Raw genomic sequence first — 57,671 nt, forward strand, 5'->3', positions numbered from 1 at the left:
GTGCGCCGATGTATCGAGGTGAACATATAATTTGAACTCCTGCGCACCGGCAGCAATAGCCATAGACAGCAATAACAACAAGAGAGAAATACGGAACATATTGATGATGTATTAGGGATTTACTTTGCCTGCCGTAATATTACGACTACGGCCATTCCCGAATACGCCATTCAACTCACATATTCATGTGAAAATAAGCCTTAATAGACCTACCAGCAGTAAAATAGCGACAGCGTTTGCTGCTTCCTGCAATCTGCAACACGATTATGGCAGAAGTAGCCGGCGTGCGTGACAATAAGTGGCTTACCTTTTTTGATAGACCCGTACGTAGTCTACTTCAAATTTCTGGGGAAAGGAGGTTCCCGTAACATCTCCGCCGTTCATGCCTCCCATGGCCAGGTTGAGCAGCATATAGTGGGGTTGCCTGAAGGGATTGAACTGGCTGCCATCCTGGTTAGTCAGTTTATCCTGGGTCACTTTATTTAACAGCTGATCGTCGAGGTAAAGGGCTATGTATTCATCGGTCCAGTCCATGCGCCAGGTATGGAATTGGCTGGCCCATTTTTGTGCGCCCAGGGAATCGGTGTTGAACCGGTTGCTGAACCATTCAGCTTTACCGGTAGCGCCGCGAAAGGCAATATTGGCCAACAACATACCGCGGTAATATTCCATGATGTCAATCTCTCCGTTAGCTGGCCAGGGTTTGCCGATGCCGAGCGTCCACCACGCAGGCCACATGCCTTTATCGATCCCGATACGTGCCCTGCATTCGAAACGACCGTAAAGCCATTGTTGTTTGCCGCGGGTGAGCAGACAGGAGGAGGTGTATTCGATCTGTGGACGATTCTTTCTCCATTCCTTACTTTCTGCTTCGTAGTGGGGATTGGGTTTTGTTTCTTTCCTTGCTTCAATGGTGAGTAAACCATTTCTCATCGATGCATTTCCCTTTTGATACCATTGTTGCTCCTGGTTACGTACAAAACCTTCTTCATAGTTCCAATTGGCTGTATCCGGAACTCCTTTGCCGTTGAACTCATCGGCCCACACCAGTACATAGCCATCGCTGCCGGCGGCCCCGATCGGGGGAGGCGCCAATCGATGATTACAGGATGTTAAACAGGCAACAGACAAGCAGATAACCAGTAAGTTCTTTATTGATAACAGGCAGTTAAGGGTGCGCATGCACAATATTATTAATAATATTTGTTTAAAGCACACTTAATAAAATGATCTCATATGGCTGAGGTAAGGATTGTCTCAATTGATCACTAAAAACTGGTCGCTCAGATAGAGTACGCTTTGAGGACAGGCACGAGACAATAAATTCGCACGGATTTGTCAACCTCATTTTAAACCACTACTACTTATCATGAAAAGAATGAAACAGTACGGCGCCCTACCTGCCATTACCTTACTCCTGGCAGGCGCCTGGCTGGCGGGCTGTAATAAAGACAAGGAAGATGAACCCGTTCCCGAACCGGTTCCCAAATCGGCACATATTGCCTTCGGGACTAGCAGTATTGGCCTCGCCAAAGCCGATTCGGTTTTGGTGACGCTGGTCAATGCCGACAAAACGAAAACGATCACCGGCAAGGGGGCAAAAAAAACAACCGATTACCTGGTCGCGCTCGACACCCTGCCCGCCGGCAATTGGCAGATGGATGTTACTGTGTATTCAAAACCTGGCAACGGAGGCTTTAAGTACACCCTGTCCAAAACGCTCACCTTGCCGCTGGCAGAGAAACTTACTATCGAGGGCCCCACCAGTTTGCTGGCCGACCAGTGGAAATCCTTACTATACATAAAGGAAGCTGGCTTCAGCATCACCGTTCCACTCGATCCCACAGATCCAGCTTTTGAAGTAAGGTCTTTCCAGGGGCCCTGGGGATATGTAAACGTAGAGCGGCATCTCTTCAAGGGCACCACGTCGCTGGATGCAGAGGTATTCCAATGCGGAGCTGAATGCTTCCCGGCCAGTAATATCATCAGTAACAATACTACGTTTGCCGACTTTTCAAACCGGGCAAAAACCAAAGATTGGAACAAGGGGGAGATCTACATCTTTTTGATCAATACTGCCACGAATGACGATAAAACGATCTATTGGCAGTACGACAGAAAATAACTAGCTACAAATCCCAAAAGAACGAGGTCGTCTCATCGCTGAGACGGCCTCGTTTGTTATGTAACCACTGTTCAATATCAAACAAGCTTTGTATCAAAAGCATACACAGCCTTTAAATAGATTAAACTAAACTACTGGTTGTCAACCAGCCTCAAAACTGGCATTGGTTTGGAACCCCATACCTCAAACAATAAACGATATGAAACCAGCCCGGCAGCTTTGCCTTTCCCTGCTTTTCGGATTAGCCCTTCACCTTCCGTCTTTCGCCACCTGGTCAATCATTGTGGTGGACCCGAAAACCAATGAGATCGGTATAGCCGGCGCTTCCTGTACCCTGAGCGTTTACGGCATTGGCCTTATTGTGCCGGATAAGGGCGCCATCGTGGTGCAGGCCATGAGCAATTCGCTGGCACGTTTACAAGGCTTCCGTATGATCATGGATGGCGCTACCCCGATGGCCATATTGGACAAGATCAGGCATCCCGATTTTGATCCTGAACAGCAACAGTATGCCGTGCTCTGCATGAACGACCTCGCACATCCCGCTACTTACACCGGCACAAAAACCAACGCATATGGGGGAACGTTGACCGGGTATGGCATTTCGGTACAGGGCAACACGCTTACCCATCCCGACGAAATACAGGCGATCTTCGATGCTGCGGTTAAGGCACGGAAAGATTCGCTGCCCATCCAGGAAGTATTGATGATTGCCCTCGAGGCCGGCGCAAAAGCCGGGGGCGACAAAAGGTGTGGTGAGCGAAAGGCGTCCAGCGCTTTCCTGACCGTCTCAAAACCAGACGATGTGGAAAAGCATTGGCTAAATCTGGTTATTTACCAAAACGATGACCATACGCATGCAGTGGATGCACTGCGCCAGAAACTCGAAGACTGGAAACTCAAACTGAAATAACCCATTTTCCCGAACCATGGCGAAAATGGACTGCGAAAAGTGTCCTACTACAGGATGTGCCGTTCAATTCACCTCGTCATGCTGCTCCTGGTTGTTGCCACCCATAGCAACTTCGATAACCCTGTACTCCATGCGGAGGATTCAACGAACAGCAGGCTCGTCCCCGGCACCACCGTATCTGACAGCATTTTTCCGCCACCCCATATTGACTTCAAAATTGTGGGTTATGTACTTGATTTCAGAAAACCGGCTTTGATCCCCAACAGCAAACTCAAACAATGCAATGTCATCAACTGGTCCTCGGCAAGATTGCTGAAGAATAATAAACTGTTTATAAAGCACCCTGAAAACCTGAAAGCCTTTGTGGCAAAATCACAGGCGGCGAATTGCAAAATATTATTGAGCATAACAGGCTATCATCAGCATTTCAAAACAATGGCAGGGTCAGCCAGCAGCCGGCGTTCATGCATTCAACAGATCATGGATCTTTTGCGCAGCTATGACCTGAACGGGGTGGATATCGATTGGGAATTTCCCAGCAGGAGGGATAAAACAGACAGTTTATTCTCGTTGTTCTTGCAGGAGTTGAGCGACAGTTGTCATACCAGGGGATCCTATTATCTGAGCTGCGCGATCACACCGGGCGTTAACGGGGGCAGACGAAGCTCCGCCATCAACCAGCAATTCTTACATGGCGATGCCGTAGACTGGTTCAACATTATGATCTATGATGCATTTAGTGTTAGCCGGCCGCATGTTCAGCACAGTACCGCCGCTATGGCCAAAGAAAGCTATTTGTATTGGATGCGGGTACGAAAAATGAAAAAAGAGAAGTGCGTAGTGGGTTTGCCTTTTTATGGAAGGCCAAGCGGCATCCGGCAGTCACCTTACATCAGAACCTATGCAGCGATATTGAGGGCAGGTGGAGATCCTTTCAGTGATAGTGCTGTTATTTCGATCGACAGCAGTAAAATGTTGAAAGACTCCATTGCGCAATACACTATCTACTACAACGGCATCAAAACGATCAGGCTTAAAGCCGGCGCTGCCGGGCAACTTGCCGGCGGCATCATGTTTTGGGCACTGGGCTATGATGTGAACAACCGCTATTCATTGGTTACTGCGGCCCTGAATGCAACGAGGAGAAAACAAAAGCCCAGATAATATTTGCCCAATGGCCAAACAGTATGCGTTTCTGCAGATTACATACTGTTCGCCTAAAATTTAAGTTGCGCGGTACAGGCAGCGAATAGTATGTTTTTACCCGTGCCTACGTCCTGCAAAAAGTCGCTGGCCTTGAACCAGGTAAATTCGCAGCGGAAATAAAGAAACTCATTGGGTATATATTCAATATGTGACGAGTACTGCCGCCCAATGGATCTTTGCCTGCTTTCCCTGCCAGAATAGATCAGTGCCACATTGGGACCATATATGCCGTCGTTAAGGCTGTAGCGCCAGAAGATATCATAATCCATATTGAAATACAGCCCACGCGCAAGATCAAGGGAAAGGGAAGGATGAATGTCGAATAAGTTGGCAGGACCAATTATGGACACCAGTCCAAAATAGCCGCCCCTGGGGAACAGTGGATTGAAGGTTTGTAATTTGTTGTCGTTATAGCTGGCATCGCCACTGATCAGCTCGGTCTTTATACCTGCTTCCGGCTTCATTGCCGTGTTGGCAAACTTGTAGCCCGTGTTTACAGAAAATGTCCAGGCGCTGATCGTTTTGCCGGCAAAGGCCCCGAATTGATAAAGTCCTTCGATATCGTATCTCCAGAACTTGTTGTTGTTCCAGATCCTGCTGCCTAAAGAATGCCTTAACTCTTTCCCGGCACCATCATCGAATTTTGCATTCTTTTTCAGTAAGCCGAAGTAATAGATATCAACATTGTTGATCAAGGGAATCCTGTTTTTGACCAGGTACGCACCCCAGAAACGGGTATTATTGGTAAACCCGTCATCAAATATCAGCTTCTTTGACTGAACAAACCGTGAATAAAAAATATCCGCATTCCAGGTTCTGCGCTTATACAACAACCGGGCGGCATCGAACGATTGCCTGTTATTAGGGCCGTCTCTAACGGCCACCAATCTTTGAGAGCCGTATAATAATTCCTGGCGCCCCATCCTCAATGTCAGCGATTGTGTCTTGTTATTGGTGAAAGCTATATCTGCAAACGCCTGGTGAAGATCCAGTTGATTTTCATCGACCGGGGACGGCGGTGTTACCTTGCCATTGGCAAAACTGCTTTGCAATTGTACAAAGGTCCTGAAGTGCTCCCCGGCATGGAAGTCTGCGTGGGCGAGGTACCTCGTGAGGATGAATCCATCATTATCTTTTGGAGATTCGCCCCAATTCTCATTGGTGAACCGCTGGTACTGGTATCTTATATCGCCCCCCATACTAAGGTAAGCGCTGCCGTTTTTAGACAGCGCTTTGAATTTTGTACTTGCATACCAGCTACTGCTGCTGTCCTGTTGAAGGCTGGAATAGTCCTCTTCGTAGCGGAGTTGCTTAAAAGGCGTTATGTTTTGGGCTACACTTCTACCCCACCCAACGAGGCACAGGCATATGACGACTAGTTGTTTTATCACAGCGGTGTTATTTAGCCTGGAAGAACTCCAACAGATCTTTTTGCACCTGAGCAGTATTCTCCTGAACGATCCAATGCCCGGAGCCCTTAATATTCGAGCCTTTTACATTCTCTGCAACAAGTTTGCAGTGATCCACCAGGAAGGCAGCGCCAAAGTATTCACCTCCCATGGCCAGCAAGGGCATTTTAAGCTTGGTTTTCATGAAGACCTTGTTGTCCAATGCATCCTGGTCAAAAGCGCCGAACCAATGGAAAGCACCTGTTGTTGCGCCTTTCACCGAATAGGCACGGACGAATTCGTCGACTTCTTCTGTGGTGAACGCATCTTTTACGTGACCCACCACCGGCCAGAAATTGGTGAGGAACAGGCGTTCTTTCCCTTCTACCAATTCGCCGGAGTGTGGAAACCCAAAGAAGCCAAACCACCAGGCTGCCGCTTTCACCTGGCTCCAAACCGGCTCTACACCGGGCAGCAATGCATCCATCAGCGCGAGTTTGTTTACCTCGCCGGAGAACTGAGCAGCATAAGCATATGCGACCATTAGGCCAATATCATGACCGGCGAGGTTGATATGTTCGTATCCCAACTCCTTTACCAGTCCGTGGATATAGGTGGCCATGGTTTTCTTGTCATAACCACTATCTGGTTTACCTGATTCGCCAAGTCCTGGCAGATCGGGCGCTATAACCGTAAAATGTTTGGAGAGCTCGGGCAGCAGTCGGTTCCACATATACCAGTTCTGCCCAAAACCATGTAATAATACAAGCGGTTCGCCGGTGCCGCCTTTTACATAGTGGATATCGACGCCGTTGATTTTCGCGGTGGCGTGGCTGAAATTGGCGGGTGGAGCGGCTGGTTGCGCGGCGCCTTTGTTACTGCTGCTGTCGGCCGGTGTAGCAACCGGCGACGAATTTGCTGTTGGTTCATTGCTGCAGGCCCCCAGCAAAAGACTCGTAATAATGAATACTGACAATAGTTTTTTCATGATCCGCTTGTTTTAATAGTATGTGAAGGTTTGTAGTTGACTTTTTGTAATTATTAAGGTAGCTTGCTCAGCCAGTCCAGTATATAATCCGCATCCTCCTTCCAGGTGGATTGGCCTAGCACAAAATGATTTCTGCCTCTAAACGATGCATAATCCGTGATCGAATTGCTTCTTTTGTATTTCCGGTAGTTCGCATAATTGAGGGAAGCGGGTATGGTGTGGTCTTCACTGCCGGATGTCAATAGCAGGGGCGCGTGGGGATTTTCGAAGTTTACTTTAGCTGCTTTCGTGATCGTGTCCCTTACGATCAGTTTCGATTCCGGAATGGCAAATTGGTAGTAGGCTTCTTTTTGTACATCGCAATCCATCCCGTTGGTAAAAGCATATTTCCATTGGGTGAAAGACATCAGAAATGACCGACGCGTGGAAGTAAAGAAACCGAGCGGCCCCCACCCTGCTTTCAAAAAGGAGAATTGGAAAGTAAATACTCCCTGTGGAGGTACTGAATGTATAGCAATGCCAGCACTGCCTGATCCCCTTTGTAACAAAAGCTGAACGATGAGTCCGCCAATAGAATGGCCGATCAGTATCGGCTTTTCAGGAAGTTGGCTGACTATTTGGTCATAGTGATCTGTTATTGCAGGAAGCCGGTTTGCTGCTATATCTTTGTTGGGATGGCTAATGCGCAGGGTTTCTGCAGAAGCTGTTTTATGGGGCCAGGGAGGTGCGATCGTATGGAAACCTTTGCTTTCAAAATAGGTTCTCCATGGATCCCAGCAACTGTGATGAACAAAAGCCCCGGTAATAAAGACGACTGTTTGTGGAAGCATATTACTCATAAGCGATGATTAGGGCCGATAAATGCCAATTACAATGCCCATAGCGTAAGTGAATAACAGTCAGCAGTTTGCCACAAAAGGAATGATATTCGACCGTGATATTTCACGGTCTGGTTAGCGGAACCGTGAAATATCACGGTTTACATCGAATAATTTCAAGACAGAAGGACCCCGGATGCTAAAAGCGATTACAGTTGTTATTTTTTTCATAGCTACCATTGCGCCTGCAACGGCACAATTGCCGGCTGAACTTTCGCAGCATACATTACGAAACTTGCTGCAGGAGAGCAAACCCGATAGCAACCGGATCTTATTGTTGCAGGCGTTGGGTAAAAGTTATCTCAAGGACGAGTTTAACGATGCACGAGCTTTGTTGATCGATACCGCTATTGGCCTATTCAATCATGCTACCAGTTTGAGCGACACCCTTCATTTGCAGCATTTTTGGATTGAAAGCAAATTATTGGAAGGGGATGCTTATTTGCTCAATTCGGAAACAGCAGAGGGTGTAACCCGTTTTACGGAAGTAGCTGCCCTGTATCGGGCGCAGGGCGACCTGCAAATGGAAGCGCAAACCTGGTTGCGGCTCGCCCGGAATATCAGCTATACCGGCGAATACTATACCGAGATTGAAGGGTATTTTGATAGGGCAATCAAACTCTATACAAAGACCCGAAATGTTGAACGGGAAGCTGCCGCCAGGACTTCTTTGGCAGATTTCCTTTTCGCTTTCAATAAATTTGATTTGGCAGAAAAGGAATTATTGAGGGCTATCGACCTACGACATCAAACAGGCAATACCAAAGTTTCCTTTAACTACCTGCTGCTTTCACAGCTGAACAGGTACCGGGCGGCCTACGAAAAATCACTATCATATGCCACGAAATCGGTTGACAATGCAATGCGTAACAATGATACCGCAGTGATTGATCTGTATTATGGAGAATTGGCCCTGGTGCTTGACGAACTGGGCCGTAGTGCTGAAAGCAGCTACTGGTATCGAAAAACCCTAACCAAAAGAATAGCACGAAATCTCGACCGGCTAACTTTACATAAGACGGCAGGTTTACTCATCAGGCAATTGATAAACTCGAACCAAAGCAGAGATGCCCTGGCTTTGGCAGATAGCCTGATAACGGCGAAACCACCGCAAACCCCGCTTGAAAAGGCGATTGCCATGCAAAACAACGCTTATTGTTTTGATGCTTTGAAGCAGTACCCCAAAGCAGAGCAATATTACAATTCCATGGCAGCCTACTTTCGTAAAACAGCTTTGAATGATGAATATGTTTTTCTGGGCAACCTTGATATTGGCAGGTTCTACCTGGAACGCGGGCAGTATAAAAAAGCACATAACTATCTGGATGCTGCTTTGGCATACGGCGGAGCGCGAATGGTTGACCAAAGGGAATTGCATCACCTGCTTTTCTCTGCCGACTCTGCTCTTGGAAACTATGCTGCTGCCATTAAGAACCTGCAACAATACGAAGTGATCAATGATTCCATCTACAATGAACGAAAAAGCAGACAGATCGAAGAATTGACCATTCAATACGAAACGGAGAAAAAGGAACAAAGTATTCAACTGCTGGAAAAGGAAAAGCGGATACAGCTGGCTGACTTGGCAAAAGAAAAAAACTCGAGGCGCTGGACCCTGGGTGTGGCGCTATTACTGATCATCCTGGTTGCATTGTTGGTGAATTATGCACGCTTAAAGCAAAGAACCAACCGGAAATTGCAGGTTCAGCAACTACTAATTGAAAAGAAGAATGATACGCTGCAACACCTGGTGGAAGAAAAGGAATGGCTGGTGCGGGAGATCCACCACCGGGTAAAAAATAATTTCCAAACGGTAATGGGTTTGTTACGTACGCAGTCGGCTTACCTGCAGGGAGAGGAGGCGAAAGCGGCTGTAACAGAAAGCCAGCAGCGCATTCAGGCCATGTCATTGGTGCATCAAAAACTATATCAATCGGATAATTTATCCGCGATTAACATGGCTGACTATATACATGAATTGATAGATTGTCTGAAGGATAGCTTTCATACTGGCAATACCATTCGATACAATCTGCAAATTGACCCGGCAAAATTGAATATAGCGCATTGTATTCCGCTGGGACTTATCTTGAATGAAGCCATTACCAATGCCATCAAACACGCATTTCCCGGCGGGCAGGGAGGGGTGATCGATGTGTTGTTCAAAAGGACGGCCCAGGATCACTTCACCCTTTCCATTAAGGACAATGGCAGTGGACTGCCGGATTCATTCGATCCTTCCAGGCAATCGTCGATGGGGATGAAATTGATGCGGGGCCTGAGTGGTGATCTCGATGCCACTTTCCAGGTAAATCTTAACAACGGTACAGAAATAAGGCTCGACTTTATAAGTGAAGCCTAACCAAATAACTAACTATGAAAGAGCAGATCCTGATAGTAGAAGACCAGTTTGTGGAGGCAGAAGACCTGCGCCTGTTGCTGGAGAAAGCAGGTTATGGCGTTACAGGTATCGCCCGTTCAGTGCCACTGGCCCTGGAAATGATCAGGGAAAAACGGCCCGATTTCGTACTATTGGACATTTTCCTCAAGGGAAAACAAACTGGCATCGATCTGGCGAGGCTCCTGGCTGCCGACCATATTCCATTTGTTTACCTCTCGGCCAATTCAAATGAAGAGATACTGAATGCCGCCAAACAAACGAATCCATACGGATTTATCGTGAAGCCTTACCGGGAGAAAGACCTGCTCGTTACGCTGGAAATAGCCAGGTATCGCCGCCTGCATAGTGTAGAAGCTAAATACCAGAAAGAGTCCGAACTACGCAATTTTTTGAAATCGATCATCAACAGCACCGGCGCCTGGCCACAGAAACTATTGGCGGTTGCGTCGGCCCTTCAGTCGTATATACCCTTTGACTTTCTGGTAGCCGGCTTTGATAATCTGCGGGAACCTGCGTTCAAGGGTATGTGCTTTTTACGGATTGGGTTTGATGAATACCAGATGATCGGTGCGCAGGAGTTGAGCATGATCACGGGCAAATCGCGAGAAGAGCTGATTACCTTGCAGGCAGGCAGTGCGCCTGAACAACAGGCCGCTTATTATGACCAGGAAGCTTTCAAGGATATGTGCAGACAGCCATCGTTGCGGCAATTGTTTGCCGATACATTTCAGTTGCGCTCGAACCTCGAAATGCCCATGAGCATCCTGGACCGAAGGTCATTCAGCTTTTGTTTGTACAGCCGGCGGCCTGATGCTTATAGTACTGAGCAGGTGGAACTGTTTGAAAGGATCCAGTATTCCCTGATCCAAGCCATCGAGCATTTACTGGATCGTGAAGTTGTAAAGAAGGCTGCCCTGCAGCCAGCGACCCCAATGGCAACTGAAGGCAGTCTTGTTGAAGACGGTTTTGACGGGATCGTTGGCAAAAGTCATTTGCTGTTGCATGTGTTTGATCATATCAAACAGGCGGCACCTTCCGATACGTCCGTGCTTATCCTGGGCGAAAGTGGTACCGGCAAAGAAATGATCGCCAATTGCCTGCATAATCTGTCGGCCCGGAAAGGTAACCCGTTTATTAAGTTGAACTGTGCAGCCTTGCCTGCGACGCTGATAGAATCAGAACTATTCGGACATGAAAAAGGAGCATTTACCGGGGCGCATGAAAGAAGGATCGGCAAGTTTGAACGGGCCGACACGGGAACCATCTTCCTGGATGAGATTGGCGAAATGCCGATGGAATTGCAGGTGAAGCTATTGCGGGTATTGCAGGAACGGGAAATTGAAAGAGTGGGAGGAAAAGATACGATCAAAGTGGATGTACGTTTCATTGCGGCTACCAACAAGAACCTGGAGAAAGAAGTGGCGGAGGGTCGATTTAGATTGGACCTTTACTACCGGCTGAATGTATTTCCGATCAATTTGCCGGCCCTTCGCGACCGCAGGGAGGATATCCCTGCATTGGCCTATCATTTTATGAAACAGTACAGTCAGAAGGCCGGCAAAAAGATCAGCGGACTGTCGGAACAGGTATTGTTGAAGATGATGGCTTATAACTGGCCGGGCAATATTCGTGAACTGGAACACCTGGTAGAACGAAGCGTGCTGCTTGCCAAGGCATCGGTTATCGAAGATATATTATTGCCAACTGTTGCAAAAAGGGATGAGGCGGCAGCTGCAGATGGCGCTACTTTAAAAACGATCGTAGAGAACGAGCGGGATTATATCCTGTCCGTATTACGGAAATGCCAGGGAAGGATATGGGGTCCGGGTGCTGCCGCCGAAATCCTGAACATAAATCCTTCTACCTTGAAGTCGAAGATGAAGAAACTTGGAATACGGAAAGAATACCTCAAATGAGCGGAAGTTTTGGGGCAATACAACAAATCCTGTCAGTTGCCGGCCCTGCTGTCTTTCCATAAAGATTTTATCACTTCTTCCTGTCCGTAACCAATGGGACATGCAGCTGAATTTGTATTGGCGCGGTAACTTCCGGCAGATTCATTCTGGCAACTGATCATTCTGCAGCCCGGCATCTGCAGATGACCATTAACATCTATCTTTTTGATCCAGTTATAAGCATAGTTTAACCAACTGTTTCTTGCGTGTTCGGGCAGTAATGAAAACCACGAAATTTCATCCCAGCCCCAAATGAAATGTGAATTGGTATCAGCTACATTAGGCTTAGCACTTCTTCCAAAATTGTCAAACTCTACCAGGTAGGGAACATGGGGTGTTTTCCAACCGCTGGGAGTAATACCGCCCTTGCTTTTATTGTACAGCGCATCTAAATAATTTACCTGCAATATGCCATCGTATGGTTTTTCAACAACTTCTTTTATTCTTAACGGAAATGTGTTAAAATCTAAAAGACTTTTGCCATCTTTTATCATTCCACCGTAGGGAACATGTGCGTCCAGCAATACCCAATTTCTACGGGCGTGCTGTTTTGCATAGCTTCTTATTTTAGCAATAATAGTTGCCCATGAACTCCTATCCTTGTCATTCATGCCTATTAGTTCTATTTGCCCTAAATGAATGGCTTCGCAACCTAGATTTATGTAGGAGCCCGCTAAAAAATAAAACCATAATTGCGTTTCCAATTCACTAACATCAGGCACACTACTCCCCTTCCGCCAGTGATTAACCAGCTTGCCTTGTTTATTGATCATACTGTTATAGGAGAAATTACGGTTTTGTGCGGGGAGATTAAATCCACTAAATACCCAGGCTGGTATTGGAACTTCATTTACCTGTTCTGTTACAATTTCAAAAATGCAAGACTGGAAGATAATATCCTTATCAAACCGGTGCATTTCATTGACCAGGCTTTGGGCCTTTTGCCAGTATTGCGGGTCATTGAGTTTTGCTTCTCCACCCCAACGATAAATAGAGCGGCCAATAAATTTTGCCCCGATATTTTTTATCATCCTGATATCATCTGCATGATATGGATAACCAAGATTACCCTCTGGTTTATCTGGTGTAAGAAAATACACCATTGTAACAGCTCTTGACAAGTAATTGCTCAAAACCTTTTTTGATATACCATTTGCATTAATGTGGTAGGATTGAGCCTGCGTATATCCTGATGACAAACACACCAGGAAGAGCAACTGAACAAGGAATTTCTTTTTCATAAAGCAGCAAATAATTACATGCAAGAATACCCATGGAGGGTTAATGAATGGACTAACAAACCTATTAATTCAAAAAATTAATGGCTGTTTCTTTAATAATCACCGGTATTGGGCTACTTTTTCGGGGTAAGTGGAAGTATCGTCGTCTGGAATTTGAGAACGCGCAGACTTGACCGTTGTTACAAATGACTGAAAATCACAGCGAGGTTGCAACCCTATATAAAATGAAAAAGGATCGCGATGCTGCGATCCTTTTTCATTTGAGGTCCCGACCAGATTTGAACTGGTGTAGGAGCTTTTGCAGAGCTCTGCCTAGCCGCTCGGCCACAGGACCTTCTATTTTCCCACAACCAAACCACAGGTACGATTGGGGTGTGCAAAAGTAGGATATTTGTTGGATATTTGACAAGTATCCTAATAGATTTTTTATGCAGCGTATCCCGGAGTCTGAATTGATTATCAACCAACGGGGGGCTATTTACCACCTCGATGTACGTCCAGAAGAGCTTGCCCATACCATTATTACTGTCGGCGATCCCGACCGGGTTGGCCAGGTCAGCAGGCACTTTGACCGGATCGAACTCCAGCGCCAGCACCGCGAATTCGTGACTCATACAGGGTTTGTAGGTGCCAAAAGGGTCTCGGTAGTATCCACAGGCATCGGGCCCGATAATATCGATATTGTGCTCAACGAGTTGGACGCCCTGGTCAATATCGACTTCGAAACACGCACGGTTAAGCCCGAACACACTCTTTTAAATATCATCCGCGTGGGCACCTCAGGCGCCCTGCAAACAGATATCCCGGTCGACAGCTATGTGGTGTCGACACACGGTTTGGGTATCGACAACCTGCTCAATTTTTACCGCCATGAGGAAAATGATGCGGAAAAACAGCTGTTACAAGCCTTCGTTACGCAAACACAACTGCACAGTCGCATCTCCCAGCCCTATATCAGCGCCTGCAGCGCCTCGCTCATGAAGCATTTCGCCGGCGACGGCTTCCATGCCGGCATAACCGTCACCTGTCCCGGGTTTTACGGTCCGCAGGGACGCGTACTGCGCCTGGGCCTCAACAATCCCAATCTCATCGACCGCCTTACCGAATTCAGCTATGGAACACACCGGATCACCAATTTTGAGATGGAAACCTCCGGTATCTATGGACTGGGCCGGCTATTGGGGCACCATTGCCTTTCGCTGAGCGCCATTGTCGCCAACCGGGTTGTTAAAGAATTCTCAAAGGATGGCAGTGAGGCCGTGCAGGGATTGATCACGAAAACACTAGAAGTGGTCAGCGGGTTATAATTGTTAGCCGATAGTTATTAATTTTGGGAAGAATTCAAGCAAAACCGTAGAGGAAACATACTCGATGAAACTAAGATTTTACAAATATCAGGGCACGGGAAATGATTTCGTGATCCTTGATAACAGGAACCAGGAATACAACGACCTGAACACCGAACAGATCCGATTTTTGTGTGATCGCCGTTTTGGCATCGGCGCCGATGGCCTCATGTTGTTAAACACAAAAGCCGGGTATGACTTCGAAATGAAATATTACAATGCCGATGGCCGCGAAAGCACCATGTGCGGTAATGGCGGCCGCTGCCTCGTTAAGTTTGCCTACCACCAGGGCATCAAACGCAACTCATACCACTTCATTGCGGTAGACGGCGATCATGAAGCCGAGATCGACGACGACGGAACGGTTAGCCTCAAAATGAAGGACGTGATCGGCATCAAGGAATCGCACGGCGATTTCATTCTCGATACCGGCAGCCCCCACTACGTTAAAATGGTGCCGGATGTGATGGCTTTCGACGTATTCAAGAAAGGCATGGACATCCGCTACAACAATACATTCGCCAAAGATGGTATCAATGTCAATTTCGTAGAGCAAAAGAAAGAAGACGAGATCATCGTACGCACCTATGAGCGCGGTGTGGAAGACGAAACGCTTTCCTGTGGCACAGGCGTAACGGCCAGCGCCCTTGTTTGCTACCATAACGAACGTGGTTTCAACGACGTTACCGTATTGACCCGCGGTGGAAAACTCTCTGTCGAGTACGACCGGATCGATGACGATACCTACAACAATGTTTGGCTTTGCGGTCCCGCAGAAAAAGTGTTTGAAGGAGGGATCGAGTTCTAATGACCCCACAACCCGAAACCCTCAACATAGAAGAGATACTGCGCGAATCGGAAAAAGCTTTCCAGCGTTTTGCTACATTTTGTAAGGATATACCCCAGGAACTGTTCTTCGAAGAACCTGCTGGCCAATGGTCCATCGCCCAACACCTGCAACACCTGGTGATCTCTACCAAAACGGCAACAGCGGCCTATGCCCTACCCCGTTTCCTGGTACGCATTTTCGGCGGCAAACCGGGGCGCGTCTCACAGTCTTATCCCCAGCTGGTGGCCAATTACCAGGCAGTACTGGCCGGCGGCGGCAAAGCACAGGGCCGTTATATTCCCAAGCATTTCAAACCCGGTTCCAATAAGGAAGAACTGATCCGCCACTGGCGGCAATTCACCACCATCTACCTGCAGGCCCTTAGGAAGAACTGGAAAGACGGCCAGCTGGATCATTATGTAGTGAAGCACCCCCTGCTCGGCAAGATCACCCTGCGGGAACTTTGCTACTTCACGATCTACCATACGGATCACCATCTTAAGATCGTGAAAGCCAGGGTATAAGGGCAGGCTGTGGAACCAATTGACATTTAATATATCAGACACTTCATTTTATCGATCGGAAATAGTTTTACCCCTACCTTTGCGCCGGCCAAATGATCCAGTACTTCAAAAATATCAACCATCAAACGGTAGCCATTGACAAACCCGACAATGGCTCCTGGGTAAACGTATTGCCACCGCTGAAGCAGGAGGAATTCTCCGAACTGTCGGACGCGCTGGACATACCGGTCGACTTTTTGACCGACTCACTGGATATCGACGAAAGAAGCCGTTTTGAGGAAGACGACAATGTTAAGCTCGTCGTCATCAAAACACCTACGGAGAACAACTCTTTCAACGAAAGCGATGCGTTGTACATCACGATCCCGATCGTGATCATCCTGACGCACAACCAGATCGTAACCGTCAATTCTTTCGACAACGAAGCTATCAAGAAATTCCTGCACACCTTCCAGAACCGTCACCCCGACAACCGGAAGATGATGGCGTTGAAGATCTTTGAAAAGATCATTCAAACCTATATGGAATCGCTGAAGGAGATCAACCATCGCCGCAACATCGTAGAGCAACGGCTGTATGCCGCCAACCGGAACGAAGAGTTGCTGCAGCTGATGCGCATACAGAAGAGTCTGGTGTATTTCGTAACGGCTTTGCGGTCGAATGAAATGCTGCTGATGAAGATCGAGCGCACCAAGTTCCTCGGACTTAATGAAGAAGAAAATGAGTTCCTGGCCGATTTGATCGTAGACAACTCCCAGGCCCTTGAAATGGCCAATATCTACACGAACATCCTGAGCAGTACGCTGGATGCTTTTGCCAGCATCATCGCCAATAATCAAAATGAAGTCTTGCGCCGCCTGTCGGTGATCACGATCGTACTCACCTTTCCCGTACTGGTAGCCAGTATCTACGGCATGAACGTGCCCATCCCGTATAAGGATTCCCCTTACGCCTTTTATATCCCGGTATTCCTTTCACTGGTGATCTCGCTGGTAATAGGCTGGTTTTTCCTGAAGAAGAAGATATTCTAACCAAATCCTCCTGATAGTTATGTTCAACGTAAGAGTGTACGGCATCCTGATGAACGAGCAAAACCAGGTACTGGTAGCTGACGAATACATTCGCGGCAGGTATTATACGAAGTTTCCCGGCGGCGGCCTGGAGTTTGGCGAAGGAACCCGCGATTGCCTCAAACGGGAATTTAAAGAGGAAATGGATCTCGACGTTCGCATCGGCGACCATATCTATACTACCGATTTTTTCCAGATGAGCGCTTTCACACCCGATCAGCAGATCATTGCCATCTACTATTTTGCGCATGCCCTGGAGCCTATCAAAGCCCCCTTACGCACCACCAAATTCGACTTCGACGATCAACAAATGGAGCTGTACCACCGTACGGGCGAAACCGAAACCTTTCGTTTTATTGACTGGAATGATTTCTCCGGCGAACAGGTTACGCTGCCGATCGATAAAATAGTCGCAGATTTAGTGAAGGCCGGCACGCGGTAGGCTATCCCTGCAAACTTACTTTAACAGGCTGATAAACCGGCAAGGTGATCGTAAACGTGGTGCCTTCGTTGGCCTTACTGGTAGCAGTGATGAAGCCATGGTGCTTCTCCACGATCTTCTTGCATAAAGCCAGGCCAATGCCCGTACCTTCAAATGCACTGCTTACGTGCAGGCGGCGGAACATTTCAAATACCTGCTCGGCATATATCTGGTCAAAGCCAATGCCATTGTCTTCCACAAAGATGCGGCAGTACTTGCCGGCCATTTCGCGGTTATCCACTATTCGGCTACCCTGCCCCGAGGTAAGCTCGTAACGGATCGTAATATGCGGCGCTACTTTTTCTTTACTGTATTTAAGTGCATTGCTGATAAGATTGTAGAACAATGGCCGGATGAGCCCCGGCTTCACTTCCAGCGCCGGCAAAGGCTCCAAAATACTGATATGGGCCTCCTTTTCGCGAATGGTGACCTCCAGGTCGCCCATTGCTTCATCGAGCAGGATATTAAGATCGGTAAACTCAAAATTATCCTTTTCGCCGGTGAGTTTAGAGAAGGCAAGAATGTCCTTGATGAGCGACTGCATCCGGCTTGCCGCATTCTGTATGCGGTTGATATAAGAATTGGCATCTCCATCGAGCGCTTCCTTATACTTGGTAGCCAGCAGATCGCTGAAAGTACGGATCTTGCGCAGCGGCTCCTGCAGATCATGAGAAGCCATAAAGGCAAAACGATCGAGGTCGCGGTTTGCCGATTCCAATAAGGTAATATTCCCCAGCAATTGCCGGTTCAGTTGTTTTACCTTCTCTTCGGAGGCCTTTCGTTCAGCAATCTCATTCTCCAGGTTCTTATTGATGGCCTTCAGTTTCTGCTCCTGTATCTGCAGCCGGCGGTTCTTTTGGTAAAGGTCGATGTAAACCGATACTTTGGCCCTCAACAGGTCGGAATTGATGGGTTTATAAATATAATCGACTGCACCGGTGCGATAGCCCTTGAATATATTCTCCTCGCCGAAATTATTGGCCGTAATGAAGATAATAGGAATATGTCGTAGCTTCTCCCGCTCGTAAATGAGCGAGGCTGTCTCAAAGCCGCTGAGGTTCGGCATCTTCACATCCATCAGGATCAGCGCAAAGTCGAATTCGGTAAGCAGTATCTTCAGCGCATGACGGCCCGATGTCGCTTTGACAAAGTGGTAACCATCGGGCTCAAGTATAGCCTCCATGGAAAGCAAATTATCCTCCCGGTCATCTACCAATAAGATCTTTTGCTGCATGTTCAGTGTCTAGATTTTAATTTCAGTTGACTAGCTTATTTCTTCATAGGATACGGATCGTTGATGCTATTTATAGAACCAGACGCGCATCAGCGACAACAGCTGATCGATCTTCAAAGGTTTGGTAATATAATCCGAAGCTCCGGCTTCTATACACTTCTGCCGGTCGCCTTTCATGGCCTTTGCTGTCACCGCAATGATCGGCAAGGTACTGTTCTTATGCTCGCGCCTGATCTTCTGGGTCGTTTCATAACCGTCCATTTCCGGCATCATGATGTCCATCAGCACCATATCGACCTTCGGGCTCTCTTCATTGATCAAATTTATAGCCTCTTTGCCACTCTCGGCCGTGATCACATTGATATTGTACCGTTCAAAAACGGTCGTCAGCGCAAACAGGTTACGCACATCATCATCTACTACCAGCACATTTTTGCCAGTCAGGATATCTTCTTTCATCCGGATATTCTCGATCAGGCGCTTCTTTTCGGTTGGCAGATCTTTATGGTTCAAGTGCAGGTACAACACCGTTTCTTCCAGCAAATGCTCCAGCGAATTTACTCCCTTTAGGATAATACTGTTGGACATGCGCCCCAGGTGTTGCAATTCCTTCTTCGCAAAATCCTTCCCCGAATATATAATAACAGGCGTATGCCTCTGTTTATTTTCCGCCACTTTGTTCACAATATCCGTACCTGATATATCCGGCAGCGTGTAATCCAGGATAATACAATCAAAATCTTTTTCCTTGTCGGTGATCTGTTCTACGGCTTCTTTACCCGTATCGGCCAGTGTAATATCCATATTATCGCCCTGCAGCATTTTCACGATCTGTGAAGAATCGATCTCGTTATCCTCCACCACCAATACCCGCTTCACTTCTTTATTGTTGAACGTCAGGATATCATCGAATAGGTCATTGAGCGCCTCGTTATCGAGCGGCTTGAGCAGGAAACTCCGGGCACCCCGCTTGAGGGCCAGTTCCTTGTTTTCCTCACCCGATATAAGATGAATAGGTATGTGTCGATAGTTCAGATCGTTCCGCAACAGGTCGAGCACCTTCCATCCACTGGTATCCGGCAACTTTACATCGAGGGTAATGGATATCGGCATGAACCGGTTGATAAAATCAAACACCTCGAGGTAGTTGGTGGCTACAATCGCTTTCAACCCGCGCTCATGCGCCTTGTCGATAATGATCTTACCGAAACGAAGGTCATCTTCCACTACCAGCAATACTTTATCGTTGGGCAGCACACTATTGCGGTCGTCGCCCGCTTCATTGATCATTTCATTCACCATTCCCTGCATCGCCTGCGAGTCTTTGGTGTCGGGAGAATTGCGGATAGAGTTGATCAATGTATCGATCTCGCCGCTGTCTCCGCCCAACTGGTACTGGCGGTAGTTGGAAAGCCTGTCTTCCGGGTGGGTAAGGCTCAACGCAGCTTCCACCGGCAGGAACAAGGTAAAGGTGCTACCAAAAGAAGGCTGACTCTCGAGCTCGATGGTGCCGCCCAACAGTTCGGCCAGGCCGCGGCTGATCGACAACCCGAGACCAGTACCACCGTACTTACGACTGGTAGACCCTTCGGCCTGCTGGAACGCTTCAAATATAATATTCTGTTTTTCCTGCGGTATACCGATGCCCGTATCGCTGATGGCAAATGCCACCACTTTCGAAGCATTATCGAGTGTAGGCGTGCCAGCCTTCCAGGTCTTGCGTGCTTCGTAGATGCGCAGCTTTACTTCGCCTTTTTCCGTGAACTTGAACGAATTCGACAGCAGGTTCTTCAGGATCTGGTTGAGACGCTGCAGGTCGGTCTCCATCAGTTCGGGCAATCTTGAATCCGTTTCGATCGTGAAACGCAGGTGCCTTGCTTCGGAGATCGGCTTGAAGGTCGTTTCCACAAAGGAGGCGATCTCAGAAAAGCGAACCTGCCCGAAGTTGGCAGTAATAAAGCCCGATTCGATCTTCGACAGATCGAGGATATCATTGATCAACTGTATCAGGTCATCACCACAGGAGTGAATGGTCTTCGCATAGCGGATCTGTTTATCCGACAAATTCCCCTCCGCATTTTCGTACAGTTGTTGCGCCAGGATCAGCAGGGAGTTGAGGGGTGTACGCAACTCGTGCGACATATTCGCGAGGAACTCCGATTTGTACTTGGAGGTCAGCGTCAGCTGCTCGGCCTTTTCTTCCAGCGAACGGCGAGCCTCTTCCACTTCTTTATTCTTGGCTTCCACTTCATTCTTCTGCTTTACCAGCAGCAGGGCCTTATCCTGCAACTCATCGTTGGTACGGCGCAGCTCTTCCTGCTGTATCTTGAGCTCACCAGCCAGCGACTGCGACTGGGTAAGCAGTTCTTCCGTTCTTGTGTTCGCTTCGATCGTGTTCAATACGATACCGATACTTTCGGTAAGCTGACTCAGGAAGTCGAGGTGCGTTTCACTGAATATATCCAGCGACGCCAGCTCGATCACCGCCTTCACTTTGTTCTCGAACACCACCGGCAGGATGATCAGGTTGGCCGGCCTTGCCCGGCCCAGGCCCGAGCTGATCTTGATATAATTACCCGGAACATTGTTGAGAATGATCCTTTCTTTTTCGTACGCCACCTGCCCTACCAGGCCTTCGCCGATCGCGAACTCGGTAGGGATATTTCTGTCTGATTTATAACCATAAGCCGCAAAAAGGCTCAGCTTGGTATTTTGCGATTCATCTTCCTGCTTCAGGATATAGAAGGCGCCATAGTGCGCCGTTACTACCTGCGCCAGCTCGGAAAGGATTCGCTGGGTCACCGTCTTCAGGTCTTTTTGTCCCTGCAGCATCTGACCAAACTTGGCCAGGTTCGATTTCAACCAGTCCTGCTCCTGGTTACGCAGCGTCGTTTGCTTCAGGTTACTGATCATCTGGTTGATGGTATCTTTCAACGCTTCCACTTCACCTTTCGCTTCCACGCGGATGGTACGGGTAAGGTCACCTTTGGTTACCGCACTCGCCACTTCCGAAATGGAACGCACCTGGGTGGTTAGGTTTTGCGCCAGCTGGTTCACGTTTTCCGTCAGGTTCTTCCAGATGCCCGACGCGCCGGGTACAGAAGCCTGTCCGCCCAGGCGTCCTTCCACACCCACCTCACGCGCCACGGTGGTTACCTGGTCGGCAAACACCGCGAGGGTATCGATCATCTCATTGATCGTATCTGTAAGCTGCGCCACCTCACCGCGCGATACGATCGAAAGCTTCTGCTTAAGATTACCCGTCGCCACGGCAGTAACCACCTTCGCGATACCACGCACCTGGTTGGTAAGGTTGGAGGCCATCATGTTCACCGAGTCGGTAAGGTCTTTCCAGGTGCCGGCCACACCACGCACTTCGGCCTGTCCACCCAGCTTTCCTTCCGTACCCACCTCACGGGCTACCCGCGTTACCTCGAAGGCGAAGGAGTTGAGCTGCTCCACCATCGTATTGATCGTATTCTTAAGATCGAGGATCTCTCCTTTTACGTCGATCTGTACGGTCTTCGACAAGTCACCACTCGCCACCGCTTTCGTTACCTCGGCGATGTTACGCACCTGGGCGGTCAGGTTACCGGTCATCTGGTTCACCGAGTCGGTAAGGTCTTTCCAGGTACCCGCCACACCAGGCACAAAGGCCTGGCCACCCAGCTTACCATCGGTACCCACTTCACGGGCTACCCGCGTTACTTCCGAAGCGAAGGCACGTAACTGATCCACCATCGTGTTGAGGGTTTCTTTCAACTGAAGTATCTCACCGCGCACGTCCACCGTAATCTTCTTCGACATATCTCCATTGGCCACCGCAATGGCTACTTCGGCGATGTTACGCACCTGGTCGGTCAGGTTACCGGCCATCTGATTTACCGAATCGGTAAGGTCTTTCCAGGTACCGGCCACACCAGGCACATTCGCCTGTCCACCCAGCTTACCATCCGTACCCACCTCGCGGGCTACCCGCGTTACTTCCGAAGCGAAGCCCCGCAGCTGATCCACCATGGTATTGATGGTGTTCTTCAACTCGAGGATCTCCCCTTTTACGTCCACCCCGATCTTCCGCGATAAGTCGCCGTTGGCCACCGCCGTGGTTACCTCGGCGATGTTACGAACCTGCGAGGTAAGGTTAGAGGCCATTTTATTTACAGAGTCTGTTAAATCTTTCCAGGTGCCACCTACACCCGGCACATCGGCCTGGCCGCCCAGTTTACCTTCCGACCCCACCTCACGGGCAACCCGCGTTACTTCGGAACCAAAGGAGTTGAGCTGATCCACCATGGTGTTGATGGTATTCTTGAGCTCGAGGATCTCACCGCGTACATCCACCGTGATCTTTCGGCTAAGGTCGCCCCGCGCCACGGCGGTCGTTACCTCGGCGATATTACGCACCTGGTCGGTCAGGTTGGAGGCCATACCATTGACGGAATCTGTCAGGTCTTTCCATACACCGCCTACTCCTTCTACAGCAGCCTGGCCACCCAGCTTGCCTTCGGAGCCCACTTCACGCGCCACCCGCGTTACTTCGGAAGCGAACCCGCGAAGCTGATCCACCATCGTATTGATCGTATTCTTCAATTCGAGGATCTCACCGCGTACATCCACATCGATCTTACGGCTAAGGTCGCCGGTTGCTACCGCCGTCGTCACTTCCGCGATGTTACGCACCTGCGAGGTAAGGTTACCGGCCATGATGTTTACCGAGTCGGTAAGGTCTTTCCAGGTGCCTCCCACACCCGGCACCTGCGCCTGGCCACCCAGTTTACCTTCGGATCCTACTTCACGCGCTACCCGCGTTACTTCCGATCCGAAAGAGTTGAGCTGGTCCACCATCGTATTGATCGTATTCTTCAACTCGAGGATCTCCCCTTTCACGTCTACCGTGATCTTACGGCTAAGGTCGCCCCGCGCCACGGCCGTCGTTACTTCGGCGATATTACGCACCTGACCGGTAAGGTTGGAGGCCATCCCGTTTACCGAGTCGGTAAGGTCTTTCCACGTACCGGCCACGCCCTTTACCTGGGCCTGGCCGCCCAGCTTTCCTTCGGTACCTACTTCGAGCGCCACACGGGTCACCTCCGAAGAGAAGGAGTTGAGCTGATCCACCATGGTATTGATCGTATTCTTGAGCTCGAGTATCTCCCCTTTTACGTCTACCGTGATCTTACGGCTAAGGTCACCTTTCGCCACCGCGGTAGTCACCTCAGCGATATTCCGCACCTGGCCGGTGAGGTTGCTGGCCATCTGGTTCACGGAGTCGGTAAGGTCTTTCCACACACCACCTACCCCTTTCACTTTTGCCTGGCCACCGAGCTTTCCTTCAGAACCCACCTCACGCGCCACGCGCGTCACTTCCGCCGAGAAAGAGTTGAGCTGATCCACCATCGTATTGATCGTATTCTTCAATTCAAGGATCTCCCCCTTTACGTCTACCGTGATCTGGCGGCTAAGATCGCCCTTCGCCACAGCCGTCGTTACTTCGGCGATATTTCGCACCTGCCCGGTAAGGTTACTGGCCATCTGGTTTACCGAGTCGGTAAGGTCTTTCCAGGTCCCGGCCACTCCTTTTACCTGGGCCTGGCCACCCAGCTTACCTTCGGTACCTACTTCAAGCGCTACACGCGTTACTTCGGAAGAGAAGGAGTTGAGCTGATCCACCATCGTGTTGATCGTATTCTTGAGCTCGAGTATCTCACCTTTTACGTCGACCGTGATCTTTTTGGAAAGGTCACCCTTCGCTACAGCAGTCGTCACCTCGGCGATGTTGCGCACCTGGCCGGTGAGGTTACTGGCCATCTGGTTTACCGAATCGGTAAGGTCTTTCCACACACCACCTACACCCTTTACCTTGGCCTGGCCGCCCAGTTTTCCTTCGGAACCTACTTCCCGCGCCACCCGCGTTACTTCTACCGAAAAGAGGTTGAGCTGGCGCACCATGTCATTTACCTCTTTGGCGATGCGCGCAAACTCCCCCTGCAACAGGTGACCGCCGATCTCGAGGGGCATTTCCTGCGACAGGTTGCCTTTGGCCACCAGCGAGATTACGTGGGCAATCTCGATAGTGGGGTGCACCAGGTCCGAGATCAATGTATTCAGCGAATCCATACCGGTACTCCAGGCGCCCTTGGCGTGGGGCACTTCGATACGCTGCGTGAGTTTACCCTGCTTACCGATCGTACTGCCGGCGCGGGTAAATTCATCGATCATCTTTTCATTGAGGGAAATAATATCGTTGAGGGTGTCGCAGATCTTACCATTGAGCCCGATCTCATCGATCGGCATCCGGACATTGAAATTACCATTCTTCATTTCGGTAAGCACGTGCAATAAAGTGCGGAGATCAAACTGCCCAATTGAGGAAGTTTGGGGACTATCGTACCCGTTCGCAGGGGTAGGACTTTTTGTTTTCCGGGCAGCCGTTTTGGTCTTCTGTACTCCATTGGCCTTGGAAGCGGCAACAATAGCGCTATCCTTTGCCGGCATGGCCTTAGTTTTTGGGCGGGTCATAGCAAATGTTTAATGTAAGAAGGTATAACAAATAATAAATCATGCCAGAATTTGGCGAAAAGATGGTTGGTGCCTGTATTGGTTTTCAGCGAGAGTGCGCTTTTAGGGTTAAACAGAATTCCCCACATTGGGGGAATATTTCCACACAATGAGCAATATGATACATGGCCAAAATTGGCAATGCGTGTAATGCGCTCCGTATCCAAATACACGTAAAAAGGCTATGCCAGCCGGATACTGGCTGTCTGGGCCAAATCGGGCATGCGAGTTGTGATAACACACAAGTGCACTGAAAAACTGTAATGTATGTTGGAAAAGACAATCTTGCTTGTTGATGACGACTCGGAGGACCAATTCCTGATGCAGGAAGCCTTCAGCGATAATGGAATTGGGGAAACCCTGCGATTTGCCGACAACGGCGAATCGGCGATCGAACTGCTCGATCACTTAACACCGGAAGAGTTGCCTTCCCTCATTGTTATGGACCTGAACATGCCACGCATGAATGGTCGCGAAACCCTCTCCTACCTCAAACAACACCCGCTGTACCACGATATTCCCGTCATCATTTATTCAACTTCTATCAATGACCTGGAACGTGCCCGCTGCAAAGAGATCGGCGCAGCCGCCTATATTACCAAACCCGCCACTTTTACGGAGTGCCAGCAGATAGCCTGGTGGTTCCATAAGATCGGTTGCGGCAACCAGGTCGAGGAACAGAGTGATTAGATCCGATGGCATCATCTTTTTAAAAGTATCCGAAAATCACCAGTATGAAAACCACGCGCAATACCAACACAAAGCAAAGTAAACAAGGACATAATAGCATTCCCAAACCGGAGATCCGGGACAATCTCGATAGCCGGAAAAACGAGGAGCAGGATTTTAAAGGGGACGATGTTACCCATAACAGAAAACCACACCACAATACCGGTAAGTCCAAACGCAGCAAATAAGACGTAAAGACAATAGCATTTTCCGTTGATCATTGACCTATCCAACCAGTTCTACCATTAACCTTATTACCATTAATCATTAGCCTTTACTATCCTTTTTTGCTATTCCATTTACGATCTTGTCATGCTGTTTGAGAACAAAGCCAACACGATCCGGGCTATCCTTATTGAAAGGAACGAAACCCTTGCGGTGGCCGAAAGTGTCACCGCAGGATACGTACAAGCCATCTTATCAGCCGCCGAAGAAGCCTCCTTCTTTTTCCAGGGCGGCATTACCGTTTACAATATCGGCCAGAAATGCAGGCACCTGCAGGTGGACCCCATCGAGGCTATGCGCAGCAATTGCGTATCGGCCAAGGTAGCCCTGCAAATGAGCATGGGCGTACAGCAACTGTTCAAAAGCGATTATGGCATCGCGATCACCGGGTACGCAGCCCCGCTACCCGAGGCGGGCATCGACCAGGTATTTGCCTTTGTAGCGGCTACCCACAAAACACAGGTACTGGCTCTCGAAAAGATCAGCTCCGACGCGGGTGCAGCCCCGTCTGTACAGATCGATTATGCTGAGCAGGTACTCCGGCTGTTTGAATCCTGCATCAGCCGCTGAAACTAACACGCCCCACAACAGGCGTTTGTCAGCATTCCTTCCATATGCTGCAATACCCATTTACCTGCTTCACATTACTACCTGCATCTTTCACAACGGCTAATCGTCAAACAACAGAATTCGTTACTTTGTAGAACGAACTCCACGATTATTACATTCCGTCATCCAAAAGCGGCGGGGTAAAAAAGGCTTGCTTTTTGAATTAAGGATAATAGTCTTGCCTCATAACTGATAGTATTACAAATAAATACAAGATAAATTGTGAAACAACCGACCAATGTGCCCGCTATACTCAAAAAGATCGGACGGATCCTGCTGAAGACCTTCCTGATCATCCTGGGCATATTGATCCTGCTTGTGTTGGTGATCCAAACTCCCCCCGTTCAACATTTCATCCGCGGCAAAGCTGTGAGCTGGCTGCAGAAGAAACTGCAGACCCGGGTCGACGTTAGCCGGCTGTACATCGGGTTTCCCAAAAAGATCGTACTGGAAGGCATTTATCTCGAAGACCGGCAAAAAGACACCCTCTTTTATGGCGGCAGCATCAAGGTTGACCTCAACCTCTGGAAACTGATCAAAAGCGAAGTACTGGTGCAGGAGATCAGCCTGGAGAACATCACGGCCAACGTAAAACGCACCCTGCCCGATACTACTTTCAATTTCCAGTTTATCATAGATGCTTTCGCTTCCAAAGAGCCAGCCGTTCCTTCTACCGATACGAGCTCCCTGAAAATGTCCATCGACCGTGTGGTGCTCGATAAATTCAGCGCCCGCTACCTCGATGTGGTGAACGGCAGCGATATGAAAGTGTACATCGGCCATTTCGATACCCGCATCGACCGGTTCGACCCGGCCCACGCCGCCTATTCGGTGCCCAGTACCGAATTGCGCGGATTACGGGCTTCCATCTACCAGCGCAAGCCGATCGTAACACCCGAGTCGCCGGCTACCGATAAAGCCGAAGCGGCTGCCGGGCCCGATATGCAGTTACAATTCAAGGAAATTGAACTCGAAGACTGTCAGCTCGATTACGGCAACGACGAAAGCGCCCTATACGCTAACCTCACTGTAGGTGATCTACTGCTGCACATGCAGGAGCTCGACCTCACCCGGCAACTGATTCGCCTCGACGAAGTAACGCTCAACAATACCACCGCTGCCATCCGCTTTGGCAAGAAGCCGGCAGCCAAAGTGGTGGTCAAAGAAGTTAAACAGGAGGTACAGGCGCAGGCCGAAGCCGGCTGGCGGGTAACCGTTAACAAAGTGGCGCTGGAGAAGAACGCCTTTCGCATGGACGATGACAATACGCCCAAAGCGAAAACCGGGATGGACTATGCCCACCTCGACCTGCGCGAACTCCACTTTGCAGCCGACGATATCCGTTACAGCTCCGATACCATCAGCGGGCGCATCGCCGAAGGCAGTTTCACGGAGCGTTCGGGCTTCACCCTTCAAAAACTGCAAACCAATTTTCAATACACCGCCAAGGGCGCCTACCTGCACGACCTGCTCGTGCAAACACCCGGCACGCGCCTCGAACGCAGCATAGACGTAGCCTACCCTTCGCTCGACGCCCTCCAGAAAGACATCGGCCAGCTGCGCCTGGACATGGACATACGCGATAGTAAAGTGCAGGTGAAGGACATCCTCACCTTTGCACCCTTCCTGGCCGAACAACCCGCCTTTGCGAATCCACAATCCACCTGGCAGCTGCACAGCCAGGTAAGCGGCTCCGTAAGCGATCTGCGCATCGGTTCCCTGCGCATCAAAGGCATGCAACAGACCAACCTCGAGTTGGCCGGCAACATCAAAGGCCTGCCCGACATGAAAAAGCTGCAGGCCAACCTCGCCATCAAAGACATCAGCAGCAGTGCACGTGATGTGGAGCGGCTGTTGCCAAAAGGATCTATACCCGAAAATATCACCATCCCCTCCCAGTTCAATCTATCGGGTAAATTGAATGGCACCGAAAAGAAGCTGTACGCCGACCTGCTGCTCAATACCACCCTCGGCACCGCTACCGTGAAAGGCACGGTACAAAACCCGGCCGACTCGATCAACATCGGTTACGACCTGGCTTTGACGGCACAATCCTTCGACCTTAAAAAGTTATTGAAGCAACCCGACCTTGGCCTGCTGACCATGAACGTAACCGCGAAGGGTCGCGGCCGTGTAGTAAAGACCATGGATGCTACTGTTGATGGATTGATTGCTGTGGCCGACTACAAAGGATACCGCTACCACGATTTCAAATTAAATGGCCATATCCGGCAACAGGTATTCGAGATCAAGGCAGCTATTCAGAACGAGCCGATACATGTTGAGCTGGATGCCTCAGGTAGTTTAGCCGGCGCCTACCCCGCCATCAAATTGCATGCGGTGGTTGACAGCGTAAAGACATTACCCCTGCACCTCACGACCGACAATATCATTTACCGCGGGAATATCGATGCCGATTTCCCGCTACTGAACATCGATAGCCTCGAAGGCCGCCTGCTGGTTACCAAGAACCTGTTGGTGATGGGCGACCGCCGCATAGAAACGGATACGCTGGAAGTGGTGGCCAACCTTTCCGACTCGGGCCAGGTGATCGACCTCCGCAGCGAAGTGCTCACCGCAAAACTGTGGGGCCAATACCATTTAACCGAACTGGGCACCGTGATGCAGCGCTCGATGAATAAGTATTTTTCCAATGCCCCCGATAGCCTCACCGGCTTGCCTCCCTATGATTTCCGGGTCAATGCTACACTGGTCAAAGGTCCATTATTGCAAGGATTTGCACCCGACCTGAAACAACTGGAGCCGGTATTGCTGAATGGGCATTTCACCAGCAATGGCGGCATTAACGCGACATTGAAAGCACCGCTGGTTGTGTACGGCACCAACGAGATCAGCAATGCACAGCTTACCGCCAATACCGAAGGCAACAGTCTGCAGGCACTCGTCGGATTTGATGCTTACCGCAACGGCGAATCGCTGGTGGTGTATGAAACAAGACTACGTGCAGCGCTGGCCGACAACAAGATCAATTTCGCCCTGCACACAAAGGATGTGAACGGCAAAGACAAATACCACCTCGAAGGATTGCTGGCGCAGCCGGCCAGGAGCGTGTATGAATTCTCGCTGCGTCCCGATTCGCTGATGCTGAACTACCAGGAATGGGTGGCCGGCAACGACAACAAGATCCGCATCGACTCGACCAATATTACAGCCGACAAGTTCTGGCTTAGTTATATGGACCAGCGGCTATCGATACAAACGCGTACCGACCAGCCCGGCCAGCCGCTCGGCGTTGGCTTCGACCGTTTCCGCATCGGCACCCTCGTAAGTTTTATTCAGAAAGACTCTTTGATCGCCGATGGTGAGCTCAATGGAGCGATCAGCTTCACCAACATTATGAAAGAACCGGTATTTGCCGGCGACCTTACGATCAAAAATGTCAGCATGAGTAAAGACACACTGGGCGATATTCATGCGATCGTGAACAACGAAACACCCAATAACTACGCGGCCGATATTACTCTTACCGGGCACGGCAATGATATCGGCATTAAGGGCGTGTATAAAATGGAGGAGGTAAGCAGTTTCGATTTTGATGTCGCGATCCGGACCCTGCAGCTTAAGTCCCTGCAGGCCGCCAGCATGGGCAGCATCAAATCGGCCTCGGGTACTGCCACCGGGCAGTTTGCCCTCAAGGGCACCATCGACAAACCTTCGATAAACGGAGAGCTGACATTTAACAAAGCCATCGTAGTGCCCACCGCCATAGGCTCGCCCCTGAAGATCGACCAAACCGGGATAAAGATCACCGATGAAGGTGTTGTGTTTAACGAATTCACCATCCGCGATTCTGCCAATAATACCGCCACCCTCGATGGCACCGCGTATACCACCAACTTCACCAATTATAAATTTGACCTGGTATTCAACGCCCGCAACTTCCAGGCACTCAATAGTACAGCCAAAGAGAATGAACTTTATTATGGTGACCTGTATTTCAACAGCCGTCTTAACATAAAGGGCACCGAACTTCACCCGATCGTAGATGGATCGCTCAAGGTAAATGAGAAAACCAAACTCACGGTGGTAATGCCCCAGGAAGATCCGGGTGTGCAGGACCGCGAAGGGGTGGTAAGGTTCGTAGATAAGGACGCTGTACCCAACGATTCCTTATGGCAGGGATCGGGGCTCGACTCATTGAATACCGCTAATATCCGCGACTACGACATCAATGTCAATATTACGATCGACAAGGAAGCAGAGTTGAACATGATCGTCGATGCGGCCAACGGCGACTTTCTGCAGGTAAAAGGCGAAGCCAATCTCAACGGTGGCATTGACCCCAGCGGTAAGGTGACGATGACCGGCACCTATGAGTTGCAACAGGGCAGTTATCAATTAGCGCTCAATTTCCTGAAACGGAAATTCGATATACAGAAAGGCAGCCGTATCATCTGGCAGGGCGAACCCACCGAAGCCGAGGTCGACATCACCGCCATTTATGAGGCTAACACCTCCCCCATCGACCTGGTAGGCAGCCAGCTCGGTAGCGAAACCTCCACTGCCGATCGCAATAAATACCGGCAACGACTGCCCTTCCTGGTATACCTCAAAATGGAAGATAAATTACTGAAACCAAAACTAACCTTCGATATCCGCCTGCCCGAAGACAGGAGCCTCGGCGTTGACAAAGGCATCGTTGAAACTACCAATACCAAGCTGGAACAGTTGCGGCAGCAGCCCGGCGAAATGAACAAGCAGGTATTCTCGCTGTTGCTCCTGAATCGTTTTATACAGGACGATCCCTTCGCCACAGGTAACAGCGCCCTCACTCCGGAAAGTTTTGCCCGCCAGAGTGTGAGCAAATTGCTGACAGAACAACTGAACAACCTGGCAGCCGGCCTGGTGCAGGGCGTAGACATCAACTTCGATGTACAGTCGCAGGAAGATTTCACAACCGGTCAGGCAGAAAACCGCACCGAGCTGAATGTGGAAGTATCCAAGCGCCTACTCAATGACCGGCTGAAGGTAACCGTTGGCAGCAATTTTGAACTGGAAGGTGCAGAGAATACCAACCGGCAAAGCAACAATATCGGCGCCGACGTAAGGATCGATTATGAACTGAGCCGCGACGGCCGCTACATGTTAAGGGCCTACCGGAAGAATGAATATGAAGGAATTCTTGAAGGGTATATCATAGAAACCGGCGTGGGTCTGGTGATCACGATCGATTATAACCGGTTCAGGGAGATCTTCGAATCGGCCAAAAAACGGGAAGCGAGAAGATTGGAAAGGCAGCGTCAACGGCAGCTTCGGGAGGCGAAAGAGGAGGAAGTGCCCACTGCCCCACCCCCGGTCACCGTACCCAAAACAACCGGAGGACGATAAGCCGTTCACCGCAGCAATCATTAAATCGACAGAACCTATAGAACCAATATAGTTTGAAAAGAAAAGGACTTATATACAGATCGATATGGCCGCTGCTCATCCTGTTCCTGGCTTCCTGCAGCAACACGAAGTACCTGCCCGAAAACGAGGCACTGTACACAGGCGCCACCGTAAAGGTGAGCGGCGACGACCTTAGCCGAAAAAAACGAAAGGCCCTCACCAGCGAACTGAATGCACTCACGCGGCCAAAGCCCAATCGGAAATTCCTGGGCATGCGCTTTAAATTGTGGGTATACAATATCGCCGGCAATCCCAAAAGTGAAACATCCTTTCGCGGAAAACTCAAGAACAAAACGGGTGAACCGCCCGTACTACTGAGCAGTGTGAAATTAACTCGCAATAGCGACGTACTGGAGAATTACCTGGAGAACCATGGCTATTTCCAGGCCTCTGTAACCGCCGACACCACGGTTAAACACAAAAAGGCTACTGCTACCTACACGGTCAAAACCGGCGTACAATATGTGATCGATACCGTACGCTTTGAATTGGACAGTAGCTTCCTGGCCAACACCATCCGGCAAACCGAAAAGAAGAGCCTGTTGAAACGCGGAGAGCCTTTCAACCTGGATATGATCAAGATCGAACGCGAACGCATCGATGCCTACCTGAAGGACAATGGTTTTTATTATTTCAATCCCGAGCATTTACTGATAGAGACCGACAGCACCATCGGCAACCACAAAGTGAATATGTATGTAACCCTTAAAAGGGGCATACCCCCCAGCGCCAAGGAGATGTACACCATCAAAGATGTGATGATCTATACTAACTTCCGCTTGAATGCCGCTTCCGATACAACCGCCAACACGGGCACCCTGTATAAAGGCTACAATGTAGTGGACCGCAACAAACAGTTCAAACCTTACCTGTTCGAAACCGCCATGCAGTTTCAACCCAATGATATATACAACCGTAAGGACCACAACCTGTCTTTAAGCCGCATCATTAACATGGGCGTGTTCAAGTTCGTAAAGAACCGCTTCGAGAAAGTACCCAATTCGCCCTTTGCCCAACTCAATACCTACTATTACCTCACGCCATATCCGAAAAAATCAATCCGCGCCGAGATCAATGGTACCTCAAAAAGCAATAACCTCGTAGGTTCCAACATTGCCGTATCCTGGCGCAACCGTAACACCTTCCGTGCCGGCGAGCTGCTCAAGATCACGGCTTCGGGTGGTGCGGAAATTCAATACAGCAGCGCACAGAAAGGATATAACGTGTACAGGTTGGGACTGGAAGGTTCGCTGAGCTTTCCCCGTTTCCTGATCCCCTTTTTCCGGCTCGATACCAAGGGCGCCTTTGTACCCAAAACCAATATGATGGTGGGTTATGACATGTTGAACAAAAGCAAGCTTTACACACTCAATTCATTCCGCACCTCCTATGGATGGGCCTGGAAGGAAAATCTTTATAAAGAACATCAGTTCAATCCCATCGCCGTGAACTATGTGCAGCCGCTCAACGTAACACCCGAGTACGAAGAGATGATAAAAACCGATCCAACCCTCGCCAAGGCCATCGAAAAACAATTCATACTCGGCAACACGTACAACTTCACGTACGATACCCGTATCGATAAACCGGCGCATGCTACGGGCGTCTACTTTAGCGGAACACTCGACATGTCGGGCAACCTGGCCGGACTCATCTTCGGCGACAGCTCCAAAGGCAAATCGGGCCAGGTATTTGGCGCCGTCTTTTCGCAATATGTAAAAGGAGAAGCCGATCTGCGTTACTACCTGCGCACTGGTACCCATAGCAGCTGGGCCAACCGCCTCATCATTGGTGGCAGCTTACCACACGGCAATTCGAAATCCTTGCCCTACATCAAACAATTCTTCAGCGGCGGTACCAATAGTATCCGCGCCTTCCGCAACCGGAATGTGGGTCCCGGCACCTATTACGATGTCAATCAAACCGGTGTTCCCGACCAAACAGGCGACATCAAACTGGAATTGAATACGGAGATCCGCGCTAAACTGTTCAGCATCGTGGAAGGCGCCGCCTTTGTAGATGCCGGCAACATCTGGCTGTACAACGAAGAAACACTGAAGCCGGGCGCCAAGTTTACCAAAGACTTTTATAAAGAACTGGCCGTAGGCGCCGGCGTGGGCTTACGCCTCGACGTTTCCATCCTCATCGTTCGCCTCGATGTGGCATTCCCCCTGCGCAAACCATGGCTGCCGGATGGAGAACGCTGGGTGATCAAACAGATCGACCTGGGCAATGGCGAGTGGCGCAAAAACAATATTATCTGGAACCTCGGTATCGGCTATCCATTCTGATCCGCCATCGGCTGCTTCACCTGCACCATCAAAACAAAATGGCCGACCTCAACGGTCAGCCATCCTGATAAAACAAAGCAGTTTTCCTAAAAGCCGTTAGCAAGCAGTTCGTCCAGGCGTTCATGGCCTTGTGCCACGCCCTTTTCCATGCCGGAGCGCACCATCCCGTCGCGATCGGCGACCGATTGGAATACAGTCTTCATGGTAACTTTTGTGCGGCCACCTGGCAACGATTCGAAGTAGGCCGTATCGAGCGAAACATGTCCACGCTCGGGCATGCCTTCAAATTCGAAGGTCTGTATCAATCGTTCGGGTGCCGTTACCTCATGTATAACCCCGTAAAAGCCATAGCTATTACCGTTACCATCGGTATGAACGTAACGGTACGAGCCGCCTGCCCTGGGCTCAAAATGGTCGATGTCCATAACATAGCCGCGTGGGCCCAGCCATTGCAGCAATAATTCGGGAGTAATGAAGGCCTTAAACACCATTTCGCGGGGAGCCTCAAATTCGCGGGTAATGACCACTTCCTGTTTACCAGGCTCGGCCGTCACCAGTGTAGGATTTTTCGTTAACATGATCATTTGTATTAAAAGGTTGAAAAATTAGTGTTAAGAACATCAGGCTTCTGCCAGTTCTTTGATATTGATCTTCGACATCTTCATGAGCGCTTGTACGGCCCTTCCGCCTTTTGCTGCATCACCAGGCTGCATCAGCTCGCCCATATTGGCGGGTACTACCTGCCACGACAAGCCGAATTTATCCTTCAGCCAGCCACATTGAGATTCCCGGCCGCCATCGGCGATCAGCTTGTTCCAGAAATAATCGATCTCCTGCTGACCATCGCAGTTGATGAATAGTGAGATGGCTTCATTGAATTTGTATTGAGGGCCGCCATCGAGCGCCATGAATCGTTGACCATTAAGCTCAAATACAGCGGTGAGTACTTTGCCGCCGAAACCCGGCACACTGTCGGGATAACGGGCGATGGTAATGATCTTTGAGTCCTTGAATACAGAAGTGTAAAACTTTACCGCTTCTTCGGCCTGGCCATCGAACCAGAGGAATGTGACAATCTTTTGCATGACTTGTTTTTGTTTTTTATGGTTATGAAAATATTTCGTTCCCGTTAAGACATACCACTCCCGGCCCGCATGGGGCGACATGAAAAACTACAGCAATCTGGATACAGGGATCGGGCACAACCGCATCAGCCGGCCACTACGTCATCAAACCAGCCGCCAACCACTTTTAGATCAACAACAGAACTGATCAGCAACGCTATTAAGGATCATTTTTTCCTTTTACCCTTGGGGGCTTTACCGGGCCCGCGTTTCTCATTTTTCGCAGCCGCCCCCTGCTTAACAGCCGGCTCTTCATCTGGCTGCATGCGAAGGAGCAGAGCATCCAGGGCATCGAACTTATGTTCCCACGCCTTACGAAAGGGCTCCAGCCATTCGGCAATATCCTGGAGCGCCTCCAACCGCGCCTCACACATACGTTCCCTGCCCTGCTGTTTGATCTCGATGAGCCCGCACTCGGTCAGGATCTTGATATGCTGCGAAATGGCGGGCCTGCTCACGTCAAAATTCTCGGCAATGGCATTCAGGTTAAGGGCATTGAAGGCCACCAGGCCAATGATCGCCCGCCGGGTTGGATCGGCTATCGCCTGGAATACATCTCTTCTCATAGATCAATTGTGTAAGTAATCGCTTACGAAAGTATATGTAAGTATTTACTTACGCAAATTTATTTTTGCAACAACCCGCCAGCGGTCTGTACCAACTACCAGGAAGAGCATTAATCCTCACCAACACCAGGTTGCACCAACCATACGGTACACGCACAGGCAGACCCTCAGAGCAGCACAACCTGCAGGTATTGAATACGACAGGACCGCAACTGACTGATGCCGACGGCGCCTTCCCATTTTTTTACTTTAGCACGTTCCCCAATCAGATCGATTGCACAGTTATCATCCAAACCTGCACACTTATCCGCGTATTCCGCACACTTACTCGTTTGTACCGCCTAAAGCTGATTTTTATGATTTTGTTTGGTAAGTTTGATTCAATCGGTAAATTATCTATTTCGATTGCCTGCGTTAATCCGCCAAACTTCCCTACTACACCTGCCGGCATATAAAAAGATAATAATTACCTCTTCCGACAAAGCCACAAACGCTAACACACAACCAGGCAACAATTGAAAGTTGCCGGTAAACCAGTTTAAGCAAATTCGCCTGAAAATCACCCAAAACCGTAGAAAATGAAATTCATTCTCTGGGCCTTATCCTTATTGACCCTATCGTACGCTGAAGCAACAGCGCAATGCAGCACTACCAATATCGCATTAAGCAAAACAGTATTATCTTCTTCAGAAGACGTTAACCACTACGCGGCCAGGGTGGTGGATGGCAACGGCTCCGATTGGTGGCCCAGTGGCGGATATTCGGGGCCGGCAGATCAATATCTGACGATCGACCTTGGCCAAAGCTACCCCATTTGTAATGTTAGCATTGACTTTCTCGACGCAGTGCACCATGCAGCCAGCTATACTATTCAAACTTCTGCCAACAATAGCTCCTGGACGACTGCTGTTACAATCACCGGCAACACCACAGTAAACATTAGTCATAACATTTCCGCAACTGCCCGATACGTAAAACTGAATATGACCGAAAAGCCCGTTAGCTGGTCAACCTATGCTGTATCGGAGTTTAAGATCTACACCACCTCATCGAACCAGTCGCCTGCCGTGTCGATCACATCGCCCGTCACCGGCGCTTCATTTACAGCCGGAAATAATATCACCATCAATGCTACAGCTACAGACGGCGACGGAACCGTTAGCAAGGTTGAATTCTACAAGGGTACTGAAAAGCTAGGCGAGGACGCTACCAGTCCCTATTCCTATACCTGGAGCAACGTAACTTCCGGCAGTTATGCATTAACTGCAGTAGCTACCGACAACAGTCTTGGCACGGCGACCTCGGCTATCGTTAACATAACCGTTTCCAATCCGGCAGGCACCGCATGGCTGTATTCCGGCAACGCTGTAACCTCGGCGCTCACACTGGGCACCACGACTAATTTTTCAATGCCGTTCATTACCAACAACATTGAACGTATGCGCATTGGAGCTAACGGCAACGTTGGAATAGGCACTGCCAATATCAATGATGCCAGTTTCAAATTATTCGTTGATGGAGCAATCAGGGCAAGAAGGCTAAAGGTGGATCAGATAATATGGCCCGATTATGTATTTGAAAAGGATTACACACTAATGCCGCTTTCTGCGCTATCAAAGTTCATAGACCAGCACCATCACCTGCCAGGCGTACCTGCGGCCGCAGAAGTACAAAAAAAGGGTATCGACGTGGGCAACAACCAGGCCATCCTTTTACAAAAGATCGAGGAACTGACTCTCTACCTGATCGAACAAAATAAAAACTTCGAGCAGCAACAGCAGGAGCTCAAAAATAGCAGAGAGAAGATCGCTCAGTTGGAAAATGCCATAAAAGCCATTCAGGCCAATCAATGCAAGAAATAGTTCAAACGGACATCCTTTCATTAATTACCCCGAGTAACCTGCATATGAAGACCATTAAACCAATCCATAAAGATACATACAAGGGATTGCTGTTGTGCTTAGCAACAAGCCTGCTTTTTTCCATGATATGCCAGAGAGCAGTTGGTCAGGCTGAGTTGCCAAAAATAATCCCGCATTCACCCACTGCGGCATCCCTGTTCAAATACCTTGATTACCCGGTAGACCAGTCAACCGGCGTGCCACAGATAAGTGTTCCCTTGTACGAGATCACGAGTGGAAGCTTAACTGTTCCTATTTCCATTAACTACCATGCATCCGGAAGAAAAGTAAACGATCAGGATGGAGCCATCGCGCTCGGGTGGAGCCTGCAGGCAGGCGGTATGATATCGAGAACCATTTATGGATCGCCTGATCTGGGGCCCCAGCCATTTCCCAATCCATTCAACTTCACCATTTCTTTTCCCGCGGATCTGGGATATCTCGAACGAATAAGTCACTATCCGAATAATCCTGTCGACGCCCCCCCGGGCTTATGGGTCGATACAGAATATGATATATTTTCTTACAACTTCAATGGCACCAGTGGAAAATTCCTTTTAAAAGACAACAACAACGTAAAAACCCCGGTTTTGCTTCCGGAAAAACCGTATATCATTACTCCCCGTTTTGCAAACAACTTTCAAAATGGCTTTACGATTACTGACGACAAAGGAACCACCTACGAGTTCACTCCTACCGACACCTACGGCACGGCTCAGCAAAGCGCCACTTCGGGCTATTCCCTGACAAGGATTATTTCAGCTGACAAAACTGACACGATCACCTTTACTTATTCGGCATTTTATGAAGAAAGAGTATCGATCAACCAACAGATCATCCTGAATGACAAAGTCAACGTGAGTCAACAACATCAACCATTCGAAGTTCCGCAAATAACGGATGTAGAAAACACTGCACGCGACGGGTACCAGGTCTCACGCCTTAGTACCATCAATTTTAAGAATGGAAAAGTGGTATTTAACCTGCTCCCGGGAACAGATAAGATCAACAATATACAAATACTCAACGCCGGCAACGAGATAATTAAGACCATTCAATTTACAAGGTCTGTTTGCTACACACAGCCTGAACTGAACAGTATACGCCACAAGCTCGACGAGATCCAATTCAGGGACAAAAACAATAGCACGATCGAAAAATATGCTTTTGAGTACTATCCAGTGGTCAGCCAGAATGGCCAGATTGATATCAGACATGCTGACTACTGGGGTTACTACAACGCTTCCGGCATTCACGATATGGTGCCCTACTACACCGGACTACAGTATCAAGCCAACATATCTTCGCCTATATACAACACCTCGAGCGTGGGCAACCCGGGGTTTAACCGGACACCTGACCTTGAAGCAACCAAAAGCGGCGTGCTTAAAAAGATAACGCTTCCAACCGGGGGCAGTACCGAGTTCATTTACGACCAAAACTTTTACTACAGTTATGCCGATCAACAAGGACGCCGTGGCCCGGGGTTAAGGATTGCACAGATCATTAAAGAAGACAGGAATGGAACCAGTCAGTCACGCGTATTCAAGTATGGCGAAAGCGAAAGTGGATACGGAGCTATCGACATGGAGCCCAAACTCCAGACGATGGCTTCCGAATCGTATTATCAATTTACTCCGGTAGATACAGAAGGGGACTGGACAAGGAGCGGATCTTACCGGCAAAGGGTATTTTATTCGGGCTTCATAGCTGAATTGAGCGATATCGCAGACAGACCGGTCATTTACAACCAGGTAACAGAGTACCATGGTACCGTACTCGACAATGTTGGAAAAACGATCTATGAATACGATAATTATGCCTGGGCACCTGCTGGCATGCCGCTGTCGACCAGCCTCACCATAGGCAGGTACCACATCTCCAACTTCAACTATTGGAACCCACCAGCACTTACAAAGCAGACGGATTATTTGAGGACCAACGTGGGGTACGACACCCATTACAGCAAACGTAAGGAAGTAACCAATGTCTATTTGGTCAGTAATACTGAAATGGTGACAGGCCTTCATTTGCAACGTGTGCATGCCTTTCCACAAACAGGCACTTCATGGTCCGGCGGCCATGCCCCTGAAAAACATGTGGCCCTTACATATGGCATCAATCCCTATGCATGGAGCCCCTACCAGGTGCCTTCGGGATCAAAAAAACTGACGCAATCAGTAGAACAATTGTATAACGAAGATCAATCGGTGATCACCAAAACGACAACCTACAATTACAACGCGAAACATCTATTAAGCAAATCGACCCGAAACACTTCAGACGGAGGATCGCTGGTTACGGAGACTAAATACCCTTTCGAATATCCGGGCAATAACATTTTGGACCTGATGACGACGCTGAACATGCTCAATTTCCCCATCGAACAGCTGGAAAGCAGAAATACCCAGCCAGTTAAAAGTGTTCGCACGAATTACGACAATTGGGGAACAACCTCACCTATGCTTGCCCCCCGAACCGTTGAAATTAAAAAGGGCAACCTCGCTTATGAAACCCGCTTACGGTATCTCTCCTACGACAACGACGGCAACCCTTTAAACGTCAGCAAAGAGACAGACGTCCCGATGGCCTATGTCTGGGATTACAACAAATCTTATCCGGTGGCAGAGGTCACCAACGCTGCTGACAACGAGATTGCTTTCACCTCATTCGAAGCCGATGGAACCGGCAACTGGACAGGCATCAATGTAGCAAACATTAATCAGTCCATTGCAGTCACCGGTTCTGCCTCCTACAATTTCAACGGCACCACTATTTCCAAACCCGGGCTTTCAACCACTAAAAACTACATCGTATCGTATTGGACACAAACCGGCCCCTGTACTGTAAGCGGCACCCCGGTTGCCGGTTGGCCCAGGAATATACGGTCGGTAACGATCAATGGTACTACCTGGACATGCTGGGAGCATCAGGTTACAAATACATCCACCGTCGCAATAAGTGGCAGCGGCACCGTCGATGAGCTTCGGCTGTTCCCCGCTGCCGCCCAAATGACCTCTCATTGTTATAAACCATTGATTGGCATGTTAACGCAAAACGATCCCAACAACCAGATATTATACTACGAATATGACAACGCCGGCAGGCTGAAACTGATCCGTGACATGGACAACAACATCATTAAAACCATCACATATCAGTACCAGACCACCACACCATAAGTATCGAAGGCTCCCGCAGAGGCGTGAGGATGCGAATAAATGATAACCCATAACTAGTCTAAAGTTTAAATATCAAGGAAAAATATGCGACTTAACCTTATCTGTCACAGACTTAGTATTTTCCTGGTACTAATGATATTGCAGGGATCAATGATCCCGGCAACTGCACAATTCACCATCAATGGCACATCCTGTGTAATTGTCGGAAAGGAAGCATATTTCAACATCAGCGGCTACAGCAGCTCCGCCACCATGGAATGGTGTATTACCGGCAGTGGCACAATCCTGCAGGCATACGGTAGCAATATAACCGGCAACGGCACCTGCAAAAGCGGTACCGCCGTAGGAAGCATCGTGGTACGCTGGGATTCGCCTGGCACAGGATCCGTAAGCCTTACCTCCTCGGAAGGGACCGCCCCTAACCTCATCTTCACGATCATAGCTGCCCTGGGCCCGGGCGCCATCAGCAGCAATAAGAATCAAACGATCCCTTACAATAGTACACCGGCCACTATCGGCTGTAGCGCTGCTACCAATGGAGCCTGCAGCCCTGTATTCAACTATCAATGGCAATCCTCAACCGACAATAGCTATTTCACAGATATGCCAGGCAGCACCGTACAGCAACTGCCTTTTTCCTCCTCCCTGATCACAACTACCTATTTTAGAAGAAAGGTAACGGAAACAACCACCAACACGGTCGGCTATTCGGATGTCGCTACTGTAATAGTGGCACCACCCTTTTCATCCGTCACGATAGCCCCGGCCACGCAACATATCTTCGCCGGAGATGCTGCATCCTCCTTGAGCGGACCTGCGGCTTCGGGTGGCTCCTGTGCCGGTGATTATAAATATCAATGGGAATCCTCGCCAGACGGTAACAACTGGCAGGATATCACAAACGCCAAAAGCCTTACCTATGCACCAGGTACACCTGGAGTTACTACCTATTACAGACGCAGGGACGAATGTGGTGCAGAGAAATCTTTTTCTAACACGTTGGTGGTGTATGTGCATCAGCACCTGAATGCAGGCGCCCTATCGCCGGCTACAAAAACAATATCCTACAACAGGCCGCCCGGCATACCAGGTATCACGCAACCATCTGGCGGCATGTGCCAGGAGTATGTAACGCAATGGCAGGTAAGCAACGACAATGTAAGTTTCCAGGACTTTACCGGTAGCTTCACAGACAATTTGATCAATACAACCTATTTCCGCCGGAAGATAACCTGCGGTAGTGAAATTGCCTACACCAACAGCCTTACCGTAATCGTCAACCCACCTGTAGATCCCGGCAATATCGACATTTCGTTACCTGCGATCCCCATCAATACCAGTCCCGGGCAATTGATCACGACAACAGCGTCTGGAGGCGCCTGCAACAACCTGTTTCAATATCAATGGCAACAAAGCACGGACGGCAACATCTTCTCCGACATACCTGGGGCAACCACTCAGCACTATACCCCTGGAAACCTGGCTGTTTCAACCTGGTTCCGCCGACGGGTGAATTGCAGTATAGACGAACTATTTACCCGTGCCATAAAGGTCTCGGTACAATCGGGTCTCCTTACGTACAACTACATTCAAACCCGCGACATCAACAAACCAGGCATAACGGACGAACTTACCGCATCCCAACTCACCAATCCTGAAGATGTTAAACAGGTAACACAGTATTTCGACGGATTGGGACGCCCCATCCAGTCCGTATCCAAACAGGCTACCCCATTGGGCAAAGACATCATTGACCCTACTGTATATGATCCATTCGGCCGGGAATCGGTGAAATACCTGGCCTATGCTTCGACAGCCTCCGACGGCAAATTCAGGCAGGCTCCGATCACAGAGTCGCAGGCATTCCATAGCGTTCAATTTCCGGGAGAGCAATATTATTACAGCAGGAATATTTTCGAAGCATCGCCGGTTGCTGTCAAAACAGCAAGTTTTCCGGAAGGGCTTAATTGGACCGGCAGCCGACGCGGCACTGCTACCCGCACCTGGAGTAACACCCCTCTTGACCAGGTGCGTATCTGGACAGTTACAGATGTCGCCAACAACCTGGGCACTTACGCTACCACCTCCACTTATTTGCCTGGCTCTTTGATTAAAACAGTGACGATCGATGAAGACAACAAACAGATCATTGAATACAAAGATTTCGAGGGCAAAACGATCCTGAAAAAAATACAACATACTGCCGCTGCAGACAATGGAGCCGGATCGGGCTACAACGGCTGGCTCTGTACTTACAATATATACGATATTTACGGCAGCTTACGGTGCGTCATTCAGCCAGGTGGCGTGCAAACATTATCAGGCAACGGATGGGATCTCAATGCCAATGGCGGCACCCTTTTGCAGGAGCAATGCTTCCGTTTCGAATACGATCATCGCGACCGGAATATTCTAAAGAAAATTCCAGGCAGTGGTATAGAGTCCAGCGTCTATGATAAGCGCGACCGGGTGGTATTTACGCAAACGGCCAATATGCAGGCAAACAACCAATGGATGGGTTCATTGTACGATGCCTTGAACCGGAACATCCAAACCTTCATGCTTACCTACTCCGGCACCCGCGCCGACCTGCAGACTTATGTCACCAACAATACAGGCGCCGGCACCATTACCAACACGACGACTAATGGAAGCAGTGCCACTTCCATACCGGCATATCTTATGATAACTCGCCGGGAAATAGGCCGCACCAGCTACCAGGCCAGTCAGTGGATCAGCTTCGAAGGCAACTTCGATTCGGAACCGGGGGCTCAGTTCGTAGCAGAGATCGTAGCTGATGGACCCGCAAACTTTAGCAACCTGCAGGCGGTACACGATAACCCGGTGCCTCCGGGCGCAACGGTGGTTGCCCTCACGATGACCAGCTTCGACGATTATAGCGCGACTTCCAGAACCTATAATACCGCCAACAACAGTAAACTGGACAAAGGCAGCAACCCGTATGCGGAAGTACTACCTGCTGCGGCCAGCTTTATGACAAGAGGCGCAATTACCTCGATCAAGGTAAGGGCTATCGAAGACCCCGGCAACCTCGCGGCCGGCAAGTGGCAGGAAACCGTTACTTTTTATGATAACAAGCAGCGGGCGATCCAGGTGCAAACCGTCAATTATAAAGGTGGACTCAATCAAACAACTCAACTCTACAACCCCTCCGGGCAATTATTGTGCACGTATGAACTACACAATAACGCATCGGGCAACATGATCGATTTTCCGGTCAAGACCAACCGGGTATATGATGCGGCCGGGCGATTGCTAAGCGTCAGGAAAACCCTCCTCGATGACAACAACCCAACAGCGCCATCCACCACTCAACGTATACTGGCAAGCTATGTATACGATGCCATGGGACAGCTGAAGGAAAAAAAGATCGGGCAGAAAACGGCTTCCGGATCAGCGCCTTTGACTGCAGCCATGGAAACCCAGGTGCATGATTACAATATCAGGGGGTGGCTGCTGGGCATCAACAGGGATTATGTAAAGAATGTCGGCAACAATTATTTTGGATTTGAATTGGGATACGATAAAAGCGCCGCGATTATCTCCGGCTCAACATACAACAATCCTTCCTTTAATGGCCACATCAGCGGAACGATCTGGAAAAGTGCAGGTGATGGCGAAAGGCGTAAATACGACTTCGCCTATGATGGAGCGAGACGACTTACTGCTGCTGCCTTTACACAATTCACCGGCAACAGCTTCAATCTCAACGCCAACATCGACTACAGCGTTAGCAATATAACGTACGATGGAAACGGAAATCTGAAGACCATGCAACAAAATGGCTGGAAGTTCGGAGGCAGTACGCCGATCGACAACCTCACCTATTCTTACATCGCCAACGGAAACAGGTTAAAGAATGTTGCTGAGCTTATCAATGATCCTCTTTCAAAAGCAGGCGATTTCAAATACTCATCCGCCTACACCAACTCATTGCCTGGCGGCCAAAAAAACGAACAGACAGAAGATTACCTGTACGACAATAATGGGAACATAACGCTCGACAAGAATAAAGACATAACGAGCATCATTTACAATCACCTTAATTTGCCCTGCACGATCACCATCGCCGGTAAGGGAACCATCACTTATATTTACGATGCAGTAGGTCATAAACTCGAAAAAAGAACGCAGGAACCAGCATCCGCACTCAACAACTATACCGAAAAACAAACCACTACCAGCTACCTCGGCAATTTCACCTATGAAAACAACCAGCTTCAATATATACTTCAGGAAGAAGGGAAAATAAGGCCTGTACAACCCACCGCATACAATAATTCGCAGAAATATGCCTACGACTATACGCTGAAAGATCATCTCGGAAATGTCAGAGCGGTACTAACAGATGAATTGGCTCAACTCATTTATCCGGCAACCACTCTCGAAGGCAGCTTCAACAACGCGGCAGATGCAGTGTTTATTGAGAAAGGTTATTATAACATCAACGAAGCCTATATCGTCAATAAGCCAGCCTCCCTAACCGACTATCCCAACCACAATGGCAATCCGCCTTACAACAATAACCCCAACAGCAATACCACGGCTTTGAGTACACGCGTATACAAGCTAAATGGAAACACGAACAAAACAGGTCTGGGCATAGCGTTGAAAGTAATGGCCGGCGACAAGGTCAATATTTTTGGTAAATCGTGGTACTCGGTTTCGGGCAGCATTCAGGGACCACCCAATGCAGTGCCTGTGCTTGAATTGCTCTCCGCATTTGCTACCAGCGTACCCATGGCAGGCAAAGGCATTTCCGGAGCAAACCTGAGTGGCAATGCGCCGCTGGTAAGCGGCATCACGAACCTTTTGCAGGGTCAGGACAACCAAACCAGCACACAGGCCAAAGCATTCATCAATTGGATCATACTCGATGAACAGTTCAACTATGTAAGTGGAGGATTTGACAAGGTGGGCACCAATGGCACCCTTAAGAATCATAACAACACTACGATACCCGACGTAACGGTCACTAAGAACGGGTATATATTTGTATATTGTAGTAACGAAAGCAACCTGGACGTGTACTTCGACAATTTACAGCTCATTCATACCAAGGGCCCTCTGGTGGAAGAATCACACTACTACCCATTCGGATTGACCATGGCGGGCATCAGCAGCAGGGCGGCAGGCATGCAATCCGGCAAGCATTATTTCAACGGAAAGGAAAAGCAACACCTGGAATTCAGTGATGACACCGGCCTGGAGTGGTACGACTTTGGGGCGAGGATGTATGACCCCCAGATCGGCCGCTGGCATTCCACCGACCCATTGGCGCATGCTACGTTCGGCTACTCTCCCTATAATTTCACGCTCAACAACCCGGTAAACCTGATTGATCCGGATGGAAGGATCGTTATAGATCCCACGCTAAGTGATCAAGAGCAGGCAGCACTTAGGAGAATTGTGAACGAAACGAGATTAGCGATCATGCGCCTGGGACAAAACAGCAGGGAGTTGAGGGCCCTACTGGCGCTAACAGGATTTCAAAACAGAAGTGATCTCATCAACTTTTTCAGGGTCAATAATCAGGGACCCACCTTGACTACCCGCAGGCTGACATACGGTACCGGCACAAGTACAGGTACAGGTACAGGGCTGGATGATGGCCAGGGTGGTGCGGCCGTTATGGGACAAATGACACCCAGTGCAACCAATCAAGGCGTGATCGCTTTAGACCAGGCGCTGGTAGATGTCGTTGTCGAAGGAATTGAATCGGAGCGCATAAAAACACCTTTTGGAGCGTTCGTTCCGCTACAAGGCTACCTACTGGTGAACGGATATGCAGCAGCCATGCAGGATGCACTCTTTTATGTAACCAGGGTCATGAAACATGAAACGGTACATTGGGGCGCCTACTACAATCGCCCCCGACCAAGGTCGGCACAATTCAATGATAATATCACGGTCGGTATTGGCGTTATGCAAATCACCTTCGAAAGAGGACAATTGTACGAGTTACTTTCGTTTGGGAATCTGGGCCATCCCTTTATCCCGGCTACCAGCAGCAACAGTTGGGCCATTTTTAACAAATTCAACCATGTAAAATATAATGTCACCAATGGCAGGGCTATATTGCCACCTACCCAGATCACTCCCGCAGAGAACTCTGCGCTTCAACCAAGGCCACTTCAGTTTAACCTGCAACGAAATCCACATCCATAATGCTGCAACGTAAGGTAAAAACAATCCTGTTCATGCTATTCATGTTCAGCTGTATTGAAGGCTACAATCAAACCATGCCTGTATCAAAGCGTAATCTGCAGGTATTGGACTCCTGTGAACAGGCACGGATCGCTGGTTTCTGCCAGGGCCCTATCACCTACACCGTCACTTTCAAAGAGCGACTGATCAAGCGCGACCAAAGGGTCATGCCGCTCCTTAATGTAATTTTCGACAGCAAGGCCACACCTGCAAGCATTCGGAAAGCGGCCGCCAACCTGGGCGGTCTAAAAGTTAGACCTAGAGGAATAGAATGGAATGGACTTATCAGGGTGGAAAGATCAAGAGTGCTCGCCAATTACTTTATTCTAGACTACCAAATAGAAAGTATTGACAGCGTCATCATCCGGAAGAAAATGCTGCTTGAAACTTATACCAAAAGCACTTGCAACGGAACAGCCTACAAAGTACCCGATTTCCGATTACTGAGGGGGCACCTTGTGCCCTTGCTCACCTTTCCAATCACCATGCGGGATGTCATTTATCTTTACGCAGACACCCTGCTCGAAACCAATTTAGCCAGGTTGGCGACCCAATACCAGGATTATTCATTTGCCACTACTACCGGGATCGCCCATGATACGGCCAACCAGGTACTGCGCAAGCAATTCAATAGTGATCGCGCATGCTGTTACGAGCGAATGAGGATCGACAGAGACATCCTCGCCCTGGCAGGCCAAAACAGGATCGATGTACTGAAGCTGCTCCTGTACTCACCCAGCTACTATTATGCGGTACAAGCCATGGAAGCCTTAATATACCTGGAACACCAGGGGAAGATCACCTTTACCGAACCACTGAAAGAGAAGATCCGATTGATCAAACAGAGCAATAATCCCATCACCTACCAAACCGCTCCGGATGTTGAAATGATAGTCAAAGGTTATCAAGCTTTCAGGATGAACGACGAGGAAATTATCAACAAGTATAGCTTCTACCTGTCGCCCAACAAGAAGTAAACAAGCAAAAGCCGCAGCCATTACGGAAAAGTAACTACTGCGGCTTTAAACTGGCTTGATCTCTATTGTTTGCCCCCCTTGCCCGCACCTTCAGAGGCCGATGGAGCCTTCCCACTATTGACATTGGCCCGCTCGGCCATCAATGCATTGAGTGACTGTTGATCTTTAGGCAACGCACCCAGGTCCTGCAAAAATCCCAGGCGATCATTAAAGACCATAGCGCTGACGACCTTTCCTTCCTTCAACTCAAAGAAGATGGCCCCGTTACCACTCACCGGTCTTCCCGCGGCCGCTATTTGATTGAAAGGCGTCCCGGTATGTGTGCCGGACAATTTCCATCGAACGACCACTTTACTGCCTTCGGCTACCAGCTCCTGTACCTGCCATTGAAGATCGGGGAACGCCCGCACCAACAGCTGCAGCGGTTCACCAAATCCCGCGGGGCCTTTGGTACCCAGTGCACCAACATAATCGTCGGAGACAAATTCCTTCAAACGGGCAAAATCATGTTTGTTCAATACATCTGCATACAGGTGTTTAACGATCTCTTTGTTGTCTTGATGGATGACTATCATTTCAGTTTGTTTTTTTGAGGAGGATAAAGACAAGTCACTTGATTGGGCAAAGCAAGACGTCGTTAGCATAGCCAACAACAGTTGCACATAAATGCCAGAGGCTGGTTTCATAATTGCTGTGTTTTATAACACAAATCTCCCCCACCTCCACTGCCTTTCCTTGTAAAAAATCATTGATCTCACCCTTGGCTGGCGGAACACCACCGCCGGCAGTGTCTTTCTTTTACACAACTATACCGTACACCAAATTCATGAGCTATGAAACAGTACCTCCTGTTGATGCTCACCATAGTATCTTTCTATTATGCAGTTGGGCAGGAAGATGAACTCGTGATCAAAGGATCTACCAAAATTAACCGCCAGTTGATACCAAAGTCTGTCATTGATTCGCTGTGTACGAACTTTCCGCAATCAGTGGCGATCGAGTATTATTCAATGCCACCCTATGTGGCCAAAAATGCGTGGGCAATTGCCGAAGCAGACAGCCTGGTGTCGTATCGCGACACCACCAACTATTATTTGCTCGTCGTAAAAAGGAACAACCTGAAGTTCTATGGCGTTTTTTCAGCCAGCGGCCAACTCATCATGACTAAATTAAAAGAAGATGTAGCCGTACTGCCGGGCGAAGTACAGGAATCGATGAAAGATATCCGCAAGGATTACCCTGGCTTTAAGGTACGTTCCAGCTCCTGTTACAAGAATGAAGGCAAATCGAGGCAATTGTACTACGAAGTAGTAGCCGAAAGAGGCAACAGCCAGCAACGCTTCTTTTACGATGTGGCAGGCACCCTGGTGAAGATAGATGTGATCAGGCGAAATGACTGAACCAGTACACGCTACATGACCGAAGGATCCTTCGCGAAAGCGCCGGGTGTTTGCCCGGTGAACAGTTTGAAGTCTTTATTGAAATGCGGCAGATCGTAATAGCCGGCATCGAACGCGATGGTGGCCATATCATGTTTTAAAGAAGCTCGTTGTACCACCGATTTCATTTTGGCAATATAAGCGAATTGCTTGGGCGTTACACCCACAAAACGCCGGAAACGTTTTTCAAAAGCATCCTGACTGATATAAAGTGACGTTGCCAGCTCTTTGATACGGATAACGCCATTGGCCGCCTGTATATGACCAATGGCTGCCGTGATTAATGGGTCGGCTGCTTCGTGTTGCAACCTGGATAGCAGGAACTGTTCTACCAGGTCGATCCGAGGCCGGTGACCGGCAGCGGCAGCCAATTGTTCGGCCAACAGGGGCAGTTGTTGAAACCCGCCTAATTCCTCCAGGGGTACATGCTGATCAAATAACTCATGCAGGGGCTCATTGATAAAAGCCCGGGCAGCAGCTTCCCGGAAAACGACCAGGATATTCGAGGTATTTTGCTCATACCCTACAATCCGGTTGGTCTTTCGCAGGCCGGAAATGGTGAAAGGAGATAACACAAGGGGGTGATCGTTCGACAGGAAACTTACTTTGCCTGCAATGCGGATCGACAATACCAGCGAGGTATCGGGTAATATCCTATTGACAACAGGCTCACGACTTTCGATGATCAGGTACTGCCTTACGAAGGCACTTAATGGCGCTATGGGAAAAAAAACCTCCATGTACCGTAAAGATAATACCTGTCCGCAGATTTGCCCTTATCGACCTCCCTACTCGTATGGAAGCAGTACCGTAAATACAGCGCCTTCGCCCGGTACTGCACGGGCAGAGATACTGCCCTGGTGGTTCAGCACGATCTTTTTGCACAGAGCCAGGCCAATACCGGTGCCTCCAAAAGCTTCGCGGCTATGAAGCCGCTGAAATATATTGAAGATCTGTTCGGCATGTTGCTGGCCAAAACCGATCCCGTTATCGGCTACCTGCAGCAGGCAATATTTTTTACCGGGTACCAGTTCGGGATAGGCCGCCATTTCCTGCGGCGTAACGGCTACCGCAGTAACCTCTATATGCGGATGGCGTTGAGGATGGCAAAACTTGAGCGCATTGCTGAGCAAATTGGTGAGCAATTGATTGATCTGTAAAGGGATGCCCCGTATCACCGGAAGCTCGTGATATTGCACCACCGCCCGCTTCTCGGCGATCAGCAATTCAAAATCGGTCAGCACTTCCCGCATCGCCGCATCGAGGTGTACGTCGGCAAACAATTCTTCAGGCGCCGTTAGCCTCGAAAAATCGAGCACATCCTGGATCAACTTACTCATACGGGCTGTGGAAGCATCTATCTTGGCGAGTAGTTCGGTCGACAACTGCTCATTCTTCTTGAGCATGCCTGTAAACACCCGCACCTTACGCAGGGGCTCCTGCAGGTCGTGCGAAGCCACCCAGGCAAACTGTTCTAGCTCCAGGTTGGACCTTCTTAACCGGATATTCGAAGCAGCCAGTTCGGCGGTTCGTTCAGCTACCTGCCGCTTCAACTCTTTGGAGAACTCCACCACCGTCGCCAGTTGCTGCACCTTCTCGGTGGTTTCGGTACAGGTAACGAGCACCCCTGCCACCTTGTTCCACTCATCCGCCACCGGGCTAAAACTGAAGGTCCAGTACACATCCTCGAGCCGGCCATTACGGTGAATGGGGATCAATTGGTCTTCACTCCAGATAGCCGGACCGCCAGCCAGCACCTGATCTATAAAAGGTTTGATCACCAGCCACACTTCGGTCCACACCCCGTCTCCCGGTTTACCCAGGGCATCGGGGTGCTTGCCATCATAGCCCAAAATAGGCCGGTAACCATCATTGTAAAAGCACAGCAGCTCAGGGCCCCAAAAAAGGAACATCGGGAAACGGTTGTTCAGCACGATACTCACTGTCGTACGCAGGCTTTGCGGCCACGTGTCGGGCGATCCAAGTGCTGTAGCACTCCAGTCATAGGCGCGGGTCAATGCACCCATTTCTCCCCCTCCCTGCAAAAACTGCCATTGCGGAGTCGTGCTGGTCATCATGCAAAGCATTGTGGTTAAATGATGAAGATGCGTGAAGCAAGCGCTTAGGCTACGATCCTGCTCAGGACCACTCTTAGCGCATCGACCAACTCTTCGAAGTTGTAAGGCTTGGTAATAAAATCCTCTGCCCCCATCGCCCTCGATTGGGATATCGTTTGCGGGTCGGCGGTCGTCGAATACATGATCGTTGGTATGCCCGACAGGCCCGGGTTGGATTTCAACTGCCGGAGGCATTCCAGTCCGTTCATGACCGGCATATTCAGGTCAAGAAAAATAACATCGGGCTGAGAAGGGGAACTCGCCAGCTGCCGGATGGCATCCTGTCCGTTAGCGGCACGCGAAAGTTCAATCGTAGGATCTACGGCATTCAGCGCGGTATTAAAGATCCACTGTTCGTCTGCATCATCGTCTACCAGAAAAAGCCGGCGGGTATTCATAAGCACATTTTGGATTATGATCAATTTTATTTCATCACCAATTGAGCAATACAGCATTGAAAGCGGCATTCCGACAATAAACGGGCAGTTGAACTACCTGCTTACTGGTGAAGCATGTAAATGCTGGTTGGTTGGAGAGTTGCTGCTAATCAGAATCCGGAGGTTGCGTAAGTAGATCAGGTAATTGCTACCAAAATCCCGAAGTATAGATACAAATATAGGGTGCGGTGTGGAAAAACGGAAACAACTGATGCCAATAGTTATAAAAACAAGCCGGATGTCTCCATTTGCTGACCCTTTTCGGGTATCGTCCTACACAAAAAAGGGGTCCCGCTGAAGCGGGATCCCTACATAAATGAAAACACCTGCTTTATGAAAACGAACCTCTGCTAACTGTTGTGAGTGAAGGCAGATTGGACTATTTATTCATGGCTATACTGCTTGGCAGGTCCTTTACACATCTAAAACCCAAATGATTGGCGCCCGATCGCCACTCCCCTTTTCCGCGGGTACCTACCATATACCGGGTACAATACTGATCGGTGCAGAGAAAAGATCCGCCCCGTTGCACTTTCTTGCGTTCCTTGGGCTCCGCTGGATCCCACGGCACTAACGGTCCGTGCGGATTATTGGCGATACCCCTGTCATTCAACTCCTGGTAATAGTCGGGCCGGTACCAGTCACTGCACCACTCCCACACATTACCAGCCATATCGTATAAGCCGAAATTATTGGCGGGAAACTGTTTTACAGGTGCCAGCCCCCTGAACCCATCAGCAGCCACATCCTGCACCGGGAACTTGCCCTGATAAGTATTAGCCATCCATTTGCCGTCGGGCTTGAATTGATTACCCCACGCATACAAGCTGCCGGCTTTACCAGCCCGGGCTGCATACTCCCACTCAGCCTCTGTGGGCAAGCGTTTACCCGCCCACCGGGCATATTCTGCAGCATCTTCCCATGCTATATGAACAACGGGATAACTACCCCTTTGATCGATGGAACTGCCGGGCCCTTCCGGGTGACGCCAGTTGGCACCTTTTACGTAGTTCCACCATTGGTAACGGTCATTCAGCTCCACATTGGAAGCCGGTGGGCTGAACACGACAGAACCTGCTACCAGGTTCTCCTTTGGCGCCCCGGGAAATTCATCCGCAGAGGGCTGTTTTTCAGCAACGGTGATATAGCCGGTAGCATTTACAAATTCGGCAAACTGTGCATTGGTCACTTCGGTGGCATCCATCATAAAACCATCCAGGTAAACGCGGTGTACCGGCCGCGCATCTTGCATCTGCTCTTTGCCCCCATCCTGCATTCCAGCCGGATTTACGCCACCCATACTGAATTCACCGCCCGGTATCCATACCATCCCTTCCGGTAAACGAGGCTTATTGGAGGAATGAACGATGGTGCTATCAAAATCAAGCCCGCCACCCTGGCTATAGAGGGCACTATCGGCCGGCATAAGTCCATTCATTGTACAGGAAACGGCTTGATCTACTTGCTGTTGAGGAATTGATTCGGCAGAATTGACATCATTACAGGCAGGTAAAGAAAAAAAAGCCATGTATAGACATACACAGCTTGCTAATCGACTTACTGCTATTCCTGCTCTGTCCAAAACGTTTATTTATTGTTGAGATAAATGTCTTACTGTTAATTGTTGCCACCAGGAAAACTTTGGTTGAAAGAAGACCGATGATCGCTCACCGGCCTGTCTTTTTTTTAATCCCCGACCCCAAATCGTTGTATTGCTGGTAAACAACCTGATCAATGAACTTTGTCGCCTTTTGCCAATTGGCCCTTTTCAAAAGTGCCCCGGTATCAGTGCCTTAATCGCCAGATTCATTCAGCTAATACCGGGCGCACAAAAAAGTGAAAGGCGTGAGAAATAGGTTTTACACAGACACCCGCCAACAACCAACTCACTTATCATCTACACATATCTGTTACCTCTTTACCAAAAGTACTATCACAATTCACCACCACCAAATTCCTAAGCCTATACTGTGCCAAACATTATAATATTTGGCACTCTTCAGAATTTGAAATAACGCTTACTGTATTCAGTGTAAGACTCACCCGTAAACTTCTTGAATGCATTGGTAAACGTATTCCTGTTCTGAAAACCGCTCTTTGTCGACAACTCATTCATCGACAGTTTTGCAGCTGTACCATTCTGTATAAGGTCTATACAATACCTGATCCGGTATTGGTTGAGAAAATCGCTGAAATGCATACCCATCTTTTGATTGATATGAGCCGACAATTGCCAGGATGGCACCTGTAGGTCTTCACCCAATTGCTTGATCGTATATCCAGGCTTCAGGAAAGGTTTCTTTTCATGCATATATTGTTCAAGCCGGTATTGCAGCAGATCGACCGGACGAATATCAGGCGGCGCCTGGTTACCCGAACGATTATTAAATGAAAAGAGCTGTCGCAGCCAACTCCATACATTTCTACTCATACATAACATTTAAGTATTGCCGCAATCCTGGTCTCGTGTGAACAAAGGCCGGTTGATCAATATCAAACCAACATCGATCAACCGCCCTGCATTATCCTGTACCCTTCCGGGACACTGTAGCATCAGAACTGAAAAAACTTCAAGCCTATATTCACCGACAGGAAGTTTTGTCCATCCAGTCCACCACCCTCGAAGGGCCAGTAATATTTTACGCCTACGAAAGGACTAACACCGGAAGATGTTTTGAAGACGAATCCCGCTTCGGGCCGGATGGCAAATTGCCATGCTTCGTTGGTGATCCGGTACAATCCAAAATCGGTGGCGCGGTTCGAATACAGGGTACCCAATCCAATACCCACATAAGGATCCATTTTCTTATTGCTGGTAGGTGGATGAAATTGTACACCTGCCAGGATAGGCACCGAATTCGTATACCGGTATTGCTTGCCCGTAATGGTCACCGTTTGATCTTTGTATTGGGTAACGCCGACGTCTTCATAAAAAACATTCCAGCCAACTTCCAGGCCTACGCTCATATTCGATTTCACCATGCGGTTGAACTCAAAATTGATACCCCTGAAACTTGTTTTACTGATGTAATCGCTCAGGTCGCCTGTCGGAAACGCTATGGGATACGACATCGTGAAGTTGTTGGCATGCTGCCCCTGCACGCCCAGTGCGCCGAAAAGTAATAGCGCAAATGAAATGACTATTTTCATATACCCGTTTTTTAGTGTTTCAGATATGGTGATTGTGCAAAAGCTTTGTCGATACTGGTTTGAATACGGGCGGTGATATTGGCAGTACCGCCTTCATTCAGCCCATTGATGATCGAACTCCAGACTACCGCCCGCGTATCGGGGTTGGACGCCGGCGTGTTATCGACCATTTGCGTAAACACCGAACCCGACCGGTAGCCAGTTACGTATGGAGGATAATACCAACCTGGATAGTACCAGCCCCAGCCTGGATACCAGCCTGGATAATACCAACCCCAATACCACCAGTCGTAGTAATAATAAATATTGGTAGTGGTCATAGTGGAATTAAGAACAACCACATCCGGATTGGCATTCTTATTCACCAAGGTCCAGCCATTGTTCGCCATGTTCTGCTTGATCTGGTTCACGATCGTAGCCGCAGTAGCAGCCGCTACGAAAGTGGGTTTCCCGTCACCATCCGGATCGTTGAATGCATCGCCGGTGATCTTGATCACACTGTCGGACATGGCATAGGTTTTCTTCGAAGCAAAATCAAAATCCTTGTAGTAGTTAGTGTATACCAGGTCGAGGTCCTCTATGTAATCCGCCCCTTTGGGGTAACACCCCCATAAGACAGGCAACAGGAAGACAGCCCACCAGTACCGAGATTTAATTGTCATAACGCGTAGGTTTAAATGTTTAAATATGTAAGAATTACCATTGCTGTTCCCTCAAAACTTATAAGTAAGGCTCAATACAATACCATAATCATAGTTGGTGCTTCCGGAGGGGGGCCGGCTATCAAAATTGGTGTAGGGGTTCAAGGTCAGGTAGAAATACCGGATCAGCTCCCACGAAAAGGTGGTATTACCTTCTATCCGCACACGGCCCAATTGCGTCAGCCCAACGTAGCCTGCCTGCGAAGAACTGATCTGGATATTGGGATGCTGGAACCGGAAAAAATTGAACCGAAACATCAGCGGTACTTCTACCAATAATCCGGGCGACTCGCCGGCCGTACTCAACTCCTGGCTCAACGATAGCCCGGTGATGCCATACAACTGCCATTGATTGCGCACAAAGAGCTTATTACCTACCCCGGCCATTTCCTGGAACCTGCGGGCGATGGACAGTTCAAGATTCCGCTGATAACTGCCGGTCGCCGAAATAAACCACGCAGTACTCACACTATAGGCCGCCATGAGGCTGATATCTTCCCGGTCTCTCGAAAAAGCAGCCGTATCGATCGAATAGTTGACAGAAGCCATGAATTGATATTCCAGTTTACGGGCCGCATAGAGCACAGAAGAACTGAGGTTCACCTGCCCAACGCCGCTCGACTTGGTATAGCTGAATCCGACAGCCAGGTTACCATGCAGGCTTTTTAAGAACTGTTTTTCGAGCGGTATCACCAGGTTCAGCTGCCCGAGACGAATAGGAACAGTAGTACCATTATCCGACAGGATCTCGATCCACCCATCCTTTTCCCCGCTCCGGATAATTCCATAGAATAGTTCCTTATCGACCAATTCGATCTTGAATCGCCTGTTTGATTTCAACACCCGGATCTTATACAATTTCACGCTTAGCAACTTGAGGTCGATCTCATCGAACGATACCTCCCCGAGGTTAATACTTCGCAACTCACCGATCAAGACCTGTCCGTTATACAAAAAGATCGTATCCTTTTCCTGGCATTCGCCTTTAACCCGAGACAGAACCAGCAAGACAAAAATGATTAAGCGCTGCATATTCTGCCTGTTTTGAGGTATCTCCCCGCTGCAAAGAAGACACCGTTCAATATTTATTTCCGTAAGCGGAGAGCTATCTTTTTGTTGCCCGGATTTCTAAATCAGGTCCTCTCAATGTAGATATTCTCTTAAGTCACCTCTAAATATCTCTAACTTGTCATAGTTACTGTTAATTGATACAACGCTTAACCGTAAAACACTTCAGACTAACTGCTGCACCTCCTGTGCAACACATCGATACTGCTATACCGCCTCCACACCTCCCCTGCCGTGGCACCAAACCATACAAAACGTACTACAATGAATCCGAGGTCTACAAAAACTACCGATCGTCATCTACTTGAATTGATCAACCAAAAAGACGAATCCGTGTTCACGATCCTGTACCAGCAATTCTGGTCTCCACTACTTTCTTTT

General features: G+C 49.1%; 41 protein-coding genes and 1 tRNA gene (2 of these 42 running past the window's edge). 21 read left to right on the forward strand and 21 right to left on the reverse strand.

The genetic code is table 11. From position 1 onward, the window contains the following. Together P2H89_RS24030 and P2H89_RS24035 are read right to left on the reverse strand one after the other, a co-directional pair. Positions 1-99, reverse strand: partial view of an alpha/beta hydrolase gene (locus P2H89_RS24030; protein WP_275831755.1) — the start only. 1,362 nt of this gene lie to the left of the window's left edge; the window shows 99 of its 1,461 coding nt (coding positions 1-99); the start codon lies at positions 97-99; its stop codon lies beyond the left edge, outside the window. Between the two features lie 204 nt (positions 100-303). Then, the gene (locus P2H89_RS24035; protein WP_275831757.1) at positions 304-1,182 is read right to left on the reverse strand and encodes a glycoside hydrolase family 16 protein; all 879 of its coding nucleotides are present in this window, start codon (positions 1,180-1,182) and stop codon (positions 304-306) included. A gap of 187 nt (positions 1,183-1,369) precedes the next feature. On the opposite strand from P2H89_RS24035, the gene P2H89_RS24040 reads away from it, so the two are divergent. The 3 genes from P2H89_RS24040 (at position 1,370) to P2H89_RS24050 (ending at position 4,202) form a co-directional block, all read left to right on the forward strand. Then, positions 1,370-2,125, forward strand: a complete 756-nt coding sequence (locus P2H89_RS24040; protein WP_275831759.1) for a hypothetical protein — start codon at positions 1,370-1,372, stop codon at positions 2,123-2,125. 199 nt (positions 2,126-2,324) lie between these two features. Further along, positions 2,325-3,038 (forward strand): DUF1028 domain-containing protein, encoded by a 714-nt coding sequence (locus tag P2H89_RS24045; protein WP_275831761.1) that lies wholly within the window; start codon positions 2,325-2,327, stop codon positions 3,036-3,038. Positions 3,039-3,092: 54 nt separating this feature from the next. Next, on the forward strand, positions 3,093-4,202 hold the full coding sequence (locus P2H89_RS24050; protein WP_275831763.1) for a glycoside hydrolase family 18 protein: 1,110 nt from the start codon (positions 3,093-3,095) through the stop codon (positions 4,200-4,202). Between the two features lie 53 nt (positions 4,203-4,255). Here the strand turns inward: P2H89_RS24050 and P2H89_RS24055 are convergent, their stop codons facing one another. Genes P2H89_RS24055 through P2H89_RS24065 form a run of 3 tightly spaced genes read right to left on the reverse strand, consistent with a single transcriptional unit; the run spans position 4,256 to position 7,459 of the window. Next, entirely contained in the window at positions 4,256-5,635 is a 1,380-nt protein-coding gene (locus P2H89_RS24055) for an alginate export family protein (protein ID WP_275831765.1), read from the reverse strand. A gap of 7 nt (positions 5,636-5,642) precedes the next feature. Continuing rightward, positions 5,643-6,620 carry an alpha/beta hydrolase gene (locus tag P2H89_RS24060; RefSeq protein WP_275831767.1) on the reverse strand — a complete coding sequence of 326 codons (978 nt, stop codon included), beginning with the start codon at positions 6,618-6,620 and terminating at the stop codon, positions 5,643-5,645. 53 nt (positions 6,621-6,673) lie between these two features. Next, on the reverse strand, positions 6,674-7,459 hold the full coding sequence (locus P2H89_RS24065) for an alpha/beta hydrolase (RefSeq protein ID WP_275831768.1): 786 nt from the start codon (positions 7,457-7,459) through the stop codon (positions 6,674-6,676). A gap of 175 nt (positions 7,460-7,634) precedes the next feature. Here P2H89_RS24065 and P2H89_RS24070 point away from each other — a divergent pair, with 175 nt between their 5' ends. Next, entirely contained in the window at positions 7,635-9,860 is a 2,226-nt protein-coding gene (locus P2H89_RS24070) for a sensor histidine kinase (protein ID WP_275831770.1), read from the forward strand. Positions 9,861-9,874: 14 nt separating this feature from the next. Then, positions 9,875-11,815, forward strand: coding sequence for a sigma 54-interacting response regulator (locus tag P2H89_RS24075; protein WP_275831772.1), 1,941 nt, complete (start codon positions 9,875-9,877; stop codon positions 11,813-11,815). Positions 11,816-11,847: 32 nt separating this feature from the next. Here P2H89_RS24075 and P2H89_RS24080 read toward each other — a convergent pair whose 3' ends face one another. Both P2H89_RS24080 and P2H89_RS24085 read right to left on the reverse strand, forming a co-directional pair. Beyond that, on the reverse strand, positions 11,848-13,095 hold the full coding sequence (locus tag P2H89_RS24080; RefSeq protein ID WP_275831773.1) for a hypothetical protein: 1,248 nt from the start codon (positions 13,093-13,095) through the stop codon (positions 11,848-11,850). Positions 13,096-13,358: 263 nt separating this feature from the next. After that, a tRNA-Cys gene (locus P2H89_RS24085) sits at positions 13,359-13,429 on the reverse strand. 94 nt (positions 13,430-13,523) lie between these two features. On the opposite strand from P2H89_RS24085, the gene P2H89_RS24090 reads away from it, so the two are divergent. From P2H89_RS24090 to P2H89_RS24110, 5 genes are all read left to right on the forward strand, one after another. Next, a complete protein-coding gene (locus P2H89_RS24090) occupies positions 13,524-14,402 on the forward strand; it encodes a nucleoside phosphorylase (protein ID WP_275831776.1) in 879 nt (292 codons plus the stop codon). A gap of 64 nt (positions 14,403-14,466) precedes the next feature. Beyond that, positions 14,467-15,249, forward strand: coding sequence for a diaminopimelate epimerase (dapF, locus tag P2H89_RS24095; RefSeq protein ID WP_275831778.1), 783 nt, complete (start codon positions 14,467-14,469; stop codon positions 15,247-15,249). Continuing rightward, positions 15,249-15,794: a DinB family protein gene (locus P2H89_RS24100; RefSeq protein ID WP_275831780.1), complete on the forward strand. Its 546-nt coding sequence runs from the start codon at positions 15,249-15,251 to the stop codon at positions 15,792-15,794. Before dapF ends, P2H89_RS24100 begins: the two co-directional genes overlap by 1 nt. A 92-nt stretch (positions 15,795-15,886) precedes the next feature. Beyond that, positions 15,887-16,825, forward strand: a complete 939-nt coding sequence (locus P2H89_RS24105) for a magnesium transporter CorA family protein (RefSeq protein WP_275831782.1) — start codon at positions 15,887-15,889, stop codon at positions 16,823-16,825. A 19-nt stretch (positions 16,826-16,844) separates the two neighbouring features. After that, positions 16,845-17,306 (forward strand): NUDIX domain-containing protein, encoded by a 462-nt coding sequence (locus P2H89_RS24110; RefSeq protein ID WP_275831784.1) that lies wholly within the window; start codon positions 16,845-16,847, stop codon positions 17,304-17,306. Position 17,307: 1 nt separating this feature from the next. Here the strand turns inward: P2H89_RS24110 and P2H89_RS24115 are convergent, their stop codons facing one another. Together P2H89_RS24115 and P2H89_RS24120 are read right to left on the reverse strand one after the other, a co-directional pair. Then, entirely contained in the window at positions 17,308-18,579 is a 1,272-nt protein-coding gene (locus P2H89_RS24115; protein ID WP_275831786.1) for a response regulator, read from the reverse strand. A gap of 66 nt (positions 18,580-18,645) precedes the next feature. Beyond that, positions 18,646-25,098 (reverse strand): HAMP domain-containing protein, encoded by a 6,453-nt coding sequence (locus P2H89_RS24120; protein ID WP_275831789.1) that lies wholly within the window; start codon positions 25,096-25,098, stop codon positions 18,646-18,648. 306 nt (positions 25,099-25,404) lie between these two features. Here P2H89_RS24120 and P2H89_RS24125 point away from each other — a divergent pair, with 306 nt between their 5' ends. From P2H89_RS24125 to P2H89_RS24145, 5 genes are all read left to right on the forward strand, one after another. Continuing rightward, entirely contained in the window at positions 25,405-25,827 is a 423-nt protein-coding gene (locus tag P2H89_RS24125) for a response regulator (protein WP_275831791.1), read from the forward strand. 44 nt (positions 25,828-25,871) lie between these two features. Continuing rightward, complete coding sequence (locus tag P2H89_RS24130) at positions 25,872-26,054, forward strand: hypothetical protein (RefSeq protein ID WP_275831794.1); 183 nt, start codon at positions 25,872-25,874, stop codon at positions 26,052-26,054. 124 nt (positions 26,055-26,178) lie between these two features. Next, positions 26,179-26,661: a nicotinamide-nucleotide amidohydrolase family protein gene (locus P2H89_RS24135; protein WP_275831796.1), complete on the forward strand. Its 483-nt coding sequence runs from the start codon at positions 26,179-26,181 to the stop codon at positions 26,659-26,661. A 261-nt stretch (positions 26,662-26,922) separates the two neighbouring features. Further along, complete coding sequence (locus tag P2H89_RS24140; protein WP_275831798.1) at positions 26,923-32,049, forward strand: translocation/assembly module TamB; 5,127 nt, start codon at positions 26,923-26,925, stop codon at positions 32,047-32,049. 53 nt (positions 32,050-32,102) lie between these two features. Next, positions 32,103-34,400, forward strand: a complete 2,298-nt coding sequence (locus P2H89_RS24145) for a BamA/TamA family outer membrane protein (RefSeq protein ID WP_275831801.1) — start codon at positions 32,103-32,105, stop codon at positions 34,398-34,400. Positions 34,401-34,486: 86 nt separating this feature from the next. On the opposite strand, the gene P2H89_RS24150 is transcribed toward P2H89_RS24145, so the two are convergent. The 3 genes from P2H89_RS24150 to P2H89_RS24160 all read right to left on the reverse strand — a co-directional run bounded on the left by P2H89_RS24150 (position 34,487) and on the right by P2H89_RS24160 (position 36,090). Next, positions 34,487-34,978 carry an SRPBCC family protein gene (locus P2H89_RS24150; RefSeq protein WP_275831803.1) on the reverse strand — a complete coding sequence of 164 codons (492 nt, stop codon included), beginning with the start codon at positions 34,976-34,978 and terminating at the stop codon, positions 34,487-34,489. Between the two features lie 42 nt (positions 34,979-35,020). After that, a complete protein-coding gene (locus P2H89_RS24155; protein ID WP_275831805.1) occupies positions 35,021-35,485 on the reverse strand; it encodes a VOC family protein in 465 nt (154 codons plus the stop codon). 206 nt (positions 35,486-35,691) lie between these two features. Then, on the reverse strand, positions 35,692-36,090 hold the full coding sequence (locus P2H89_RS24160) for a metalloregulator ArsR/SmtB family transcription factor (protein WP_275831807.1): 399 nt from the start codon (positions 36,088-36,090) through the stop codon (positions 35,692-35,694). 578 nt (positions 36,091-36,668) lie between these two features. Between P2H89_RS24160 and P2H89_RS24165 the strand changes: the two genes are divergently transcribed. The 4 genes from P2H89_RS24165 (at position 36,669) to P2H89_RS24180 (ending at position 48,378) form a co-directional block, all read left to right on the forward strand. Continuing rightward, positions 36,669-37,952, forward strand: coding sequence for an Ig-like domain-containing protein (locus P2H89_RS24165; protein ID WP_275831809.1), 1,284 nt, complete (start codon positions 36,669-36,671; stop codon positions 37,950-37,952). Positions 37,953-38,074: 122 nt separating this feature from the next. Further along, entirely contained in the window at positions 38,075-41,173 is a 3,099-nt protein-coding gene (locus tag P2H89_RS24170; protein ID WP_275831811.1) for a hypothetical protein, read from the forward strand. An 84-nt stretch (positions 41,174-41,257) separates the two neighbouring features. Then, the gene (locus P2H89_RS24175; RefSeq protein WP_275831813.1) at positions 41,258-47,362 is read left to right on the forward strand and encodes a DUF6443 domain-containing protein; all 6,105 of its coding nucleotides are present in this window, start codon (positions 41,258-41,260) and stop codon (positions 47,360-47,362) included. Then, a complete protein-coding gene (locus P2H89_RS24180; protein ID WP_275831815.1) occupies positions 47,362-48,378 on the forward strand; it encodes a hypothetical protein in 1,017 nt (338 codons plus the stop codon). Before P2H89_RS24175 ends, P2H89_RS24180 begins: the two co-directional genes overlap by 1 nt. Before the next feature lie 62 nt (positions 48,379-48,440). Here P2H89_RS24180 and P2H89_RS24185 read toward each other — a convergent pair whose 3' ends face one another. Continuing rightward, on the reverse strand, positions 48,441-48,953 hold the full coding sequence (locus P2H89_RS24185) for an ester cyclase (protein WP_275831818.1): 513 nt from the start codon (positions 48,951-48,953) through the stop codon (positions 48,441-48,443). A 258-nt stretch (positions 48,954-49,211) separates the two neighbouring features. On the opposite strand from P2H89_RS24185, the gene P2H89_RS24190 reads away from it, so the two are divergent. Continuing rightward, positions 49,212-49,778: a hypothetical protein gene (locus P2H89_RS24190; RefSeq protein ID WP_275831820.1), complete on the forward strand. Its 567-nt coding sequence runs from the start codon at positions 49,212-49,214 to the stop codon at positions 49,776-49,778. An 11-nt stretch (positions 49,779-49,789) separates the two neighbouring features. On the opposite strand, the gene P2H89_RS24195 is transcribed toward P2H89_RS24190, so the two are convergent. From P2H89_RS24195 to P2H89_RS24230, 8 genes are all read right to left on the reverse strand, one after another. Continuing rightward, positions 49,790-50,557 (reverse strand): helix-turn-helix domain-containing protein, encoded by a 768-nt coding sequence (locus P2H89_RS24195; RefSeq protein WP_275831822.1) that lies wholly within the window; start codon positions 50,555-50,557, stop codon positions 49,790-49,792. 48 nt (positions 50,558-50,605) lie between these two features. After that, positions 50,606-51,895 (reverse strand): ATP-binding protein, encoded by a 1,290-nt coding sequence (locus P2H89_RS24200; RefSeq protein WP_275831824.1) that lies wholly within the window; start codon positions 51,893-51,895, stop codon positions 50,606-50,608. 44 nt (positions 51,896-51,939) lie between these two features. Next, a complete protein-coding gene (locus P2H89_RS24205; protein WP_275831826.1) occupies positions 51,940-52,332 on the reverse strand; it encodes a response regulator in 393 nt (130 codons plus the stop codon). Positions 52,333-52,750: 418 nt separating this feature from the next. Further along, positions 52,751-53,809: a formylglycine-generating enzyme family protein gene (locus P2H89_RS24210; protein ID WP_275831828.1), complete on the reverse strand. Its 1,059-nt coding sequence runs from the start codon at positions 53,807-53,809 to the stop codon at positions 52,751-52,753. Between the two features lie 561 nt (positions 53,810-54,370). Beyond that, positions 54,371-54,802 carry a helix-turn-helix domain-containing protein gene (locus P2H89_RS24215; RefSeq protein WP_275831830.1) on the reverse strand — a complete coding sequence of 144 codons (432 nt, stop codon included), beginning with the start codon at positions 54,800-54,802 and terminating at the stop codon, positions 54,371-54,373. A 122-nt stretch (positions 54,803-54,924) separates the two neighbouring features. Beyond that, positions 54,925-55,521, reverse strand: a complete 597-nt coding sequence (locus P2H89_RS24220; RefSeq protein ID WP_275831832.1) for an outer membrane beta-barrel protein — start codon at positions 55,519-55,521, stop codon at positions 54,925-54,927. Between the two features lie 11 nt (positions 55,522-55,532). Then, on the reverse strand, positions 55,533-56,183 hold the full coding sequence (locus tag P2H89_RS24225) for a DUF4136 domain-containing protein (RefSeq protein ID WP_275831834.1): 651 nt from the start codon (positions 56,181-56,183) through the stop codon (positions 55,533-55,535). 51 nt (positions 56,184-56,234) lie between these two features. Continuing rightward, positions 56,235-57,254, reverse strand: coding sequence for a DUF481 domain-containing protein (locus P2H89_RS24230; protein WP_275831836.1), 1,020 nt, complete (start codon positions 57,252-57,254; stop codon positions 56,235-56,237). Between the two features lie 300 nt (positions 57,255-57,554). Between P2H89_RS24230 and P2H89_RS24235 the strand changes: the two genes are divergently transcribed. Further along, positions 57,555-57,671 carry the 5' end (the start) of a sigma-70 family RNA polymerase sigma factor gene (locus P2H89_RS24235; protein ID WP_275831838.1) on the forward strand. 477 nt of this gene lie beyond the right edge of the window, so 117 of the gene's 594 nt are visible here — the first part of the coding sequence; its start codon is at positions 57,555-57,557; its stop codon lies beyond the right edge, outside the window.

This window comes from Paraflavitalea sp. CAU 1676 (genome assembly GCF_029223285.1).
Classification (GTDB): domain Bacteria; phylum Bacteroidota; class Bacteroidia; order Chitinophagales; family Chitinophagaceae; genus Paraflavitalea.

Bases quoted from the DNA above. Each gene is read 5' to 3' on its own strand.
- P2H89_RS24035 (WP_275831757.1), bottom strand. From the start codon at position 1,182: ATGCGCACCCTTAACTGCCTGTTATCAATAAAGAACTTACTGGTTATC.
- P2H89_RS24040 (WP_275831759.1), top strand. From the start codon at position 1,370: ATGAAAAGAATGAAACAGTACGGCGCCCTACCTGCCATTACCTTACTC.
- P2H89_RS24045 (WP_275831761.1), top strand. From the start codon at position 2,325: ATGAAACCAGCCCGGCAGCTTTGCCTTTCCCTGCTTTTCGGATTAGCC.
- P2H89_RS24050 (WP_275831763.1), top strand. From the start codon at position 3,093: ATGTGCCGTTCAATTCACCTCGTCATGCTGCTCCTGGTTGTTGCCACC.
- P2H89_RS24060 (WP_275831767.1), bottom strand. From the start codon at position 6,620: ATGAAAAAACTATTGTCAGTATTCATTATTACGAGTCTTTTGCTGGGG.
- P2H89_RS24065 (WP_275831768.1), bottom strand. From the start codon at position 7,459: ATGAGTAATATGCTTCCACAAACAGTCGTCTTTATTACCGGGGCTTTT.
- P2H89_RS24070 (WP_275831770.1), top strand. From the start codon at position 7,635: ATGCTAAAAGCGATTACAGTTGTTATTTTTTTCATAGCTACCATTGCG.
- P2H89_RS24075 (WP_275831772.1), top strand. From the start codon at position 9,875: ATGAAAGAGCAGATCCTGATAGTAGAAGACCAGTTTGTGGAGGCAGAA.
- P2H89_RS24080 (WP_275831773.1), bottom strand. From the start codon at position 13,095: ATGAAAAAGAAATTCCTTGTTCAGTTGCTCTTCCTGGTGTGTTTGTCA.
- P2H89_RS24090 (WP_275831776.1), top strand. From the start codon at position 13,524: ATGCAGCGTATCCCGGAGTCTGAATTGATTATCAACCAACGGGGGGCT.
- dapF (WP_275831778.1), top strand. From the start codon at position 14,467: ATGAAACTAAGATTTTACAAATATCAGGGCACGGGAAATGATTTCGTG.
- P2H89_RS24100 (WP_275831780.1), top strand. From the start codon at position 15,249: ATGACCCCACAACCCGAAACCCTCAACATAGAAGAGATACTGCGCGAA.
- P2H89_RS24105 (WP_275831782.1), top strand. From the start codon at position 15,887: ATGATCCAGTACTTCAAAAATATCAACCATCAAACGGTAGCCATTGAC.
- P2H89_RS24110 (WP_275831784.1), top strand. From the start codon at position 16,845: ATGTTCAACGTAAGAGTGTACGGCATCCTGATGAACGAGCAAAACCAG.
- P2H89_RS24115 (WP_275831786.1), bottom strand. From the start codon at position 18,579: ATGCAGCAAAAGATCTTATTGGTAGATGACCGGGAGGATAATTTGCTT.
- P2H89_RS24120 (WP_275831789.1), bottom strand. From the start codon at position 25,098: ATGACCCGCCCAAAAACTAAGGCCATGCCGGCAAAGGATAGCGCTATT.
- P2H89_RS24125 (WP_275831791.1), top strand. From the start codon at position 25,405: ATGTTGGAAAAGACAATCTTGCTTGTTGATGACGACTCGGAGGACCAA.
- P2H89_RS24130 (WP_275831794.1), top strand. From the start codon at position 25,872: ATGAAAACCACGCGCAATACCAACACAAAGCAAAGTAAACAAGGACAT.
- P2H89_RS24135 (WP_275831796.1), top strand. From the start codon at position 26,179: ATGCTGTTTGAGAACAAAGCCAACACGATCCGGGCTATCCTTATTGAA.
- P2H89_RS24150 (WP_275831803.1), bottom strand. From the start codon at position 34,978: ATGTTAACGAAAAATCCTACACTGGTGACGGCCGAGCCTGGTAAACAG.
- P2H89_RS24155 (WP_275831805.1), bottom strand. From the start codon at position 35,485: ATGCAAAAGATTGTCACATTCCTCTGGTTCGATGGCCAGGCCGAAGAA.
- P2H89_RS24160 (WP_275831807.1), bottom strand. From the start codon at position 36,090: ATGAGAAGAGATGTATTCCAGGCGATAGCCGATCCAACCCGGCGGGCG.
- P2H89_RS24165 (WP_275831809.1), top strand. From the start codon at position 36,669: ATGAAATTCATTCTCTGGGCCTTATCCTTATTGACCCTATCGTACGCT.
- P2H89_RS24170 (WP_275831811.1), top strand. From the start codon at position 38,075: ATGATATGCCAGAGAGCAGTTGGTCAGGCTGAGTTGCCAAAAATAATC.
- P2H89_RS24175 (WP_275831813.1), top strand. From the start codon at position 41,258: ATGCGACTTAACCTTATCTGTCACAGACTTAGTATTTTCCTGGTACTA.
- P2H89_RS24180 (WP_275831815.1), top strand. From the start codon at position 47,362: ATGCTGCAACGTAAGGTAAAAACAATCCTGTTCATGCTATTCATGTTC.
- P2H89_RS24185 (WP_275831818.1), bottom strand. From the start codon at position 48,953: ATGATAGTCATCCATCAAGACAACAAAGAGATCGTTAAACACCTGTAT.
- P2H89_RS24190 (WP_275831820.1), top strand. From the start codon at position 49,212: ATGAAACAGTACCTCCTGTTGATGCTCACCATAGTATCTTTCTATTAT.
- P2H89_RS24195 (WP_275831822.1), bottom strand. From the start codon at position 50,557: ATGGAGGTTTTTTTTCCCATAGCGCCATTAAGTGCCTTCGTAAGGCAG.
- P2H89_RS24200 (WP_275831824.1), bottom strand. From the start codon at position 51,895: ATGATGACCAGCACGACTCCGCAATGGCAGTTTTTGCAGGGAGGGGGA.
- P2H89_RS24205 (WP_275831826.1), bottom strand. From the start codon at position 52,332: ATGAATACCCGCCGGCTTTTTCTGGTAGACGATGATGCAGACGAACAG.
- P2H89_RS24210 (WP_275831828.1), bottom strand. From the start codon at position 53,809: ATGAATGGACTTATGCCGGCCGATAGTGCCCTCTATAGCCAGGGTGGC.
- P2H89_RS24215 (WP_275831830.1), bottom strand. From the start codon at position 54,802: ATGAGTAGAAATGTATGGAGTTGGCTGCGACAGCTCTTTTCATTTAAT.
- P2H89_RS24220 (WP_275831832.1), bottom strand. From the start codon at position 55,521: ATGAAAATAGTCATTTCATTTGCGCTATTACTTTTCGGCGCACTGGGC.
- P2H89_RS24225 (WP_275831834.1), bottom strand. From the start codon at position 56,183: ATGACAATTAAATCTCGGTACTGGTGGGCTGTCTTCCTGTTGCCTGTC.
- P2H89_RS24230 (WP_275831836.1), bottom strand. From the start codon at position 57,254: ATGCAGCGCTTAATCATTTTTGTCTTGCTGGTTCTGTCTCGGGTTAAA.